Source organism: Candidatus Vicinibacter proximus, from assembly GCA_016713905.1.
Classification (GTDB): domain Bacteria; phylum Bacteroidota; class Bacteroidia; order Chitinophagales; family Saprospiraceae; genus Vicinibacter; species Vicinibacter proximus.
Genome location: JADJOE010000003.1, coordinates 173,015 through 230,685 on the forward strand (window position 1 = coordinate 173,015; position 57,671 = coordinate 230,685).

General features: G+C 38.5%; 42 protein-coding genes (2 of these 42 running past the window's edge). 10 read left to right on the forward strand and 32 right to left on the reverse strand.

What is annotated here, in order from left to right; translation table 11 throughout:
* From IPJ83_09340 to IPJ83_09365, 6 genes are all read right to left on the reverse strand, one after another.
* Positions 1-87, reverse strand: partial view of an acyl-CoA carboxylase subunit beta gene (locus IPJ83_09340; protein ID MBK7880739.1) — the start only. The gene continues 1,539 nt to the left of window position 1, outside the view; the window shows 87 of its 1,626 coding nt (coding positions 1-87); its start codon is at positions 85-87; its stop codon lies beyond the left edge, outside the window.
* Positions 88-357: 270 nt separating this feature from the next.
* Entirely contained in the window at positions 358-1,017 is a 660-nt protein-coding gene (locus tag IPJ83_09345) for a hypothetical protein (protein ID MBK7880740.1), read from the reverse strand.
* Between the two features lie 232 nt (positions 1,018-1,249).
* Positions 1,250-2,692 (reverse strand): trypsin-like peptidase domain-containing protein, encoded by a 1,443-nt coding sequence (locus IPJ83_09350; GenBank protein MBK7880741.1) that lies wholly within the window; start codon positions 2,690-2,692, stop codon positions 1,250-1,252.
* Positions 2,693-2,801: 109 nt separating this feature from the next.
* Positions 2,802-6,914, reverse strand: coding sequence for a gliding motility-associated C-terminal domain-containing protein (locus tag IPJ83_09355; protein MBK7880742.1), 4,113 nt, complete (start codon positions 6,912-6,914; stop codon positions 2,802-2,804).
* A 205-nt stretch (positions 6,915-7,119) separates the two neighbouring features.
* A complete protein-coding gene (locus tag IPJ83_09360; protein MBK7880743.1) occupies positions 7,120-8,385 on the reverse strand; it encodes an alpha-hydroxy-acid oxidizing protein in 1,266 nt (421 codons plus the stop codon).
* A gap of 1 nt (position 8,386) precedes the next feature.
* Positions 8,387-9,673 (reverse strand): tyrosine--tRNA ligase, encoded by a 1,287-nt coding sequence (locus IPJ83_09365; protein ID MBK7880744.1) that lies wholly within the window; start codon positions 9,671-9,673, stop codon positions 8,387-8,389.
* 118 nt (positions 9,674-9,791) lie between these two features.
* Here IPJ83_09365 and IPJ83_09370 point away from each other — a divergent pair, with 118 nt between their 5' ends.
* Positions 9,792-11,042 carry an ABC transporter permease gene (locus IPJ83_09370; protein ID MBK7880745.1) on the forward strand — a complete coding sequence of 417 codons (1,251 nt, stop codon included), beginning with the start codon at positions 9,792-9,794 and terminating at the stop codon, positions 11,040-11,042.
* An 842-nt stretch (positions 11,043-11,884) separates the two neighbouring features.
* Here IPJ83_09370 and IPJ83_09375 read toward each other — a convergent pair.
* From IPJ83_09375 to IPJ83_09405, 7 genes are all read right to left on the reverse strand, one after another.
* Positions 11,885-12,364 (reverse strand): hypothetical protein, encoded by a 480-nt coding sequence (locus tag IPJ83_09375; GenBank protein MBK7880746.1) that lies wholly within the window; start codon positions 12,362-12,364, stop codon positions 11,885-11,887.
* A gap of 286 nt (positions 12,365-12,650) precedes the next feature.
* Positions 12,651-14,975 carry a beta-glucosidase BglX gene (bglX, locus tag IPJ83_09380; GenBank protein MBK7880747.1) on the reverse strand — a complete coding sequence of 775 codons (2,325 nt, stop codon included), beginning with the start codon at positions 14,973-14,975 and terminating at the stop codon, positions 12,651-12,653.
* A gap of 111 nt (positions 14,976-15,086) precedes the next feature.
* Complete coding sequence (locus IPJ83_09385) at positions 15,087-16,826, reverse strand: family 43 glycosylhydrolase (GenBank protein ID MBK7880748.1); 1,740 nt, start codon at positions 16,824-16,826, stop codon at positions 15,087-15,089.
* A gap of 12 nt (positions 16,827-16,838) precedes the next feature.
* Complete coding sequence (locus IPJ83_09390; GenBank protein MBK7880749.1) at positions 16,839-18,491, reverse strand: Ig-like domain-containing protein; 1,653 nt, start codon at positions 18,489-18,491, stop codon at positions 16,839-16,841.
* A 180-nt stretch (positions 18,492-18,671) separates the two neighbouring features.
* Positions 18,672-19,544, reverse strand: a complete 873-nt coding sequence (locus IPJ83_09395; protein MBK7880750.1) for a LamG domain-containing protein — start codon at positions 19,542-19,544, stop codon at positions 18,672-18,674.
* Between the two features lie 80 nt (positions 19,545-19,624).
* Positions 19,625-21,094, reverse strand: a complete 1,470-nt coding sequence (locus IPJ83_09400) for a RagB/SusD family nutrient uptake outer membrane protein (GenBank protein ID MBK7880751.1) — start codon at positions 21,092-21,094, stop codon at positions 19,625-19,627.
* A 3-nt stretch (positions 21,095-21,097) separates the two neighbouring features.
* A complete protein-coding gene (locus IPJ83_09405; protein ID MBK7880752.1) occupies positions 21,098-24,097 on the reverse strand; it encodes a TonB-dependent receptor in 3,000 nt (999 codons plus the stop codon).
* A gap of 369 nt (positions 24,098-24,466) precedes the next feature.
* Here IPJ83_09405 and IPJ83_09410 point away from each other — a divergent pair, with 369 nt between their 5' ends.
* Positions 24,467-24,619: a lmo0937 family membrane protein gene (locus IPJ83_09410; protein MBK7880753.1), complete on the forward strand. Its 153-nt coding sequence runs from the start codon at positions 24,467-24,469 to the stop codon at positions 24,617-24,619.
* 113 nt (positions 24,620-24,732) lie between these two features.
* Here the strand turns inward: IPJ83_09410 and IPJ83_09415 are convergent, their stop codons facing one another.
* Complete coding sequence (locus IPJ83_09415; GenBank protein ID MBK7880754.1) at positions 24,733-27,234, reverse strand: cation-translocating P-type ATPase; 2,502 nt, start codon at positions 27,232-27,234, stop codon at positions 24,733-24,735.
* Positions 27,235-27,623: 389 nt separating this feature from the next.
* Between IPJ83_09415 and IPJ83_09420 the strand changes: the two genes are divergently transcribed.
* Positions 27,624-28,616: a hypothetical protein gene (locus IPJ83_09420; protein MBK7880755.1), complete on the forward strand. Its 993-nt coding sequence runs from the start codon at positions 27,624-27,626 to the stop codon at positions 28,614-28,616.
* Between the two features lie 82 nt (positions 28,617-28,698).
* On the opposite strand, the gene IPJ83_09425 is transcribed toward IPJ83_09420, so the two are convergent.
* Together IPJ83_09425 and IPJ83_09430 are read right to left on the reverse strand one after the other, a co-directional pair.
* On the reverse strand, positions 28,699-29,034 hold the full coding sequence (locus tag IPJ83_09425; protein MBK7880756.1) for a DUF3276 family protein: 336 nt from the start codon (positions 29,032-29,034) through the stop codon (positions 28,699-28,701).
* Positions 29,035-29,215: 181 nt separating this feature from the next.
* Positions 29,216-31,009, reverse strand: coding sequence for an ABC transporter ATP-binding protein (locus IPJ83_09430; protein MBK7880757.1), 1,794 nt, complete (start codon positions 31,007-31,009; stop codon positions 29,216-29,218).
* A gap of 332 nt (positions 31,010-31,341) precedes the next feature.
* Between IPJ83_09430 and fbp the strand changes: the two genes are divergently transcribed.
* Complete coding sequence (gene fbp / locus IPJ83_09435; protein MBK7880758.1) at positions 31,342-32,322, forward strand: class 1 fructose-bisphosphatase; 981 nt, start codon at positions 31,342-31,344, stop codon at positions 32,320-32,322.
* Positions 32,323-32,370: 48 nt separating this feature from the next.
* On the opposite strand, the gene IPJ83_09440 is transcribed toward fbp, so the two are convergent.
* From IPJ83_09440 to IPJ83_09455, 4 genes are all read right to left on the reverse strand, one after another.
* Positions 32,371-33,297, reverse strand: coding sequence for a helix-hairpin-helix domain-containing protein (locus IPJ83_09440; protein MBK7880759.1), 927 nt, complete (start codon positions 33,295-33,297; stop codon positions 32,371-32,373).
* A gap of 2 nt (positions 33,298-33,299) precedes the next feature.
* Positions 33,300-35,306 carry a ComEC/Rec2 family competence protein gene (locus IPJ83_09445; GenBank protein MBK7880760.1) on the reverse strand — a complete coding sequence of 669 codons (2,007 nt, stop codon included), beginning with the start codon at positions 35,304-35,306 and terminating at the stop codon, positions 33,300-33,302.
* A 128-nt stretch (positions 35,307-35,434) separates the two neighbouring features.
* Entirely contained in the window at positions 35,435-36,001 is a 567-nt protein-coding gene (locus tag IPJ83_09450; protein ID MBK7880761.1) for an RsmD family RNA methyltransferase, read from the reverse strand.
* Positions 36,002-36,007: 6 nt separating this feature from the next.
* Positions 36,008-36,634, reverse strand: a complete 627-nt coding sequence (locus tag IPJ83_09455; GenBank protein ID MBK7880762.1) for a DUF3822 family protein — start codon at positions 36,632-36,634, stop codon at positions 36,008-36,010.
* A gap of 123 nt (positions 36,635-36,757) precedes the next feature.
* Here IPJ83_09455 and tsaD point away from each other — a divergent pair, with 123 nt between their 5' ends.
* The 3 genes from tsaD to IPJ83_09470 all read left to right on the forward strand — a co-directional run bounded on the left by tsaD (position 36,758) and on the right by IPJ83_09470 (position 39,276).
* Positions 36,758-37,717 (forward strand): tRNA (adenosine(37)-N6)-threonylcarbamoyltransferase complex transferase subunit TsaD, encoded by a 960-nt coding sequence (gene tsaD / locus IPJ83_09460; protein ID MBK7880763.1) that lies wholly within the window; start codon positions 36,758-36,760, stop codon positions 37,715-37,717.
* Positions 37,718-37,814: 97 nt separating this feature from the next.
* Positions 37,815-39,062: a U32 family peptidase gene (locus IPJ83_09465; protein ID MBK7880764.1), complete on the forward strand. Its 1,248-nt coding sequence runs from the start codon at positions 37,815-37,817 to the stop codon at positions 39,060-39,062.
* Positions 39,055-39,276: a ferredoxin gene (locus IPJ83_09470; GenBank protein ID MBK7880765.1), complete on the forward strand. Its 222-nt coding sequence runs from the start codon at positions 39,055-39,057 to the stop codon at positions 39,274-39,276. Before IPJ83_09465 ends, IPJ83_09470 begins: the two co-directional genes overlap by 8 nt.
* Before the next feature lie 49 nt (positions 39,277-39,325).
* Here IPJ83_09470 and IPJ83_09475 read toward each other — a convergent pair whose 3' ends face one another.
* The gene (locus tag IPJ83_09475; GenBank protein MBK7880766.1) at positions 39,326-40,597 is read right to left on the reverse strand and encodes a divalent metal cation transporter; all 1,272 of its coding nucleotides are present in this window, start codon (positions 40,595-40,597) and stop codon (positions 39,326-39,328) included.
* Between the two features lie 678 nt (positions 40,598-41,275).
* On the opposite strand from IPJ83_09475, the gene IPJ83_09480 reads away from it, so the two are divergent.
* On the forward strand, positions 41,276-41,857 hold the full coding sequence (locus tag IPJ83_09480) for a PorT family protein (protein MBK7880767.1): 582 nt from the start codon (positions 41,276-41,278) through the stop codon (positions 41,855-41,857).
* A 174-nt stretch (positions 41,858-42,031) separates the two neighbouring features.
* Here IPJ83_09480 and IPJ83_09485 read toward each other — a convergent pair whose 3' ends face one another.
* The 4 genes from IPJ83_09485 to IPJ83_09500 all read right to left on the reverse strand — a co-directional run bounded on the left by IPJ83_09485 (position 42,032) and on the right by IPJ83_09500 (position 50,449).
* Positions 42,032-44,452, reverse strand: coding sequence for a Smr/MutS family protein (locus IPJ83_09485; protein ID MBK7880768.1), 2,421 nt, complete (start codon positions 44,450-44,452; stop codon positions 42,032-42,034).
* The gene (locus IPJ83_09490) at positions 44,421-49,238 is read right to left on the reverse strand and encodes a translocation/assembly module TamB domain-containing protein (protein MBK7880769.1); all 4,818 of its coding nucleotides are present in this window, start codon (positions 49,236-49,238) and stop codon (positions 44,421-44,423) included. The genes IPJ83_09485 and IPJ83_09490 overlap by 32 nt, the downstream gene beginning before the upstream one ends.
* A 61-nt stretch (positions 49,239-49,299) precedes the next feature.
* Positions 49,300-50,088 (reverse strand): dihydropteroate synthase, encoded by a 789-nt coding sequence (gene folP, locus IPJ83_09495; protein ID MBK7880770.1) that lies wholly within the window; start codon positions 50,086-50,088, stop codon positions 49,300-49,302.
* A gap of 136 nt (positions 50,089-50,224) precedes the next feature.
* Positions 50,225-50,449: a hypothetical protein gene (locus tag IPJ83_09500; GenBank protein ID MBK7880771.1), complete on the reverse strand. Its 225-nt coding sequence runs from the start codon at positions 50,447-50,449 to the stop codon at positions 50,225-50,227.
* Positions 50,450-50,587: 138 nt separating this feature from the next.
* On the opposite strand from IPJ83_09500, the gene IPJ83_09505 reads away from it, so the two are divergent.
* Positions 50,588-51,892, forward strand: a complete 1,305-nt coding sequence (locus IPJ83_09505; GenBank protein MBK7880772.1) for a peptidoglycan DD-metalloendopeptidase family protein — start codon at positions 50,588-50,590, stop codon at positions 51,890-51,892.
* 105 nt (positions 51,893-51,997) lie between these two features.
* Here IPJ83_09505 and IPJ83_09510 read toward each other — a convergent pair whose 3' ends face one another.
* From IPJ83_09510 to IPJ83_09540, 7 genes are all read right to left on the reverse strand, one after another.
* On the reverse strand, positions 51,998-52,348 hold the full coding sequence (locus IPJ83_09510; GenBank protein MBK7880773.1) for a hypothetical protein: 351 nt from the start codon (positions 52,346-52,348) through the stop codon (positions 51,998-52,000).
* The gene (locus IPJ83_09515; protein ID MBK7880774.1) at positions 52,326-53,375 is read right to left on the reverse strand and encodes a hypothetical protein; all 1,050 of its coding nucleotides are present in this window, start codon (positions 53,373-53,375) and stop codon (positions 52,326-52,328) included. Before IPJ83_09515 ends, IPJ83_09510 begins: the two co-directional genes overlap by 23 nt.
* Before the next feature lies 1 nt (position 53,376).
* A complete protein-coding gene (locus IPJ83_09520; GenBank protein MBK7880775.1) occupies positions 53,377-54,201 on the reverse strand; it encodes a hypothetical protein in 825 nt (274 codons plus the stop codon).
* A 362-nt stretch (positions 54,202-54,563) separates the two neighbouring features.
* Positions 54,564-55,532 carry a sensor histidine kinase gene (locus IPJ83_09525; GenBank protein MBK7880776.1) on the reverse strand — a complete coding sequence of 323 codons (969 nt, stop codon included), beginning with the start codon at positions 55,530-55,532 and terminating at the stop codon, positions 54,564-54,566.
* Between the two features lie 85 nt (positions 55,533-55,617).
* Positions 55,618-56,301, reverse strand: a complete 684-nt coding sequence (locus tag IPJ83_09530) for a response regulator transcription factor (protein ID MBK7880777.1) — start codon at positions 56,299-56,301, stop codon at positions 55,618-55,620.
* A 60-nt stretch (positions 56,302-56,361) separates the two neighbouring features.
* Positions 56,362-56,703 (reverse strand): DUF4296 domain-containing protein, encoded by a 342-nt coding sequence (locus tag IPJ83_09535; protein MBK7880778.1) that lies wholly within the window; start codon positions 56,701-56,703, stop codon positions 56,362-56,364.
* 1 nt (position 56,704) lies between these two features.
* Positions 56,705-57,193: a histidine phosphatase family protein gene (locus IPJ83_09540; protein MBK7880779.1), complete on the reverse strand. Its 489-nt coding sequence runs from the start codon at positions 57,191-57,193 to the stop codon at positions 56,705-56,707.
* A gap of 68 nt (positions 57,194-57,261) precedes the next feature.
* Here IPJ83_09540 and IPJ83_09545 point away from each other — a divergent pair, with 68 nt between their 5' ends.
* On the forward strand, positions 57,262-57,671 hold the start of the coding sequence (locus tag IPJ83_09545; GenBank protein MBK7880780.1) for a tetratricopeptide repeat protein. It continues 1,276 nt past the right edge of the window; only the first 410 of its 1,686 coding nucleotides appear in the window; its start codon is at positions 57,262-57,264; its stop codon lies beyond the right edge, outside the window.

Below are 57,671 nucleotides of genomic sequence, written 5' to 3' on the forward strand. Positions count from 1 at the left end.
GCCGAGGTATATTTTCTCCAGATCTTTGTTCATCCTGGAGATGCTCATCTTCATTTCGTCTTCGTTGATATAGAAATTTGGATCCATGTTTTTTGATATTTAAAGCAAATGCCCGTAGGATTTCTTTCAGGGACAAAGGTATTAAATAAGGGTGTATATTTTTTGAGATCAAATTCTTCATTTAGTAAGATAAACCATTGCGCAATTTTTTAAAAACAACGCAGCTTTTCTATTTAGTATATGCGCAGCAAGAGAGTGGCTTGATCAATTTTTATATTTTATAAATTGAAAAAGCAATAGCATGCATTTCTAAGAAAAATAGAAATTCGTTTGCAAGATTATCAAAGAAATGTTGGATTAATTTTTTTTATCAAACAGCATAAAACGACCGCCGAATCCGATTTGAAGGAGGTCGATCCAGGTGGACGCAGAGCGATTACCAAGACTGTAGTAGCCAATATCTAAACCAAATTTATTCCGTTTGCCTACCAAAAAACCGGTATTGAATCCAAGATAATTAATACCATACCCCGAGCCTACATAGGAACTGAATTGGTAAATGTATCTTGGGCTCAAATACAAGGCAATTTTTTCTGATGGGTGATAGGAAAAATATGCAGGTAACTGAAGATTCCACAACGCAAGAAATCCTATGGAACCTACTTCTCCACCTAATGAAAAAGCAATCGGCGAATCTTTGCCTCCATACAATTGATATTTTACACCGGCACTAATATTGGCAGAAGTATTAAACCTAAAATTAATGTCAAGATCCTCCAAAACACCATATCTCCCGCCTACTTCAACGTTAGGCCAAAAAATATTTTCAAGATCATCCCAATCCCCATCGTCTGTGTTTGCAAGTTTTGGACTTCTGGAAAAATTGAGCGAACTGCTGAGCTCTATCTTTTCTTTTCCAAGGGTTCTTCCATCCTGAAAACCAGTTACAGAGGCACAACTAGTCCACAGAATCAGGATACTGATGAATCCAAGCAGGTGTAATTGAATTTTTGTCATGTCTTAAAGTATTGTGTTATCGAATTTATTGATCTTAGAGGATAAAGTTTGGCTTAGGTTAAAAGTGTCTCCCATGTTTTAAATAATTTATAACACATTCAGGAGATGGACAAAAGTATAAACTTTTAAAAAATAACGACCGTGAGCTAGTCTATTTGGTAGTGACTTTTCACTTAAATTCATTCAGACTTTTTTCGAAACGGAGGAGAAGTAAATTTTGTTTTGATGGTGTTTATTCTTTATAAAAACTATACGGATAGCGACCTTTATAATTTTGATAAAAACCATCGAAACTTACTTTAGAAGAAGAACCGTTGATCAAATCTACAAGATCATCTACAGATTGAATTTTCTTTCCATTCACCGAAGTGATGATATAACTTGGAGCCATGTTGGTTCCATAAATAATGCCATCTCTGTAAATGTTGAGCACCTTGACGCCATCTGTTTTAAGTTCGGTGATTTCTGCCTCACTCAGATCGCGTACTTCAAAACCCAGTTTTACCAATACAGGATCTCTACGGGTGGCTATGAGTTCTGTGGAATTGATTTGATTTTTAAGGATGGCTTTGGCCGTAAACATTGATTTATTTCGCCAGAAGGATAGAGATACTTCTGTACCCGGTCTGAATCTTCCTATGATTTCCTGGAGTTCGGAGACCGTGGCTACTTTATAACCATTGACTTCCAAAATGATGTCCTCCGCTCTGAGTCCGGCCTCTTCTGCCGCACCTGATTTAGTAGTATTGGAGATAAAAATACCTGCCACGCGGTCCAATCCATATTGTTTGGCTTTTGCATTATCCACATTCTCAATGGTCACACCAAGGAGTCCTCTTTGCACCACACCAAATTCCTGAAGATCTCCGATGACTTTTCTGACGAGATTGGATGGAATCGAAAATGAATAACCCTCATATCTTCCTGTATAGGTCATGATGGCTGTGTTGATGCCGATGAGTTCACCGGCAGTATTGACTAGAGCACCGCCCGAATTACCAGGATTTACGGCAGCATCAGTCTGAATAAACGACTCAATACGATATTGCTGATTGTTGAGGATGTTGATATTTCTGGCTTTAGCCGAAACAATACCGGCGGTAACGGTAGATTGCAATTTAAACGGATTTCCCACTGCCAAAACCCATTCGCCTATTGCTGTGGAATCTGAGTTGCCAAACAAGAGGTAGGGCAAACCTGCATCTTCAATCTTTATCAGGGCAATGTCAGTGGTAGGATCTGTTCCGATTACTGTAGCTTCATATTCTCGGTTGTCGTTCAGCAATACCTGAATTTTTTCAGCATGTTCGACCACGTGATTATTAGTTACGATGTAACCATCCGGAGAAATGATCACACCCGAACCGGTAGCAAGTCCTTTGTTGGTAATGCTCATGCGATCCCCATCTTCCTGAATGCTTTCGATAAAAACAACAGCAGGAGTACTGACTTTAGCCGCAGTAATGAAATCTGTCGGAACACTGGACAACAGATTGGTATGCAGTCTATCCGACTTGATCAGTTTTTCCAATTGACTTTGGTTAACCTTTTGAGATTTCCATTCCTTGAGCAGGGCATCATCTTGTCTGTGGTACATCAAGTGATGAACACCTAAAGTAAGGAAGGCAGTAACTGCCGCAGTACAAAGAATGAGAATTATTACTTGTCTGATCATAAATATGTTACATATATTATAAAATCAAGATATGATAAAGCAATAATCATGCCCGATTCACTTAACATACCTGGTTTTAAGACATATAACGCAAAAAATATAAATTTGGTTACCGGATAAGATTTAAGGTTGACTTAAGACTTACCTCCCTCATGGATCCGCAAAGGTCTAACCTTCCGGAAAAAACCACGATATAGGTCTCCACAGGAGCCTGATCCCCTTTGTAGGTACCGTCCCAGCTTTCCTTTGGGTCAGCAGATTCAAAAATGATATGCCCCCAACGGTTAAATATTTTCAAGGAATATCCATCCATTTCAAACTCCGTCTTTGGATCAAAAACAGGGCGGTAAGTATCATTTTCATTATCGCCATTTGGGGTAAATACGTTGGGAAGTTGAACCTTCTTTTCTGCCAGACTTTCATCCTGTTTTACATCGTAACGGATTAAAATGGAATCACAACCATTTTTATTGACGATCAGGACAGAATAAATGTCTGGAGCATCAATGGTAATTGTTGGGAGATCATTTATTTTAACATTTCCTCGCCGCCACTGATAGGATGCCTGATCCGGTGGAAATTTATTGGCAATCAAAGTATCCCTGATGTCTATCGTCGTGTCTTTGCAGATTAAAAATTCCTCCATTCCATTATTCAGAAAAGTTGGTAATCCTTGAAGTTCGGGAACACCTACCACAGTGTCGAGGAAGCAATTGTACCGGTCATAAATTCTTATCATATAAGGTGCCGGTGGAAGCGGACTGAAAAAGGATGTGGTATCCCTTGCACTGCCTTCTATACTGAAGGTAACCGGTTTATCCCCTTGTTTAATAAAAACCCTTATACTGCCTGTAGGGTCTGAAGGACAGGAAGCTTTAACTTCGATTTTATCTACGACAATGGTGGTGTAGGGTTTTACGATAACCTTGCCACTGGTAAAGCAACCATTCTTTTGATAAGTCAGATAGCGGTACTCTCCTTCAAAAAGAAAACTCACTGAACGTCCAAGATCCGATGAAGGAACCCTTCTGTTAAATACATCCGCCCAAACGATAGAATCAAATGGACTAAAGTCAGTCACTGAAAAATTGAATACCCTGTTGTTGCAACTGAAGTATGCTGTGTCCGGTGCATTTATGTTATAGCGCATGGTATCGATAGTAACCACCATGGTGTCTGCAGTATTGCATTCCGGATTAGGCGTTGTAATAAATCCATTGTATACACCCGGAGTTCTGATGATCTGTCTTACATTACGTTCATTGCTTGCATTGATGTTTGGACCTGTCCAAACAAAAGAATAGGCGGTCTTCATGTTAAGCAGTTGTGCAGTGATGTCCAAAGTATCTTTTCTGCAATTCAATATTCTGTCCGGGCCAAGAATCGGGACAGGTTTTACAAACAATTTATTTACCAAAACAGAATCTTCTGCAACACAACCTGTACGCAGATCTTTTACTTTAAGGATATAAACGCCATCGATGGATACCGTCGGTTTTTTATTATTTTCATTCGATGCATTGATACCCGGACCACGCCAGGTGAAACTGGAAACAGAGTCCGCCAATGCATAGCTTCCGTCCAGCGTAACGGTTGTAAAATCACAAGTGATGTTTTTGTTTAAGCCTGCATTTACCAAAGGTCTGCCGCCATTGTTGAATACTTCAATCGAGTCAAAAGCTTCACAATTGTACACCGTATCCCGGATCAAAACATAATACTTTCCTTCCAGATCCGTCGTGATGGATTTTTTATTTCTATTGTCATTATTAACACCAGGACCAGACCAGAAATATTTTAGGTTTTTCCCCGTGGATTTACCGGCATCAATGAGGACCGTATCGTGGTCACAATCTAAATCCGACGATTTGATTAAACTCAATTTTGGCAAACTGTCCGGAAGGCTAATGATGACTTCATCGGTATCCTGACAATGTGAAACATTATTGGTGACAATGATTTGATATTTACCTGGCAACTTGACAAAAGGAGATCTTGAATTCTTATTCAGAGAATCGATTCCGGGTCCAGTCCAAACCAAATCAATTACGGTACCGACTGAGGTTGTTCTTCCACCTAAAGTGAGACCTAAAGAATCACAGGGAATCACTCTGTCAAGCCCGGCATCTGCTACCGGATATAAGATATTTTGAGTAACCACAACAGTGTCCAGGGAGAAGCAATCGTTGAGAATGTTTGTTATTTTTATTACATAGCTACCCGGTAAATCCACCACCGGATTGATCTGAAATTTTTTTAACGGTGTGATGCTTGGTCCGGACCATTCAAAATTAAATCCTACCCCGGTCTGAGAGGAATCGCCATTCAATTGGACAGAGGTATTGAGGCAATCCAGAATTTTATCATTTCCTGCCTTTGCAATTGGCGCCATCCGATCATCCAATACTTCCATGGTATCTCTTCCAAGACAACCACTCAGTGAATCAAAAACAGTAAAAACATAGGTGCCCGGAAAAGAAATTACCGGATTTAAAATGGTTTTGTTCAGAAAAGTAATACCTGGACCTTCCCAATAAAAACTGCGCTTGTCCGCGGTGTCTGGTCGGGCGGGATCCAATGTGATGCTGTTCATACTGCAGGTCAACTTTTGGTCTAATCCCAATCTGGGGTCAGGAGCATTGAAGACTTGAATGGTTATAGATGTATCGGTTCTACAGCCCTCTGGTGATATGATGGTTGCGGAATATTTTTTGGTTACATTGGGACAAACAACCAGATCTCTTGTGGTGTCTTGCTGATTCCATACCACTACATAAACAGAATCAACGGTCAGACTCAACTCAGTACATTCTCCTCTGCAAAGAATATTTCTTGCAGCCGTGATGTTGAGGACAGGTGCCGGAATTTCTCTTAGGTTCAGAGTGTCTGAAGCAAAACAATTAAAAGAATCACTTACGGTTAAGATAGCCTGTCCTGCACGTTGATAACTGGTCGCATGATCCGTAATACCGTTGTTCCACTGGTAGGTTTTAAATCCCAGACCGCCGTCCAAATCTGTAATGTCGCCCTGACAGAAATAGTCTTTTCCCTGAATTTTAACTTTAACAGGTGGCGCAAATACCATTTTAATTTCAGGACAGGTATAAGTTGGGGCAAGTGGCAGGATGATGTCCCCCGAATAAGTTGTGGTGCCATTGCAGGAACAATTGTCTTCACTGATTTCCCGATAAACATAAACATCTATGGTGTCATAAGTCCATTCCTCCCTCCATTGGAAGTTTATTCTTTCACGGGTCTGCAAATCAATCGGATCGCCATTGCCATTCACACTCAATAACTCAAATGAAATTTTTTCAGTGCCATAATATTTTGAGTCCGGAGTGATGTTCAGATAAAATTCTTTTTGATTTAAGGTGATCAAATTTGAATTCCCTAATCGGATAAACGTATTGCCATTTTTGTAATACCAGTTTCCACCGGTGTGCACCGGAATTAAAGTTCTTACCGTATCTATGGTGAAAGTGTCTTTACAGAAACTATTGTCTACAAAACATTTTTCCAGTTTGCATTTTTGATTCATGTCGTCCACAAGAGCTTGGGTAATCAAACTTAGAAAAGCATTAAATCTGTTGCTGGTCACCTTGCCATTGGCATCCAGTGTTAGAAATGCTTGTTGGTTGGTAGACCAGTTTAGTTTGGAAGTGTCCCTGGTTATTTTGACATCCTGATTTATATTTTGTACAGTACAATTACTTGAGTCCACTCCGCTCAGAGTTTGTCTGACTTCAAATAATTCACATCTGCCGGTCATGTTGATTTTCCAGATTGGCGATGGTGCAATTAACCCATTTAATATACGAATGTTACCACATGAATCATCCGGACTGGGGTGGCAGGCCATGTTTGGATATTGAAGACTAATGTTGTATTCTACTTCCTGTAATTTGAAAGATCGGTTTTCAAACTTCAGGTCTACAGTATCCGTGGATATACACGGGGGAAAATCTACATGATACACGAATTGATATGCTCCGCAACCGGTTACTGTTACCCTGGAAGTGCCTGGAAAAATGCTGTCCATTTTGACAAGCTGACCAGCTTGATTACATAATGCAGTCCAATAACCTCCGGCTGGCGCCCCAAAAAGGTCATAGGTATATCCACAAACAACACTATCCCTGCCTGCGTCGGCACAAATCTGGGCCTGTGCAGAAAATTGGAGCAAACCAAGTAGAAGAAAAATGGAAATTACTGACTTCATAAGAGTTTTAAGACTTTGAGATGCAAATTGTACCATGAATATTATGCCAAATCGTTTCTGGATTCTGAACTTTAACAATTGAATTTTGCTGACCCTCTCAATATCAATATATTATAAAAAATGTTTATGCTAATCAACAAAGACCAAATATAGTAAAATCGTGAATATGAATTACAGATTTCGAAATAACATGGAAGGACTTTAACTAATTGTCTCTTAAAAAATCAATATTTATTTCTTTGAGACTTTTGCTGCCGACCAGACTCATCGTGATTTCAAATTCTGCCAGAATGTTCTGACAATATTCCAGGACACCTGCTTTCCCATGTAGTGCCAGTGCATACACATAAGGCCGGCCTAGAAGAACGGCTTTTGCGCCCAGTGCCATAGCTATAAAAATATCTGTTCCGGTACGAATCCCACTGTCCAGTAATAAAGGATATTCCATTGGGACAGTTTTCTTAATTTCTTTCAATGCGTCCAATGAAGAAATAACCTGATCTATTTGTCTGCCGCCATGGTTGGAAATAATCAGGCCATCTATTCCTGAGTCTATTGCCATTCTTGCGTCTTCCGGATGAAGAATACCTTTGAGTAGGATGGGTAATTTAGTAATAGAGCGCAACCAACGGATGTCCTCCCAATTGAGATTGGGTCTGGAGTAAATATCGATAAAAGTTCTTACCGCTTTTATGGGGTCTTTGGTTTTCCAATTTCTAAAATAGGGTTCCGGATAATGGGTCATCAGCCGGTGGGCCAGAATTATTTTGGTCAGATTAAAGGGCGTCCCTGTATTTGCGGTTACATCTGCCTTCTGCATGAGTTTTTTAAACACCGGATCTGAGGTGTATTGCGCAATGCCCAATCCACGAATGAATGGAAGATAGGCTTGATTCAAGTCCCTTTGTCGCCATCCTAAAGTGGTGGTATCTAAAGTCAATACAAGTGCTTTACATCCGCAATTCTCTGCGCGGGATACGAAGCTTTCTACCAGTTCATTGGATTTGCTGAAATAAAGCTGGAACCAATAATTATTGCCTGCGAGTAGGGAAGCACAGGATTCCATAGAATAAGATGCCTGGTTAGAAAAAATCATTGGAATTCCACTGGCTGAAGCTGCGGCGGCCAATTCAAGATCTCCCTTTGGATGAGCCAAGCCCAACACACCAATTGGCGCAAAAAGTAAAGGAGATTCAAGCTTTCTTCCAAATAGTTCGGAGCTCAGATCAGGCAGGATTCCACCATGCGCCATTCGGGGAATGATGGTGTATTTTGAAAAAGCCTCTGCATTATTTTTTATCCCTTTTTCCGATCCTGCTCCTGTTGCGATGTAACCAAAAGCTTTTGGGTTTAGTTTTTTTTCAGCAAGTTGTTCCAGGGTTCTGAAGTCCACAGGAATTAAAGGTTTTATACCTTCAGTACCTTTAACATAAATGTCTTTTTGTCTCGATGCACCGGATAAGAAATTCATTCTAGATGCAGTCAATGATGAATTTATTTTTTTTACCGTTTTCGATCATCAGGAATTTATCCTTCAGCAATTGATGTTTCTGGACCATCGTTTCCGGATCTGTAATTTTTTCTTTATTTAAATTCAAAGCATTGTTTTGGATAGCTCTTCTTGCTTCACTCTTAGAGGAGAAAACGGGGCATGATTCAGTAAGCAGATTAACAATGTTTATGCCTCCATTCAAAGATTCCCGATTCAATTCAAATTTTGGAATTTCCCGACTTACATCATTCAATTCTTCTGTCGTCATGGATTGTAAAAATTCAGCATTACTTTCTCTTCCAAACAATAATTCGGATACACGGAGTACACGTTGAAAACTGTCATTTCCATGGATTCGGATGGTGATTTCTTCCGCAAGACTTTGTTTTAATATTCTCGGATCCTGGCTATTCTTGGATTCAAGATTTTCGATTTCTTCTTTGGTTTTAAAACTAAAATACCTAAGTAGTTTTGAAATGTCCGCATCATCAGAATTAAGCCAGAATTGATAAAACTTATAAGGGCTGGTCATGTTGGCATCGAGCCAAATATTGCCTTCTTCCGATTTGCCAAATTTTTTACCATCGGATTTGGTCAGTAAAGGAGTGGTTACCGCATAAGCCTTAGCGTCTTTGATGGTTTTGTGTATGTAATCTGTTCCAGCGGTGATGTTACCCCATTGATCGGAGCCACCCATTTGGAGCCGGCAATTATAGTCTTTATACAAGCAATGGTAGTCATACGCCTGGAGCAACTGGTAGGTAAATTCAGTATAGGAAATACCGGTTTCCAGGCGTCGTTTTACGGATTCCTTTGCGAGCATATAGTTTATGGTGGAATTCTTGCCTACTTTTCTCAGAAATTCCAAAACATTCATGTTTTTATAAAAATCATAATTGTTGACCATAATGGCTTTGTTTGGACCATCAGTAAAATTCAACATTTTCATAAACTGCTCTTTCTGAGTGGCAATGTTGCGATCCAGCTCATCCTCTGTCTTGAGTTCACGTTCTTTATCTTTGCCCGATGGGTCACCAATCCGGCCAGTGGCGCCACCCATGACAACAATAGGTTGATGCCCAGCTTGTTGGAAAAGACTTAACAACATAATCTGGACATAATTCCCAAGTCCGAGAGACGCAGCTGTTGGATCAAACCCAATATAAGCCGTAGCCATTCCTGAAGAGAGGTATTCTTCCAATCCCGGCGTGTGGTCCTGCAACATATTTCTCCATCGTAATTCCTCTAAAAAATCTTTCCTTTGCATATAATCTCTGCTAAACTTGTGTTAAGCAGCAAAGATACAACCTTGTTTTGATCGAAATCAGACTTATAGCCGACCGCCACATTCTGGCAATTGATGTAACTTTAATCCGGTTGCCTAGATGAATCTGAGCAGATTTTTAGCCACCAGGACCTACTCAGCTTTCAATCAATCTCTGATTCGAAACATCATCCGAATTGCCATGATCTCTACAGCATTAAGTCTGTCGGTGGTCATTGTATCATCATCTGTTTTTGAAGGTTTTCAAAAATTAATTGCACAAAAGGTATTTGGGTTCTGGGGGCACATCCACATCACGGATATGCAGGTTAACCGCAGCATTGAGCCGTATGCAATTAAACACAGCGACAGCATTAAGGCGCTTATAAAAAATGCTGATTTTAGTTCAGCTGATCTTTCTTCTGATGTCATCAGAAAACTTGAATCTTTTGTGGTACTGCCTGCTATAGTAGGTATAGATGCACAATATGACGGGTTATTTTTAAAGGGGATAGAAGCGGATTTTGATTGGGCATTTTTAGGTCAGTTTCTTAAATCCGGCAGGCTACCTGAATTATCAGATAGTTTGTTTTCCAGAGATATTCTGATATCTGAGCAAACAGCGCTCAAGTTGTCCCTAAAACCGGATCAAAGCATCCTCGCAAATTTTGTCATAGACGGAAAGCAAATCAAAAGAAAGCTGAAAGTCTGTGGAACCTATCGCACCGGATTAGAGGAATATGATCGAAAATTTGCATTGGTAGACATTCGGATGCTGCAACAGGTATTGCAATGGTCACCGGATGAAGTTACTGCCATTGAGGTTTTTGCGCAAGACATTCAAGAAGTTTCAGCATTGAATATGTTTCTTTATGAAGAAATTTTACCTTCAAATCTGTATTCAGAAACTATTCGGGAAAAATTTCCAAATATTTTTGAGTGGCTTTCTTTGCAAGATATCAACAAGCGTTTCATCATTGGCCTGATTTTACTGGTCTGCATCATCAACATGTCCACTACTTTATTGATTTTAATTTTGGAGCGAACCCACATGATTGGATTGCTAAGTGCATTAGGGATGAGAAGCTGGGACCAACGCAAAGTTTTTGTGCGTTATGGCATTAAGATTCTCACGAAGGGAATGCTTTTTGGTAATATTATAGGTATTGGACTTTGTCTGATCCAATGGAAATGGAAGTTGATCAAGCTCAGTGAAGCAGATTACTATCTCGATCATGCTCCGGTTAGCCTGAATCCATGGACTTGGCTGGTTGTAAATCTAATATTCTTTGTAGTCATTAGTGCAAGCTTACTGATTCCATCGTATTTGGTAGCCAAAATAAAACCTGTCAATGCACTAAAATTCAGGTAAAAGAGAAATGTATTTTTTTTACTATTTCTGAGCAAAATTAAAGCTCAAGGATCTCAAAATGTAGAAATAGAAACTATCTAGATTTGGGTTTATAAGTGCAACCTGATTCAAAAAATTTCTAAGTTGTAAAAATTCATTTTGGAATATAAATGAATATGACATTATTGGTTATGGAATTTATCTAATGAGCTGTGTTAATATTAAATGGGTCAAGTAAAAAGTTTGGGGAGAAACCAGTTTTGCGGAACCGTTATTCACTAAAGTTGTCTTAAATTCCATCCTATTATCATTGTTCTTTATTGTCTTGAAAAACCCATTCTATGCATTAGAATTTCTATTCCAAGTCAAAGAATTTCAGTTTCCGTGGTTTCGTTAAATACAAGTATTTCCTCATGCCGCTTTCGCGGTTCCTTCCCTTGAAGCACTGTCGTGCTTCATTCCGCACTGTGGAAATCGGTCAGTCACCTTAAGCAGAAATAATAGCGCTAGGCCTTACTGTCACAAATATATTAGCTGAACTTCAAGCGAGCTCAAACAGTATTTTGTGCTTAACGCTTTTTAAATCAGTTTTAGCTAAAATGAAAAAGGCCGATCTGAATTTCTCAATCGATAAATATAGGATGAGGTACCGGAATCTATTTAATCCAACTTTTAAGATGCTTAATTTCTACTTAATCCCAACTCTTATAATTTACCTAACACTATTAATTTAAGTGCGTAGAGGGGAGAGCGATAAATAAATGCTTTTACAATTATGAGAAGTATTATTTAAATTGAAGATAAGCACCTGCAATTTAAAATCCATGACGGAAAATAATATGCAGATGCTTGGAATATTTATTCTATTTTTTTCTTAAGCTGGTAATCATTCTTACTGCTTCATTTTCGGCAACTTCATCATTGTCCGCAAAAGTGATAACAGCAAAAAAGTTTGTTGCAGATTCCGGATCAATAAAACCCAGAGTAACTATTCTTTGTCCATCTTTATAACCCTCAACATAGGATCCCTTAAGTCCATTCATTTCAATGACATCCACATCGTCCAATTGCTCCATATTCAAAGATTTTGCAATGGCAAGGGTATAAGAAATCATATCCGTTTGTTCTACTGAATTATCGTTAAATGGAAAAATGCCAAAATCCATTCCATCTCCCTTGGCGGTAAATTCATCTGCTGTGTTGGTTACCACTTTGAAATCTTCTGCAAGGGTGAAAATAATATTATGATGTGTCCACTCAAAATCCCAATCCTGCTGGGCATTCAAGGAAGAGAGGGTCAGACTACTGACCAATACAAGGATTAAATTCAAGATTTTTTTCATTTTAATAAGTTGATAAGTTGACTAAAATTAAATTTATTTACAATGCTTTAAAAAGCTAATTCAGTCCGAAGGTAATACTATTTTTACATAAATTTGGGACCATAAGTCGGGAATTCTAATTTGGCATTTCAAAATTGTAAAGCCTCCATTTTTACGCTAAAACATTGAATTAAAGACCTTAAGATCCATTAAGTACAAAGTACAAATTTTGTGATAGTCCATTCACATGGATACCGTAACGTTTTAATTCGGTTGAGTAAAATTCAACAGGTGATTTGTGATAAATTTAATCATTTCTAAAGCTAAAATTTGCTTCACGACATAAATCAGAATTTGTACCAATGAATACTTTAAAATCACCTGGTTCGGCAACATATTCAAGCTTGGCATTAAAAAACTTCAGGTCTTGTTCTGTTAAAGTAAAACTTACTTCCTTGGATTCTCCTTTCTTAAGCAATATTTTTTCAAAACCCTTTAGTTCCTTAATAGGTCTGGTCACTGAGGCTTCAAGATCTCTCAGGTAGAGCTGAACTATTTCTTCGCCATCGAAATCTCCGGAATTGGTAATTTTGCAGGATACTATTAAGCTATTTGATTTGGTCATAATTTTTTGATTTAAAATAAGTTCACCATATTCGAACTTTGTATAACTGAGACCAAACCCAAAAGGAAAAAGTGGAAAATTGGATGCATCCAAATAGTGCGATCTAAATTTTTCAAATTCGATTTTAGTCGCTGGTCTGCCCGTATTTTTGTGATTGTAATAAACGGGAATCTGCCCAACACTGCGGGGAAAGCTCACGGTTAATTTTCCAGAAGGATTATACGCACCAAACAAAACATCCGAAATGGCATTTCCAGCCTCAGTTCCTGGGTGCCAACTCAATAGGATTGCATCTGCTAAATCATGCTCTTCATTCAGTATCAGAGGTCGGCCACTCATCAGAACAAGAATTAAAGGTTTTCCGGTTTTTTTTAATGCACGAATCAATTTTTTTTGACTTTCCGGGAGCTCGAGATTTGTTCTGCTCGAAGATTCCCCACTCATTTCCGATGCTTCACCAATTATGGCCACAATCTTTTCAGAGAAAGCAGCAACTTTAAGTGCTTCTTCAATCATTTGATCAGAACTTTTCTGATCTATATCTATGCGGGTTCCAAAAACGTTTACATTTTTTGCCAATATGGTATCATCCGATATATTAGCCCCTTTGGCATAAACAATATTATCTGCAGAGCTTGCATTTTGTTTCATTCCTTCATAAACTGTTATGGATTGTTGAGGATCTCCTGAGACAGCCCATGTTCCTAACATATTATTCTTATTGTCGGCTAATGGTCCAATCAACGCAATTTTATCTTTTTTATCCAAGGGCAATAAATGGTTTAGATTCTTCAAAAGCACACAGGATCTTGCAGCGAGGTCTCTTGCAAATTTTCGGTTTTCGACAGTCATAATTTCCATAGCGGCACGATGTTCATCAATGTAACGAAATGGATCATCAAAGAGTCCTAAAGCATATTTTGCTTCTAAAATTCTTTTGCATGCCAGATCAATTTGCTGTTTGCTTATTTTTTTTTCATGGAGTAAACTTTTGAGATGCTTCAAAAATCCTTCTCCAACCATATCCATATCCAGTCCTGCGTTGATGGCTTGTTCCGTTACTTTTTTTAAGTCTCCCAAACCATGATCCGACATTTCATTAAGGGCAGTATAGTCACTTACAACAAAACCATCAAACTTCCATTGATTGCGCAAAAGTTCAGTGAGTAACCATTTATTTCCTGTGGCCGGAATACCATCCACATCATTAAATGAGGTCATCACACTGGATGCGCCTGCATCAATCGCAGCTTTGTATGGTGGGAGATAATCAGAGTACATTCTGATTTTACTCATGTCTGTAGTATTGTAATCTCTGCCGGCCTCAGATGCACCGTACAATGCAAAATGTTTGACACAAGAAAGTATGGTGTTGTTTTTAGCGAGGTCATTACCCTGATAGCCTTTCACCATAGCCTTGGCTACCTGACTGCCATAAAAGGCATCTTCGCCTGCACCCTCTGCAATTCTTCCCCATCTTGGGTCCCTGCAAATGTCCACCATGGGTGAAAAAGTCCAATTGATTCCATTTGCGGAGGCCTCTTGTGCGGCAATTCTTGCACTTTTCTCAATCCATTTCATATCCCAGCAAGAGGCAATGCCAAGAGGAATAGGAAAGGTGGTCTGGTATCCATGTATCACATCTGATCCAAAAATTAATGGAATCCCCAATCTGGATTTTTTTACTGCAAGGTCCTGAGCCTTGCGAATTTTATCTGGACCGTGTATGCCAAAAAGAGCGCCAACGTTACCTTGAATAATTTTTTGTTCGACGTCTTTACTCACCACCGAACCGGTAGGAATTCCTGAGCCAGCTGTTAGTAGATTCAATTGTCCAATCTTTTCATCCAGTGTCATTTTTTTCATTAAGTTACTAATGAACTTTTCCTTTTTATGGGCATTTGATTGCGCATTTATGGTTAAAAGACCAATTAAGAAAAAGCAGATTAGGATTGGACGCTTTTCCAAATTAATCCATTTAAAAAGGGATAATAATTGTTGGAACATAAATTTGAATTGAAAGTATAATTACACAGTTTTATTTTGTCAGAAACTTAAATCAATGTAAAGTTCGTATGTGGAAAGATGTTGTGACCATTATTCAAAAGATTCCATGATTTATTCAGATTTAACCACTTCATGTTGCGGAGAAACACCAGCTTCATTTAACGCTTCAATACTGAAATAATATGTTTTTAGTGCATCGAGTGTTTTTAGCCAATATTCATTTTGGTCATGGACGAGGATGGAAGTATATTTTTTGTCCGGAGCAGTACCATAATGGATTTGATACGCATAAGAATTGTCTACCGGATTCCATTTAAGCCATGCTGAACGTTTATCCTTTTCTGTTCTCAAGACCATAAAATTTTTTACAGGTTCAGGTTTAGCAATTGCGGCATGTCCAAAAATTCGAAATCCGCTAAGGGCAAATTTGCCTGTAGGCATCTTTCGGTTTTCGAGTTTTACATAACGGTATTTTTTTGGATTGGATAATTGCAAGTAATCATGTGGTGTGTCTTTGCGATGATTTCTTTTATCCACCATGATCTCCCATTTATTCCCATCTACAGAACCGTAAAGGATGTATTGATGAAAAACACCGGATGATTTACCAAGAAAATCTACATCCTGATCGGCATAATTAATCTGTAAAGCAAATATCTCTGAAACAGATCCTAGGTCTGAAATGATCCATTCTCCGGGTTGATCGGTCATTGCACTCCAGTATGTTTTGATGTTTTCATCTACTGCGAAGTTAGGGTAGTGAGCCCCATAGGTACTAGATACCCGCACTGGTTTGTTGTAGTTGAGCAACATCCAGCCTGTGAATAAATCTGCTTGATTTTTATTTTCTTTTGTCGGTATATAATGCGGATAGTCACCGAATGCGGTATTGCAAAACATCACATCATCTTTGTCAAATCCTGCAGGCCACAATCCAATGCGTCGTTCAAAATTATTTTTGACAGAAATGGCTATGGTGGATGTATGCCAGTAATTGTCAAAGTTATCCTTAAATGTAGCGCCATGACCAGCACCGCGTGCAAAACCACCGGACTTCATACTCAATGGATCGGATTGGTTGCCGAACCAGCCTAATGGTTCATTTCCTACTGCCACGCCATCTGAGTAGCCGCTAAATTCAGTACCAGGAGCACCATATTGCAGATAATATTTTCCATGGTGTTTGGTCATGAAAGCACCTTCAATAAATGGGTCCAGAAAAGTATTGTCCTGATGCTCTCCAAATCTTTGCCAGCCATATCTCCACGACTCCAGGAAGTATAATTCTTTTCTTGTGCCAATGGGTTTAAAGGTTTTGCGATCCAGTTCGATGCCATACAATGGCCAACGATTGCTGCTACCATTGTACATATAGAATTTGCCGTCGTCATCTGTAAAAAATGCAGGATCCCATCCGCCAATTTCAAAACTGTCTACCAGAGGTTTCCATTCATTTTTTTTTGGATCAGTACTCATCCAAAGGGTAAAATTACTGGTATATGTTGATCCAAAAACAATCATTGTGTCCCCAATGATGCCCACACCTGGTGCACATAATTCATCGTAGGATGTATTCCATGGACGAAGAAATTTTCGGGCTATAAAATTCCATTCCGTCAGGTCATCGCTCCACCAATATCCCCATTGATTTGTGCTGAATAAAAAATAGCTGCCCTGATAATTTAATATCACAGGATCTGCAGTTGCGCGATGTTTTCCCCAATTGGTAAAATTTGGAATTGGCGTATACCCATAATCCAGATTTATTGGATTACAGTATGTTTTAACTTGAGCGTGATGATAGCTTACAAAAAAGAAGTAACACACTAGGAAAAAAATATATTTGATCATGCCAGGTGTTGATTATAGATAAGGGGCTTTAAATCCAAGTTTTTTCATTCCGGATTTTACCTCAGGACAAGAGGTAAATAAATTCCACAAAAGACCGGATCGGTAATTTTCTATCATGACAATAATAGGACCCTGATCAATGGCCAGAAAGGAATTTGCAAACCAGTATTCATCCAGGCTGAAAGCATCAATGAATCCATATTCTTTCCAGGTTTTATTGCCTATCTGATGATAAAAAAACCTCATGGCCTTTAAGCTTTCATCCGGAGTAAATGGCAATGAGGATATTGCTGCAGTAGGACTTATGACCCCTCTGTCGTTATTGGGTTCATGGGCGGTATAACCACCATAAGTATCGCTGGCGGTCAATCCCCAACAGTCTGCAGAATAACCAAAATATTTCTTTGGATTTGCAACACAGTAGGCATAATTAATAAGACTGTGGTTCTTTGTTTGAATTTCATAATCTGCGAATTCATCCTTCAAACCATTAGGATTCATGCCCAGAAAAGAATAATGTTCAAAAAACAATGGACCTCCCAACGTTGGCCCTAGTGGTAGAGTGTAACCATAATAGGAATTTCCGTTTTTTATGCCTCCGTTTTTTGCCCATCCGTTGACATAGGTACTTCTTGGTATGGCATGCAATTCAGAGGAAGCGGCAAGGACATAAGTAATCAGGGCTTCATTCCATCCTTGAATTTTAAAATTCATTTTCCAACCATATTTTTCACTCCAGTGCCAATATAAAACCTCTTCATTTTTTTGAAAATAACTCCATTCTACCCGATTAAATAAAAAATCAATTTTGTCGCGCAAAGATTTTTCCAAGATATCATCCTCCTTAAAAAATTGTCTTGCGCACAATAATCCCATCATAAGATAGGAAGTTTCCACAAGATCTGCACCATCGTCGAATGGACTGAATGGAACAGTTGCGCCTGTGGAACCATTGAACCAATGAGGGAATGCACCATGATAAGTGGTGGTTTTGTCAGACAAAAAATTTGTCATCAAAATTAATCTGTTCAAACCATCTTCGCGGCTGATAAATTTTCTGTGCATGCCAACAAGAATACTCATGATTCCAAAACCTGATCCACCGGAAGTGCAGATGTCGCCGGAGGTATTTCGTTCTCGGGAAAGACCGCTTACGGGATGCCCAAAATCCCAGAAATATTTAAAAGTTTTTTGTTGAACTTCGGTCAGCAAGGAATCATCACTCATTATTATAGGTTTTGGATTTGGGTTCAATGAGGTTATTAATTTTATGTTTACCGAACTTTCAAGTGATTTACCAGAGATTGATTTCAGACTTGAAGTAATGTAAAGATCATACGAAGTAAAATATGCCAAACTGTCTAGAGGGCTGACCCATAAAGTGCTGTCGCCGTCAGCAGTGGTTAAATTTAATTGCAGGTCCAATCCGGATTCTCCACGAATAAAAATACTCTTGCGCGCAGAACCAGTATCTATTGGTTCGGAAAAATTGAATTTAATTTTGGGTAGGGGACCAACATTGGTAAATTTTTTATCACTGCTTTGCCCATCCAATGTAATTTCCAGGTATTTAAATACAGCATCGTCAGCATTTAATTCTTTTTTAGTGCAGCAGAAGCTGAATAAAATGATCAATGGAAAAAAAGAAAAGGATTTAATGAACATTAAAAGTCTGATTAAGATGAATGCAAATTTGCTTTACGGACATTCATCGTGGCTAAATTTTTTAACTGGATTAATGATTTCAAAAGTAATGCATTTGATGAAATTGATTGATCCATTTGGATAAAAAAAAAGAGGGGTTGTAAAGTACAACTCCCTCTTTTATACTTTTTAGCTTAAAGATTATCTTCCAGCTTTTTCAAGTTGGTATAAAGCATCAATTTCCTGAGCAGATAAAGCTTTCTTCCAAATTCTTACTTCATCCAGTTTTCCGGTCATTGGGACTTGCCAAGGTTCGGTGGTTCCGTTTCCTGGGACATTAGTTCCAAAAGCACCGAGCACGACGCGGCTAACTCCGGAATTGAAAACCAAATCACCTACAGGGCTTCCTGCATGTAATCTGTTCTCCCATTCAGGATTTGAAACTTTCTTTCCATTTCCGAATACTAAGAAATTGGAAGTAGCGGCATCCCAGGTGATCACGAGGTGAGACCATGTGTTTGCACCTTTGAATGCCTGATCTCCGCCTTTAGCCGGATCGCAACGACTATCTTGCCATGAATCGGTAGCCGGATTTCCTTCTCTGGAAATTAACAGACCTTTGGCAACTAAAGTATCCACTGTGGATTTAAACCATCCGGTTTCAGCCATCAGGTTGAAGTTACCTGCCCACTCTGTAGGTCTGGTTAAAGTAACAAAACAAGTTGCACTGCTACCATTATTGGCAACATTAACCCAAGCACTGATAGAATAACTAGCGGTATTGGCAGTAAGCGCAGCAATTGGATTGTATGCAAGATATCCAGCATTCAATTGAGCACATTGGCCTTTAGCGCCTGCTGTAAAAGTAGTTCCTACAGTAGAAGCCGGAGCAGCTCCGGAGATTCTCTCGTTGCCATTACCATCTAACGGGAAGTGCGCTAAGAGGTCAGCTTTTCCAACTTCATTAGCATTGTTAAATCCACCGATCGGCGGAAGTGCCACATCATCCTCCTTACAGGAATTGATTAAAACAATGGAAAATCCTAAGAGAAATAACAGTTTTAATTTTTTCATAATTTACTTTTTTGTTAATAATAATTATTCTTTTTTGTTTTGATTGGTATCCTAAAATTACAAAATACATTCCAAATTTATCAATACATAGGATTTTGAACAATCTTTCCGCCACTTAGATCAATTTGTCTTTGTGGAATAGGAAATAGGTCATGTTTACCATCTATGTAAGCCTTACCCTGCGCTCTTAAAACTGCCCCCGCTCTGCCAGTTCGCCTCAAATCAAAAATGCGATCGTGCTCAAAGGCCATCTCTACAAGTCTTTCGTGATAAATCTTTTCTGTAAGCTCATTTTGAGAACCTGCAAAAACCGGAGACAAGCCTGCTCTAGCCCGCAACTCATTTAACGCACTTAATGCAGTTGTGGTATCCGACATAAGATTATATACTTCAGCCTTCATGAGTAATATTTCTCCATATCTGAATATCCTGAGATTTTTATTGGAATTGATACGTTCAAAATAGGTTTCATGCGTCTTGCTTACATAAGCTTTATAATTGTAATAGGGATTAGGCAGACTTGAGCTGGATGGATATCCATCCCATAAAGTAGTACCGGAAACGAGTATGGTGCCATCCTTTCTTTTATCTCCAGGTTCATAAGCATCAATCAAACTTTGAGATGGGACATTAAATCCCCATCCAAAATCTCCATCTCCGGAGCCTCTCATGCCCTGAACTTCCGTGTAGCCGGTGATGCCTTTGGGTGGGTTGGTCGCGATACAATTTATTTCCCAAATGGATTCCTTGGAGAATTCGCCTTCTTCACGCCAGATTTTTGAATAATCAGGAAGCAATTCATAAAGTCCTGAATTAACTACCTGATCAATCATGGTTTTGGAAAGGGCATATTTATTTTGATACAAATAGACTTTAGCCAGGAAAGTCATAGCAGAATATTTCGTAGGTCTCCCTTGTTCTGATTTTGAAATTTGACCCGGCAGGGAATTTAATGCTTGTTGAAGGTCATCTTCCATAAGCATGTAAATTTCTTCCGCACTGACTCTTTTACTGGCTTCTTCAATATCTGATTGGCTGGCAAGAATTTTGTTGATCTTTGGAACACCGCCAAAACATCTCACTAAATTCCAGTAAAAATATGCTCTTAAAAAATGGGCTTCTCCGATATATCTTCTTTTTTCACTTTCATCCAGTTGCATTTGAGAAATAAATTCAATGGCATAACATGCCCTTCCGATGCCTTCAAAATTACCTTCCCAAATTTCATTGAAGGATAGATTTGTAGGTGAGAGTAGCCAATTGTCCATTTCAATTTTATCTGCGCCACCATCTCCTGGGGTGCTACCCTTATCGGCTTCATCAGAAGTAATGCTTGAAACACCTATCCATGAAAATGAATGAATGTTCCAATCATAAAACTTATTGTACACCGCACCGAGAATCCTTTGTGCGCCATTTGCAGGATTATTGATTAAATCATTTATGGTTACCGTGCGGGAAGGTTCATCCAGAAAGCTTTTACTGCAAGAAACAAAAATAAGAATTGCAGTAGCTAAGAGAATTATAAATGTGCAGAATGAATTTTTCATGATCTATTTGAATGTAACGTTTAAGCCAAATAAGAATACAGCTGAAACAGGGTATATGTTTAATTCAATGCCTGCCTCATTTTGGTTTCCCGGAAGTTCTGGCGTGAAACCTGTGTATTTAGTCAGTAACAATGGGTTTTGTGCGCCGATAAAAAATCTCAGGGTTTCAATGGATCTCCAGAATTTGTTTGCATCCAGTTTATAGCCAATGGTCACATTATTGATTCTGAAAAAAGAACCTGATTCAACAAAGTAGTCAGAAGGAAAAGGTGTAGTGTTGCTTGCTCTTGGATTCTTATTTTCATTGGATCCGGGTACCCAACGATTTTTGGCGACATCCAGTTCGACATTGTAATTACTGCCGAAGCGAATTCCTTTTTTGGCATTATACACTTTATTGCCAAGCAGGCTGAACAAATCTATGGAGGCATCCCAATTTTTCCAGGTGACTGCGTAGTTCATTCCGATCATAAATTTTGGTTGATATGAACCTATATGTTCTCTGTCGAGGTTGTCGATAATACCATCGTTGTTTAGATCCTTTAATCTGAGATCACCGGGTTTGGTGTTGATGATGTGTGGGTAAGCTTTTATTTCTTCTTCATTCTGAAATATACCATCCGTGCGGTAGACCCAAAAGGATCCTATTTCGTAACCTTCCAGGGTTTGTGTTGCGGTTGATCCATTCCCGAGACTACCAAAATTCAAAGCCCTGCCAAGACCAACATTGTCCACGACATTTTTATTGTAGGTAAAAGTGGAAGAGACTACTTGTGTAAATTCATTCTTTGCCGGTAGTCTGTATTTTATTCCTAATTCAACACCGTAATTCAATACATCCGCAGCATTGGTCAATAGAGAATTGCCAAATCCCAAGGAAGCATAAGGTATGGTATATAAAGCATCCTGGGCTTTCTTGTGGTAAAAATCTAGTTCACCTACAAACCTTTGTTTGAGTAAAGAAAATTCAATACCAAAATCATATTCTGTAACTACTTCCCACTTCAGATTGGGGTCTACGATACCTGTAACAGTCGCACCATCTATTCTGTCCGTTCCGAAATAAGTGAACAGTCTTTCTGTGGGGCGAAGATCAAATTGTCCGGGACGAATTACATCATTTCCGACCAAGCCAAAACTTACTCTGATTTTAAGTTCATCCACAATGTTTACGGACTGCATAAAATTTTCCTGACTCAATATCCAGCCAAGACCGATGCTGGGAAAACTTGCCCATCTGTTGTTTGCCGGAAAATTACTGTTGGCATCTCGCCGGATGGTAGCATTAAGCAAATATCTTTCGAGCAGTTTGTAATTTAATCGGGCAAAATAAGACTCCCTTCTAAAGTAATTTTCGATTGGGTCACGTAAATTCTGCTGTCCTCTGCTGGTATCTGTAAAATTTAATTTCCAGTAAGATTCATCATTGGGAATATCGTAATTGGTTATGGTTGCTTTGCTCATCCAGCCGTCCCTGCGTTCTGCTGTATGACCCAACATAAATTTAAATTCATGTTCAGATCCAAAAGTTTTGGTAAAGCTCAGAGTGTTGTCCCAAACCCATTGATAAATGGTATCTCTGTTAAATCTGAGATCAGCTTTTTCATTTTGCTGACCACCTTGTATGCCATTTGCCTGATAGGTATAATATTGCTCCAGATATTCCCAGCCATTGTTATTTTCTATATCTAATCCAACCTGTGATTTAAAGTCAAGGTGTTTTAGAAAATGATAGGTGCCAAACAAAGTCCCCTGATAACGGTTGCCATAACTTCTGTCATTAACTGTTTTTATGGTTGCATAAGGATTGCCTACATTGTTGATCACGTTAGAAGTATTGCCAAAAGTTCCATCCGGATTAACAGCATTAAAAATTGGTGCTGCAATGTATGCCTGAGTAAAAACAGAATAGGGTTTATTGTTTGCAATAAATCGCGAATAAGACAAGGTATTTCCCAGTTTGATATTTTTATTCAATTTATATTCATGGTTATAGCGCAAAGTGTAGCGATTGTAATTGTTGTCCAGAAGAATTCCATTAACCTGCAAAAGTCCACTGGAAAAATAGTAGGTGTAATTATTTATTTTGCCGGACATGGATAGATTATGATTGTGGAAGAATGCCGGTCTGGTAATTTGATCATACCAATCTGTAGTTCCTGTTACATCACCTTGCGTTATTGCAGGAAATTCTGCGGCATCATTGGCATATTGTGCATAATATCCCGGTGGGGACATTTTTACACTATTGATGAGTAAACGCATACCCAACTGATTGTCATAATTTACCTTGAATTTTTTCTTGCTGTCGGAAGCTGTGGTGATCAGGATTACCCCATTGGCAGCTCTTGCGCCATAAATGGCCGTAGAGGATGCATCTTTGAGTACATCAATCGTCACGATATCATTTGAGTTGAGATTTCGAATGTCTGTGGTAATAACACCATCCACAACATATAATGGATCTGCACCACCCAAAATGGATCCAACACCCCGAATACGGACTTTTGGACTGGTGCCTGGTGCACCTGAATTGATGATGCTTACCCCGGCTACTTTTCCCTGAATGGCCTCGGTAACTGTCAAGCTGGGGATGTTTCGAATGTCGCTCGCTTTGATGGTCGAGGAAGAACCGGTCAGGTCAGATTTTTTTGTTGTGCCATAACCAATGACTACTACCTGATCCAGTAACTTAGAGTCTTCAGCCAAATTGAAATCATAGTTCCCTGCTACCCGAATTTCTTTCTCCTGTGTAATGTAGCCGGTCATACTAATTTTCAGGATACAGGGAATGGGAATTTCCAAGATATAATTTCCTGACTCATCTGTCAAGGTTCCCTGTGTTGTCCCTTTAACCGCAATGGTTGCGAAGGCTAATTTCTCATTTGAAGCACCTGTGACAGACCCTTTTAGAATAACATTTGTGGATTGAGAAAAAGCCTGCATGGTAAGCACCAAACTCAAAATGAACAGGCCTGGGAATTGAATTTTTTTTGTTCGCATTCAAGTTAATTTAACTTTTAAGAATGGCTAAGTTAATGCAATTAGTGCAAATAAAATTAATCCAGTTATGTTGGCCTGGATTTAGCTACCAATTGTAAGCTCACAAAAATAACAAACTTTGCTTTTGTTCGTATGCCATGAAAGCAACTGTTTAAATTTGAATTTATGCTCTCTTACCAATTTGACAACTTCGTACGCATTCTGGAATTTTGTTTTGAATGGATACTTACCACAGAATATGCCGAATTGTTACATTGTATCTTACGGTAGTTACATTATTTTTGGTTATTGCGAATGAAATTTGATTTTATCCTTAAAATTGCTTATATTCACATCGATACTTTATTTATTCATGCAAAAAAAGAAAAGATGAGCAATTTACTTTATTTAGTGGCCGTGATTCTTGTGATTGGCTGGGCCTTGGGATTTTTTGTTTTTCATACCGGAGGAATCATTCACGTTTTATTGATTATTGCACTGATTGCAATAATTCTCCGATTGATAAGAGGCGGGAGTCTATAGTCTATAAGAGCATATTTTGGTTTCAAGGGCATGACACCTGTTCTGGTGTATGTGCTCTTTTTTATTTAAAATATACCGTTGTGGCTTCGAAACTAAATTTTCTTCACCTGAGTTTAGGCTATTTTATTTCTGGAAAATATTCTGAGATATTTAATCACTTCCAAAATTCCAAGCATGATCAGTGCAGCAATTAAGGAAGTTTTAAAATGTGCGTAACCCGGATGTTCAAAACCAAAAAGTTCCCTAAAGGAAGGAACAGTTATGGTGAGCATCAACAAGGAAATTGCAAGAAAAAGAATAAAGAGTGCAGCTTTGTTGGTATAGATAAAAACAGAAAGGAAGCTTCTGGTTTTTGACAGATTGTTCAGAATGAGAAAAATATTACCAATTATCAGAGCAGAGAAGGTAATTGCCCTCACTTCACCCTGGGAATGTCCCTCTGCTATGGAAATAAAATAAATGGTGAGTACCATCGACAGTAAAATCAGTCCCTGCAGGATGCTAAACATCATTTTTCTGGTTCCAAAGAAATTTTTATTGGTTTCTCTGGGTGGTCTTCTCATGATGTTTTTTTCTTCTGTTTCGGATTCAAATGCAACGGAACAAACCGGATCAATAATCAATTCCATAAATACAATATGTAAAGGCATCAGAATGGTAGGAATGGAGGGAATGAATGCAGGTATAAGACTTAAACCTATGATGGGAATGTGTATGGCAATGATATAAGACATTGCTTTTTGTAAATTGTCAAATATTCTTCTGCCGGAACGAATGGCAGCGACAATTGATGCAAAGTTGTCATCCAGCAATACAAGAGAGGAGGCTTCCCTGGCTACATCCGTACCCTTGTTACCCATTGCGATACCAATATTCGCAGCTTTCAAAGCGGGCGCATCATTCACGCCATCCCCGGTCATGGCGACAATTTCATTGTTTTGCTGAAGTGCTCTAACGATGCGCAATTTTTGTTCCGGTATCACTCTTGCAAATATGCTCACCCCTTCAATTTTTTCTTTTAACTCTGCATCAGATAATTTTGCAAGTTCTTCCCCGGTCATTATTTTACCATCTTTTGGTAAGCCAATTTGTTTGCCAATGCTTTTTGCAGTAACCGAATAGTCGCCTGTGATCATGATCACCCTTACACCTGCATTGAGACTTTCTTTAATTGCATGGCGAACCTCCGGTCTTACCGGATCTTCCAAACCAAGAAATCCAAGAAACTGATAATGAAATCCAAACTGCGTCTCCGGTAAATCATTGGGGACATTTATTGCATGCGCCACAGCAAGAACGCGATAACCTTGTTCGGCAAGCTGGTGTAAGGCGTTTAAATGTTTTCTTTTCTCCTGACCGGATAGTTTGCATAAGTCAAGAACGGTCTCTGGCGCCCCCTTTAAAGAAATGCTGATCTTATCTGCAACATCCTTCAGCACCCTGGTTGTTGCCATTAGGTTTTTACTAAAGGCATACTCCCTGATTAATTGGAGTTCGTGTGTATGATCCCGAATGACTTCTTTATAAATCTTGATGATCGCAGATTCAGTGGGGTCAATGGAATCAGGAACAGAGGCTTTATACCCTGAATAAAGTAATTCTCTTAATTGAAGATGATTGTCGTGAAAAATATTTTTATGCAGGATCCTGTTGCCATCATAAATGGCAGTCACCTCCATTTTATTCTGTGTGATTGTCCCGGTTTTATCGCTACATAACACTGTTGCGGAACCCAGAGACTCAATGGCGGATGCATTTCTGGTCAATACTTTTTTTTGAGAGAGTCTCCAGGCACCCAGAGCTAAAAATATAGTCAGCACTACCGGGAATTCTTCGGGTAGTATAGCCATGGCAGAAGCAAGTCCCGTAAGCAATGCATAGATTAAATCTCCTTTGGTAAAATAATATGCCGTGACTACGGCTATACTTAAGATTCCCCCAATGATAAACAGATTGCGAATCAGAATTTTCATTTCTTTCTGAAGCCGTGTCTGTTCCTGGGTGATATCGGAAAGAGCAGTGCCGATTTTACCAAATGCAGTTTGAGGTCCGGTGGTTAAAACTTCTGCAACTGCAGAGCCTCGCACTACTAAACTGCCACTAAATACTTGCCCCTCGCTCTTTTGTTTTTCTACCTGTACAGATTTACGAACAGGTACAGATTCACCAGTAAGAAGAGATTCATCTGCATGAAGATTGTTTTCTTCCAAAAGCTGTGCATCCGCAGAGATCCTGTCCCCTTCATTCAGTATTAAAATGTCCCCCGGGACGACCTCTCTTCCCGGGATCCGGATTCTTTGACCGTCTCGAATGACAATTGCCCGCGGAGATGCTAAGCTTTTTAATGCATCCAAAGCCTTCTCTGTCTTTTGGTATTGGTAGAAGGTTATAAATATGATGATCAAAATGGAGGAAAGCAGTACGATCCCTTCTCGGTAATCACCCAAAAGCATGTACAATACACCACAACCGATTAATAAAGCAAACATCGGCTCCTTCATCACCTCAAGCGCTATATGCCACAAACTCTTTGGCTTTGCAGAAGGCAATTCATTAAATCCGAATTGTGTAAGATTTGCTTTGGCGGTAGATGTACTTAACCCTTGATGATTCATTCTTTTACTAAATCCCCAAGTTACGTCTTTTAATTCCTAATCCATTGATCTTAATCACCAAAATGTTTGATTTTGGTTTTATTACTGCTATGTACAACAATACATCGACACGTTGAATTCAAAGTATTCAAATCTAAATCTGAATTTTTATTTTTTTTTACGTTATTCAAGGAGGATCTGTAATTTGTGTAATGTGGATTCATGGAGGAAATCTTTTGTTAACCAAAATATTAATTTATCCATAGAGTGCATTTATTATTAAATTTTTAATGGGATAATTCATTGGAAAATAGTGTAGGCGTGATCTGAAAAAAGTATATCTCCAACATTATAATCAAATCATTATTTTGTGCCGACTAATGGTTCAACCACTGCTTAGGTCAAGGTATATGATGGTAATAAAAAAAGTACAATCGTTTTTTAATCCGGAGCGATTTCAGGGTTGGGGAAAGGATAAAAAGTATTTTGAAGGTTGGTATTTTAAAGTGGTAGATGCTTCGGAAAAATTTGCTTTTGCCATCATTCCAGGTATTGCCATAGATGAGAATGGGCAGCGTCAGGCATTCATCCAGATACTGGATGGTAAAAATCATAAATCTGATTATCACCGTTTTGATTTTGGCGAGTTTGTACCTTCCTCCAAAAAATTTATGGTTTCCATAGGTGATAATAATTTTTCTGATCACACACTCATTTTGAAACTACCTCAGGTAAATGGAGAATTGCGGTTCCGAAACACAGTATCCTGGCCTAAACCCATTTATTCTCCCGGAATCATGGGACCGTATGCATTCGTTCCGTTTATGGAATGTTATCATGGGATTGTCAGTATGGATCACTCTATCGAAGGCTTTCTAAATGTAAATGGAGAACACATTGATTTTTCTGGTGGCAGAGGCTATATTGAAAAGGATTGGGGCAGGTCCTTTCCAAGAGCCTATGTTTGGATGCAATCCAATCATTTTACTGCATCCGGAATTTCTGTAAAAGCCTCCGTAGCAAAGATTCCGTGGATTCGGAATTCGTTTGTAGGATTTATTGCCGGTGTTTGGCTTGAGAACAGGCTTATCCGATTTACTACCTATAACGGATCCAAATTAGTTAAACTGGCCATTGAAGAAAAAAAACTGGACCTGGTCCTAGAGAGCAGAAAATATCAATTTGAATTGGAGGCAACAAGAGGGGAGTCCACCATACTCGCTTCCCCGATTCAGGGAATGATGGATGGAAGAATCGAAGAAAGCATGACCTCCACCATGGAAGTAAAAATTACCGAGAAGAAAAGTAATTCTATCTTGCTGCAGGATTCTGGCAGAAATGCAGGACTTGAAGTCGCCGGAGATATCCGTCAAATTATAACAGGAAAATCATTAAATAATTAATTATTGGAATTGCTTCGTAAAGCTTAAACGAAGAGGAGATTTATTGGAATGGTACAAAGATTCTTACGAATCAAAATAGAGATTACCAAGTCATATCATCTTCTTTCTTCTCCGTGTTTCCTTCGTTGTACTCCTCATCTCTTTTGGCAAAGGAATCATAATCAAAATCAGGAAGGTACTTGGTTTTAATTTCGTTTACAGTGTCCTGCAGGGATTGGACAAATCTGTTAAAATCTTCCTTGTAAATAAATATTTTATGACGCTCAAATCCATCTCCATTAAACTTTTTGGTGCTTTCGGTGATGGATACGTAAAAGTCTTCTCCTTTTGTTTTGCGGATGTCAAAAAAATAAGTCCTCCTCTTTCCAGCACGCATTTTGTTTGAGTAGACAATGTCTTGTTGTCGATCTTTTTCCACAGTTCTTTATTTAATTGGTCATAAATTTAAACACAAAATCCTAAAATCCTAATCTGTTTTTTGTCAGGACTTCAATTAACTACCAAATTGGTTATGGACAACAATTACCGTTCTTTTAATATTATTAATATATTTAATGTATATATTGCTTTAATGCAATGGATTAAAATAAGTAATCTGCCTATCTGACCGCAATCAGGTAATCTTCATTCCTACCTGCAATTTCTGTCTGATACATTTTCCAAAACAAGCCTTTCGCTTCAATCAGCTCCTCAAAATTACCCCGCTCCACAATTCTGTGGTGATCTATAACTAGAATTTCGTCCATTTCTTTGGTTTGGCTTAAACGATGGGAGATGAGGATCAAACTTTTATTCTGAAGTTCCTGATTCAGTTCTCGGAGAATATGCTCCTCCGTATTTGCATCCACAGCAGACAAACAATCATCCAGAATAAAAATGGAAGCAGGTTTCATCAGCGCCCTGGCTAAGCTAATTCTTTGTTTTTGACCACCGGAAAGCGTTACTCCTCTTTCCCCCATGATGGTTTGGTATTGGTTAGAGAAAGATTCAATTTCTTTGTCGATGGCAGCAGCTTCACTGGCTCGCTGGATTTTTTCCATGGTGTTCACCACATGATTGTCTTCACCAAAAAGGATGTTCGCTGCAATGGTGTCAGAGAACAGGAAGACATCCTGTGGTACATAGGAAATTGCTTTTCTTAATTGGATCAGGTCAAGATTTCTAATGTCATTACCTCCAATGCTTATCGCACCGGAATTCGGATCATACATCCTGACCAATAATTCTGCGATGGTGGATTTTCCTGATGCGGTCTTGCCTACGATGGCAATGTGTTTTCCATGAGGTAAAGAGAAGGATATTTCTTTCAATGCTTCAATTTCATTCTCAGGATAATGAAAGGAAACATGGTCAAAGTTTATGTCTAATGGTTCAGGGAATTTATCCGCTTGAATTTTTGTTTTGACCTGTGGGGATAAATTCAGAAATTCATTAATCCTTTTCTGGGAAGCTTCTGCCTGCTGGATAATAGAGGCACACCAACCAATGGCTGAAACAGGCCAGGTAAGCATGTTGATGTAAATTACAAATTCTGCAATGTTTCCGGGGGTTACGGTTCCTTTGAACACATCAAGACCACCCACATAAATGGTAATTAATGTACTTAGTCCAATGAGAAGAAACATAGATGGAAAAAACAGGGCTTCCACGCGGTTCAATTCCAAAGAAAGATCTTTATAACGGTTGCTTTCGAGATCAAATTTTTGTTTCCAGTTTTCTTCCCGGTTGAAGGACTTGATAATTCTGATCCCGCTAAAAGCTTCCTGAGCCATACTGGTGAGCCTGGCCAATTGTCGCTGAATTTTTTCCGATCTTTTATTGATCAGATTACTCACTTTATAAATGATAAAGCTCAGAAGGGGCAATGGCAGTAAGGTGTACACAGAAAGCCAGAAGTTGACTTTGAACATGGTTACAATGACAATGATAAAGAGTGTGATCAGATTAAATCCATAGAGAAAAGCTGGTCCCAGATACATCCTTACCTTGTTTACATCTTCACTGATTCTGGACATCACATCACCTATCTTGAACTTTTTGTAGAAGCCGGCATCCAGAGAAAGATAATGATCAAAAATTTCTTTTCGCTGGTCGTATTCTATGAGTCGGGACATGACAATAATGGTCTGTCGCATGAAATACATAAAGATGCCCATCATAAGCGCACATCCCAGCACAATTAAACCAAAATACATGAGGTTGCTGATCAACTCTTCTCCATTCCTTTGTTCAGGATTCAGTTTTACAAAGGCAACTATTTCATCCAGGGCTTCCCTAATGGCCTGGGGTTGAAAAATTCTAAAAATATTGGAAAGTGAAATGAACAAGATACCAGCAATCAACTTGCTTTTGTATTTGAGAATAAGCGGGTTGAGCGTAAAGAGATGTTTCAATACTGAGTAGATTGTGGCGTAAAGGTAAGGAAGTCCAGGGTGTGTGCAGGAAAAATAAGAAGACAATAATGGAAGAGTTTAATTTCTGTATGCATAGCGAACCTGCTTCATTAATCCTCTCAAATCAAATTTAACCGTTACCATTTATCACCTTTAGATAAAATTTTGTTTTTCATCGATCACGATTATTTCCATAACGGTATAACCCATTTGCCTTTTTGCAGGTTTCTTGACGAATTTCCTCCGGGTCTTGGTAAAAAAAATGGGCAGCAGGACTTGGAGGCTTCTGTTATCTTTGCATCAAATTTGGAATCAAGGTGAAAAACATCAACATGTTCAGAAGGAATACATTGGATGAATTTATCGTTCAGAGTCAACAAAATTTTTCTGATTCAAGCGGAGAGTTTTCCGGATTGTTGCGTCACCTTGGCATTGCCGCCAAAATTGTAAACAGGGTGGTCAATAAAGCCGGTTTGATGGATATTCTGGGCGTGGAAGGAAACATCAACACATCAGGAGATGCGGTGCAAAAATTGGACATCTTTGCCAATGACCTGATGATTGAATATCTTCGCAATTCCGGTATTTGTGCCGGTGTGGCCTCAGAGGAACTGGAAGATTTTATTTCTTTTAACAATGCCAGACCGGGCTCTTCAAATTATGTAGTCGTTATTGATCCTTTAGATGGTTCTTCCAATATTGATGTAAATATTTCAGTAGGAACGATCTTTGGTATTTACCGTAGGGTTACTAATGAACGAGGGCCATTGATTTTGGGTGATTTTTGCCAAAAAGGCACTGAACTGGTAGCATCAGGTTATGTTCTGTATGGCACTTCTACAATGATGGTGTACACTTATGGGGATGGTGTAAATGGGTTTACCTATGATCGGGGTGTTGGTGAATTTTGTCTTAGCCATCCCCAAATGAAAATTCCGGAATACGGAACTCAATATTCCATTAACCAGGGATACTATAAGCAGTTTAGTCCGGGAATCAAGGCTTATCTTGATGAGTGTGCGGAAAAAAATTATATGTTGCGTTACATAGGATCCATGGTAGCAGATGTACATCGCACCATTTGTCTTGGTGGCGTGTTTCTGTATCCGCTAACCAAGAAAAATCCTCAAGGCAAACTAAGAATCTTATATGAATGCAATCCTTTGAGTTATGTCATAGAACAGGCAGGAGGTATAAGTGTAAATGAAGAAAAGCAAAGAATTATGGAAATTCCGGTGCATGAATTGCACCAACGCAGTTCTATCATCATCGGATCTAAGAAAAATGTCGAAGAAGTTTTAGAGAAATTGTAATTCGTTGAAATACTATATGCCTAATTCTTCATGAATTACATTTCCTGACTAATCAAATGCCAAATAGGGTTCAATTTTAGCAAGTTCTTCCTTTTTGAAGAAGCCTGTCGATTTCAATTCATCCAAATTTTTTATTGTCCGATGTTGTCTTCGATAGTTTATGATAAATTCCGATTGTTTGCGATTTAAATATGGATGCATTTCAAGTTCGTCCATGTCCGCGGAATTCACTTTTATTTTGCTGAGCTGCGGTGTACACTGGAGGTAATTGGAAATGACCAGGCATAGGCTGTCACTGATACCATAGACTTCACAAACCTGACTTTTATCCAGAAACCCACCCAGAGCAGTTTTATATTTAATTATTCGGGCAGATAATTTTTCCCCGATACCGGGAAGAGATTTCCATTCTTCTTCGGTGGCACTGTTAATTTCAAAAGGTTCAATTATTTTTGCGGGAGCACTAAGACTTGTGTCAGAGAGTTCTTTAAGTTCTGTAAGTTTAGTTTCTTCTGAAGACTTGACATAAGGTCTTAATTTATTCAATAGTTCGGCATCAATTCCATAAATCTTTTGAAGATCCTCTGCTTTTTTTATCTTTCCTCCGGCCTTCAGATATTTTTGTAAATTCGAATAAGCTCGTGGTGGAATGCCCAACTGGATGGACTCTTTTGTATTCAAATGATTTGGATCAAAGTAAAATAGCTGGAACATTTGTGTGGTGATTTTATTTTTTGTTTTTGGATCAGGGAAAATTTGTTTCTCTGTAGAAGATTCTTTTAATTTTTTTTCGATGCTTTGTGGATGGCTTTTTACATCAGTCTCCTTAGGCAAATCACTCAACGATATTGGCGTCAGTTTAGATCGCCACAGATAGGGCACCAAAATAAAAATGAAAAGTGTGAGGATCAGTAGTCCAAGACCCAATCTTTCTTTTTGAGATAGATATAAATTTTCGGTTTGTAAATTTCCCATGTTTAATATTTTATCATTTGAGTGCCTGTGCGTAGGTCTACATAAGTCAGTTTTGCTGCATGAAGAAACTCGGTCATTTGCCTTATTAAGTAAGGTGGATTTTGTCGGCACAGTACAACAAGGTCCGGTCTGTAATCCAGCAGCATACAAGTGTCTATATTTTTTGCGTTTCTGATCAGCAATACATTTTTACCATCTACGGGTTGATCATTTTTCATTTTGTTCCAATTTATATTCCAGGATAAGGAATCTGAATCGAGGCTAAATTTGTAAGCAAAATTTTGATCCAGTCTGATGATTTCTCTTTCTTTAATCTGATGATACAAATGATAATAATTTAATCCAGGCACTTGCTGATTTTTTTCGATAAAGGAGAATACCTTTAATCCTGTTCTGATGTCTAAAATACTTTCTTTGTTTTTCGAATGGAATACCCACTCAGTTTCCTTACAGAATTTAAGGATTCTTATTGGATAGCTTGCGGTAAGGCTAATGAGAAATAGCACTGCAGCAAAAAGCATTGCCTTAAAATGAAATTTCATCCAGAAAAACAGAGATAAGAAGGATAAATATATAAGCAGTAGTTGCTCAGGATAAATAATGAGTCGATCCAGTTTGTACAGCGGCCATTTTTCTACAAGATCAAAAAAGAATAATCCGGCCTGAATGCTCCATGCGCAACAACTTCCGGTTACCATACCGATGGGTAAATAAACAGTACTCAGAAGGAGAATGATTATTCCCAAAATCATTAAGATAAAGGAAAGTGGCACCCAAACAATATTGGTCAATAAAAAGTAAGTAGGAAAACTCCCGAAGTAAAAACTGCTGATCGGTGTAATGAGAAATTGCACCGCAAGACTCACTCCTGCTATCTCCGCTATATAATTCCAGATTTTATTGCTGCTTCTCAACAGTTTCATAATGGGTGCCTGAAACATCAATATGCTGAGCACTGCCATAAATGACAGTTGGAATCCAATGTCTTTCAGTATGCATGGATTGTGATACATCATCAGGAATACTGAGCCAAACAATATATTTATTCCATGGGTTTTGCGTCTAAGGAACACCCCTACTTCAAGAAGGCTGAACATCACTGCAGCTCTTAAAATCGCAGGGCTAAGTCCTGTTATAAAAGCAAAAAACCAAATGAGGATGAGTATGATGGAAGTTTGTGATTTCTTTACTGCAGGAAAGTTTTTCGAAAAGCTATTCATCAAAAAAGTTAGCATGGCATAAAGCATTCCCAGATGCATGCCGGATACAGCAAGAATATGAGCAGTTCCGGTAGCAATAAATTGATTTTTAATCCGCTCACTTACCAATCCTTTATCCCCAACCAGTATGGCAACCAACAAACCACCATATTCCTTATTCTGGATACTTTCCAATAATATATGGCAGATATAAATTTTTGCCTGATAGGCTAGTTTCCTGATGTTTAAAGGAGAGGGGTTGTGCGGATGATAAATTCTGATTTCATCCCGGTTGATGTACTGAATGTGTTTGTATTCTAAATATTCAGCATAGTCAAAAGGATCGAATTGGAAAGAAGGTGCAGGTCGTATCAGTTTTCCGGTGATCATAATATGATCTCCCGGAAAAAAGGAAGCAGAATCTTTTTGTTGGGCAACTTTGATTCTGGCAGAATAACTTTTCTCAGGCAGATCGATGTTAACAGTCAATTGGATGAGTGAGTCAACAGATTCGATTTCTTTAATCGAAACCATTTGACGGTCCATGTTAAGCATTTTTGGTACATCTTCCGGGTGATTCTCTTGTTGGTGTGCATACCATCTGAATGCAAAGAGCTGACTGAACAGAACAAGATACAATAGTCCATTAAATTCAGATTTGTATTTTACTTTAAAGTAAAAGTATATCGAAGGAAAGATCAATAATACCGATGCAAGAAATATGTAGACATACTCTTTTGGAATCTGCAGACAAATGGCAAACCATACTGTCACATACAGGAAGGGCTGTGCTAACAGGGCTCTGATCATAGTGTAATCAGATTATTCTCTTAATGTTAGGACAAAAATAATTTAAGTTCGGATATCAAGTATAGTTATGGAATAAAAACTCGTTTATTTTTTTTTAAAGAAATTTGTACCCAAATATTCCCTTTAGTTTATTCTTCCTCTTCTGTACTTTTTTGATCGTACCTGAAGAAGCTGAAAATGGTCTGGCCATAATTTCTTTGTTGCCAAAAATTTGGATGTTTGGTGAAATCATGTTCCGGGTTGTGTTCTAAAACGAAAAGGCCATCCGCCTTAAGAATGTTCGCCTGGAATATTTGATCAGGAATTTGGTTTAATTTTTCAAGGCCATACGGAGGACCGGCAAAAATATAATCGTACTGAAGTTTGCAGGTTTTGATGTATAATAAATAATCGCTGTGAACGATTTTGATCAGGCCATCAATTTTAAACTCATTAATTTTCTGTTGGACAAATTTTGTAGCAGGAATAAACTTATCTACGTAAGTGACCTCCGTGCATCCACGCGATACCATTTCATAGGAATGGGCACCTGTTCCTCCAAAGAGGTCCAGCATATGGACTTCTTCAAAGTCCAATAAATTATTCAGTATGTTAAATAAGGCAGTTCTAGAAATGTCTGTGGTAGGTCTGGTAGGCCAGTTGTTGGCCGGTGGATAAAAGGTTCTACCTCTTAAGCTGCCTCCGGAAATTCTCATTCTGGATTAATTGGTAGAAAACCGTGCAAAGAAATTGGATTCATCCACACTTAGATTTCTAAAATAAATTTTGAATTGGTTGTAAAGTTGTGAACCTTCCCGGATCTCACCCATCAGCACAATTCGGGCATCTTCTCTGTCGAGATCCAGATTTTCAAAAACCATGGTGATGTAATACAACAATTCTAAAGAGTCATCAAAATCATAGATATTGAAAAACAAAAAGTCTTCCAGACGTTTGACAATGACCACCGCAGTGTTTGCCAGAATAGCAATAAATGTGCAGGTCCTTTCGGTACATTGAACATCCGTTGAAAACTCCTTCAAATAAGCTGAAATGTGACGGATATCCAGGAATGCCGGCTTTACTTTGTTCTGGATAACGAAATCTGTTACATAAGGTAAGGGTTTGTCTTCCTGGGTCGCTAATTGTTCAGAAGGATAGACAGGAAACGGGAGAGAAACTGATACTTCGGTTAAACCTGCAGGTCTGAGCATAAATTTTCGGCTGATGGAAATGGCAGATACCCATTTTTGAGATTCTATGAGTTCTTCTCTTTCAACGGGTTTTAGTTGGATGGACCCAAGTTTAGAAACTAAATATATATTATCCTGATTGACAAGTCCTAACATGCGATAACGATATGCTCTATAAATGCTGTGTCTTATTGACTAATTTTGCGCAAGTTAGATCAAATTTTGGAAAAGAAAGCGGTCATTTTACTAGGGATCGAGAGTTCCTGTGACGATACTTCCATGGCAGTATTAGTGGACGGAAAGGTGGCATCCAATGTTACTTACAACCAAGCTATTCATGCAAAATACGGAGGCGTAATTCCTGAATGGGCCTCCAGAAAGCATATGGAAGCAATAGTCCCCGTGATGGAAGAAGCCTTGTTGAATGCTCATTGTAGCCTTCAGGATTTAGATGGAATTGCGGTAACCCGAGGTCCGGGTTTAATGGGGTCTTTGGTAGTAGGTCTGTGTTTTGCCAAGGGATTGTCTTACAGCCTGGATATTCCCATGATGGTCGTCAATCATTTGGAAGCTCATGTGCTATCACTCCTGATAGAGGAACCCAAACCTGAATTTCCTTTTTTATGTTTGACGGTATCCGGTGGACATACACAGTTGGTGATCGTACGTGATTACGACCAATTGGAAGTAATTGGCCATACCCTGGACGATGCAGCGGGGGAGGCTTTTGACAAGACTGGTAAGTTGTTGGGTTTAACTTATCCTGCTGGTCCGGAGATGGATAAGTTGGCAGATTTAGGCCGGCCGATATTTAAATTTCCAATTTCCAAAATGAAAGAACTAGATTACAGTTTTTCAGGACTAAAAACTTCTGTACTTTACTTTTTACAGGATAGATTAAAAGAAGATCCATCATTTATTCATAATCATTTGAACGATCTGTGCGCTTCCATTCAGCACACCATTGTGGAAATTCTTTGTCATCAGTTGGTAAAGGCATCCGAACAAAATGGTCTAAAAAGAATCGGAATCGCAGGAGGAGTTTCTGCCAACAGTGGTCTGCGTGAAAAGCTTCATGCACTTGCTCAAAAACACAGTTGGGAGGTGTTTATGCCAAAGTTGGAATATTGTACCGACAATGCCGCCATGATTGCCATGGGTGGATTTCAAAAGTGGAAGAAAGGTATATTTGCGGAGGACGATATTGAACCGCTGGCAAGGATGCCGATAGGAACTTGATGGAAATCATTTTATAGAAAAATATATAAACAACTTTTGTAAAAAGTGCTTATAATTTAGGACTAATTTTGCAGTTCGATTTTACAAAAACTGATTCATGACAAACCCCAAAAAACCGGAGTTGCTTTCACCTGCAGGGTCTTTTGAGTCTTTGCATGCCGCTATCCGGGGAGGAGCAGATGCAATTTATTTTGGTGTAGAACAACTCAACATGCGCACCAAATCTATACCTCCTTTTACCATTGCCGATATCAAAGAGGTAGCCGCTGTTTGCAAAGCTGGTCATGTCAAGGCCAATCTTACTTTAAATACAGTGATCTATGATTATGACATGCAATTGGCCAGAAAGATTGTAAAAACTTGCGTTCAGGAAGGGATCGATGCGGTCATTGCTTCAGATTTTGCAGTGTTCGAAATTTGCAGGGAAGAGGGAATGCCACTTCACATCAGTACCCAGGCAAATGTCAGCAACATTGATTCTGTGGCTTTTTTTTCACAAATGGCGGATGTAATAGTTTTGGCAAGAGAATTGACCCTGAAGCAAATTGAAGGCATCACAAAAGAAATTAAACGGAGAGGAATTAGAGGGAAATCCGGAGAATTGATGAAAATAGAAACGTTCATTCATGGTGCGCTGTGCATGGCAGTTTCAGGTAAATGTTATTTAAGCCTGCACGAAATGAATGCCTCGGCAAACAGAGGAGCTTGCGTACAGAATTGCAGACGACCCTATTTAGTTACAGATCTGGAGACCGGTAATGAATTGTTGATAGACAACGAATACATAATGTCTCCAAAGGATTTGTGCACCATTGATTTTATGGACGAACTCATTGGTGCAGGAATTGATGTATTTAAAATCGAGGGTAGAACAAAATCTGCAGATTATGTATACACCACTACAAAATGTTACCGGGAAGCGATTGATTCGGTTTTGCAAGGAACATACAATGAGGAGCGCATAGAATGTTGGCGAAAGGAATTAGACAAAGTGTACAATCGGGGATTTTGGGAAGGGTACTATCTGGGAAGAAAACTTGGAGCCTGGACTAGGAATCCCGGATCTTCTGCCACTGAAAAAAAAGTTTATGTTGCCAAAGCCACCAGGTACTATCCAAAAATCCATGTTGCCGAATTTTTACTGGAATCAGGAAGTATTGAAGAGGGAGAAACAGTAATGATCATTGGCCGGGATACTGGTGCAGATAAGGTGGTCTTAGACCCATTGATGGTAAATGGAGTGCGCAACAATAAGGCAAATCGGGGCGATAAGATTACCTTCCATTTTGAAAGAAAAATCAGGGCAAAAGACAAATTATATAAAGTGGTAACAGAAAATGCCTAAGATTATTCATTACAGAGACAAATGTATAGGCTGCAATATTTGCTTTGAAATGCAACCCGAATATTGGCGACTTTCCAGAAAAGATGGAAAAGCAACTTTGGTAAACGGCATATTAAAGAATCAAACCCATGTTTTGGAAATAACGGAATCAGAAGTTGTTTTGTGTGAAGAAACGGCCAGTCATTGTCCGGTAAAAGTGATTAAGGTATTGTAGGGTTGATCCTACCTGGCTTAATGAATTTTTTGGAGCTAATGTATTCAATTTAAATTCCGCCCAGTTGCAGATAAATCAAGGTTCCTGCTGCGAGGGTCATAATGAATAGCGCTGTAAATCCCAGAATGTTTGTAGTGCGTCCGTTTACATAAATGCCCATGATCTTTTTATTGTTGGAAATGTGTAGGATGATGGCAATTAAAACCGGGGCAGTAAGGCCATACAAAATTGCAGTATAGATGAGTGCTTTTATGGGTGAGATGCCAATGTAATTAAGAGAGAGTCCCAAAATTAGGGATATGGCGATGATCAGATAAAATGCTTTAGCTTCATGAAATTTTTTATCCAATCCTTGTTCCCAACCAAAAGTCTCGGCAAAAATGTAGGAAAGCGAACCGCTTAACACAGGAATTGCAATCAGTCCTGTACCTATAACACCAATGGCAAAAAGCAAATAGGCCATATTGCCTGCGAGTGGCTTAAGTGCCATGGCTGCTTGTTCGACGGTGTCGATTTGATGTATGCCACCCTGAAACAAAACAGTGCCCGTGGTCAAAATGATGAAGTACATTACCAGACCGGAAAATGTCATCCCAAAATCAACATCTTGTGTCATGTCATGAATAATTTTCTTATTCACCACCAGATGTTTCTTTTTGGTTTTCATTTCCTCCACTTCCACGGAGGCCTGCCAAAAAAAGAGGTAAGGCGAAATGGTGGTTCCCAAAATTCCTACAAGTATGGCAATAAACTCTTTATCGAATTTTATGGTTGGGATGAAGGTGGATTTAAATATGTGAACGATATCCTGTTTATATAAAAAGGGAACGATAAAATACACCAGCATGGCAATGCATAAATATTTAAGTGTGGCTGCTATTTTTCCATAAGGTAGATAAATAATCAAACCAAGCAGGAGGAGCGTAAAGACCACACTGAAGTAGGTCTCATTTATTTGAGGGAACAACATATTGCCTACAGCGCCCATTCCCGCTATGTCAGCTCCGATATTCATCACGATAGCCGGAAAACTAAACAAAACCATAAGGTACAATATTGGTTTCGGGTAATGTTTTTTTAAGGTGCCGGTCAATCCCTGACTTGTGACCAGCCCTATGCGTGCGCACATTTGTTGGATGGCAGCCATCAAAGGAAATGCCAGAATGGAAGTCCATAAGGTCGAAAGCCCATAAGCAGCTCCTGCCTGAGAATAGGTGGCTATGCCTGAAGGGTCATCATCGCTTGCTCCGGTGACAAGTCCCGGGCCAAGTAATTTCCAAAATTTCAACAATCTTGGGGATTTATTTCTTGGGGTGTTCATACCTTGGATATTGGTCTATTTGAATATTCAGTTTATGTTGGGATGTATTCAGAAAATATAAAAAAAATCAAGACAAAAAAGTTTCGGAAAGTTAGACATAAATTGTCTATGTTAGATCAACTAAAAAAAGAATCTCTGAAACTAAATCATTTTAGTGCTTTTTTTACTCGAGATCAATCAACTATTTCTTTTTAAAATTATTATTTAAATAAAAAGGCCAAGCGATTGTATTTTGTATAAACTACTTTTTCTGCAATTTATTTTTTTCATTTTTTTTCGTTTGAGATAACTTATAGATACGGCTCTGCCTCATTCTATAGTTTTAACCAATGCGTCAGATATCCATTCTTTTTATATTTTGCCAAGAAATGAGCTTTTTTTTAATCGATAAATTCAATAATATTTTAAATTCCTGGGTTGAAATTTGGTTCTGAAACCATTTTACATTTCTAAAAAAAAATTATACTTTGAAAAGTTTCATTTTATTTTAAAATAAAAATTTGCAAACAAAAGAATGAAAGTTACACATTTTACATATTCTTATCTAATTAGGATGTATTTCGTATGCAAATACAATAAGCTATTATATTTCAATGAACTTACGTTACTCTCCATGTGTTAGCAAACTATATCGAACAGAAAAATGAAGTCATGTGATTTCAGGTTAAAACTAAAATTATGAAAAATTATTTAATGCTTACAGTGATCTCCATTTTTATGATTGGAACTTTGGGCGCACAACATGTAAATTTTGGATTTAAAGTCGGCTTAAATCTTGCAGATATTGTCAGTGATGACAATTCAGAAACTTCCTTGAAGCCCGGACTTAATGTTGGAGCGATTGCACATATTCATCTTAAAAATAATTTTGCTTTGCAACCGGAAATTACCTATTCAGATCAAGGTGCGAAATTTAAATCTGCCGGCATCGAAAGCAAATTGAATTTGGGGTATATCAATATTCCTGTTTTGTTTCAGTATATGTTTGACAATGGATTCAGAATTCAGGCAGGCCCTCAATTAGGGATTCTCATAAATGCAAAAGCAAAAAGCAATGATGTAAGTGTGGACGTTAAAGATGATCTGAACGTAATAGACTTTGCCATCAGTGCGGGTATAAGTTATGTGCATCCACCTTCAGGATTTGGTGTGGACGCAAGGTATAATCTTGGTTTGGTGAATTTAAATAAAGAAGGATCTGTTACTTCTACCAATAGTGTTGCTCAGATTGGAGTATTTTACCTCTTGGCGCACAAATAAAAAAATATTTTTTAAGAAGAAAGGTTCGGTCAACAGCCGGATCTTTTTTTTTATGCCAAAAATATTTTCGATTAGTTTTAAGTGCTAGATTTTGAAAATTAAAATAAGAGCGTTTTTAACACTTGCATGATAAAGTATGCATCACGTAAATGTCCATGTTTGTTTGGTAAAAATTTATTTAAACTCCACCACAGTAATGGAATCGCCTCCTGATTCTTCTGCAGGGTGTCCAATGGATTTGACATAACGTTGTCCCCGAAGAGATTTACTCACGGTCTGCCGCAGAATGCCACTGCCTTTTCCATGTACGATATGTACCTGGTTTACATTTGCAAGTAATGCTTTGTCGATATAGACTTCCAGCATGGACTGAGCTTCCTGAAGATGCATTCCGCGCAGGTCTAGAACCGGATTAAAAGCTGCCGAACTGCGTTCCAAATCTGACTTAACCGATTTGTTTAATTTGACATCTATATTGGATTTAAGTTTGATCAATTCTTTTCTTTTTAATTTAAAGGTCATGTGTTCTGTAACCACGGTAATCAGGTCTTTTTCAATTTTCTCTACTTGTCCTATCATTCCGTTGATGACTAGTTTTACAGCATCACCAGTTTTCAATGGCGCATTAACATCATGGCCGGAAAGTTTTTGGTATTCGGTATTGATGTTCAGTAATTCTTCGTGTTCCTTTTGCAATCTGATTTTTTCTTGATCGGCTTTTGTTTTGGCCAACTCCAGATCTTTTTCTTTTCTTAATTCTTTGACATAGTTTTCGAGTTCTCTGTGCTTGGAACTTTTGGATTGAATTTCTGTCTGTTTTTGCTCCAGTTTTAATTTGAGTTTTTTATACTCAAATTGCTTTTGTAAATCCTGGTAATTGCGGATGAGTTTGTCCAGTTCGGATTTTTTCTTTTTGTATTCTTCTATCTCCCTAAGCAATTTACTGTTTTCTTTATCCAGGTTTGCCAAGAGGCTTTCAAAGCTTACCGTTTGTTTACCTACTTTTTTCTTTGCATAATCGATAAGATGAAGCGGGAGCTGTATTTTTTCTGCAATTTCCAGCGCATAGGAAGAACCGGGTCTGCCCGTTTGTAATTGGTAAGTCGGAGTTAGATTTTTTTCATCAAAGAGCATGGCGCCGTTGATCAGACCTTCGTTTTGATGAGCATAGGCTTTCAGATTTGCGTAATGGGTGTTGAATATTCCATAAACTTTTCTTCTGTTTAAAGCTTGTAAAAGTGCTTCAGCAATAGCACCGCCTATTTGTGGTTCTGTACCACTACCAAATTCATCAAGTAATATAAGAGTGTCACCATCAGCGGCCTCTTCAAAATCCCGCATATAGGACAACCTTGCGGAATATGTACTCAATGCATCGTCCAGACTCTGATGATCTCCAATGTCCGCAAATATTTTTTTAAATATTTTGAATTCGGAATGTTTGTCTACAGGCACTAGAAATCCTGCTTGTAACATGCATTGCAGCAATCCAACTGTTTTGAGGATAATGGATTTGCCACCCGCGTTGGGTCCTGAAATCAACAATATTCGATTTTTTTCATTCAGACTTAGACTGGCCGGAACCAATTTTTTATTTGCTTCTTTAAGTTTTAAAAACAGGAGTGGGTGTCTTGCATTTTTCAGATTCATTTGATCGGAGTTGGACAGTACCGGCTGTACTGCCTCCAGAGAAATGGCCAGTCGGGTTTTTGCCAAAAGAATATCCCAGTTTACCAACAACAAATAACTTTGTTCGATATCCTCCACATAAGGTCTCATGAGGTTACATAAATCTGCAAGAATGCGGAAAATCTCTTTCCTTTCTTCAGACTCCAATTCGAAAATATCATTATTCAATTCTACGAGTTCCTGTGGCTCGAGGAATACGGTTTTACCGGAATCGGATTCGTCGTGAATGATTCCTTTTATTTTGCGTCGGTGTTCGACCAGAACTCTGAGTACCAACCTTCCGTTGCGGATACTTTCTTCTCCTTCTGCAAGAAAGCCAGAGCTGCGATATTGAGTTACCTGTTTTTTGAAAGTGCGGTAGATTTCATTTTGCTTGTTGCGCAACTGATCGCGGATAATTTTAAGGGCAGGGGAGGCATCATCCTTCACTTTGCCATCTCCTGCAAAAATTTTATCAATGCGGTCTGTAATAAATTTTAAATCGGGAATTTTACTCAGGTCTTTAAGGAGCATTTCCAGATGTTGCCAGGCCAAATGTCCCAGCGCCTGGCTGATCAGTCTAAGATTTTGCAGGATGACTTTGATCTTTACGATGTCCTCTATGCCAAGCGTATAGTTCTGGATTCTAAGGCTTTTTAATTCCTTTAAAATATTGTGGTACTCGATGAGATTAAGGGGCTCACGGACACAAAATTCTTTCATTTCATGGACGCGCTGCAAAGATTCCTGAATGAAATTTCTGTGGGTATAAATTTTACTTTCAAGGATGGATCTCCTTGCATCTTCAGACAATGCATGCTCAGCGCATCTGCGTAAGATTTTATCAAAATCCAGGTCTTTCAGGATGGCACCGGGCTTTAGCAGTGCCTTATTGTCAATTGATGCTTTTATCGTCTTTTGGTCCACCTTTTTTCTGTTCTTTTATCCCTTTCTTAAATTCAAACAAAGTGTCAAATTCCTTTCTGAACGTCACCCCTGCTCCGACACGATGTCTTACGCCTTCTATGGAATCTACTCCTTTGTAGTAAATTCTCATTTTGAGTCCAGGCACGGGTGTATTCCATTCAATGACACTCTCCGGATTAAAATAAGTATTTCCGTAAATTGTTGAGTTGGATACATAATTTCCTCCAAGGGTCACCGCCCACTGGTCGTTCCACAGCCTGTGTTTCAGACTGAATACCACCGCGCCTTCGTTAAGCCTGGTCTGCCCCAATTGGTTTTTATCCACATCGTAATTGATGTTAAAGTCCACACCTGAAATAAAATCCACATCTTCAAATGCTTCGGACAGAAGGTTGGTTACAAAAATAGAAAGCTGGCTGGAAAGGAATTCACTCATGGTATTGATGGTAGTGTTCCCAATACCGGATACCAGACCAAGGTTTGAATTGGTTCCTATGAAAGTTCGGAAAGCAATCAATGCAGCCACTTGCTGGTTTAACTGATCCGGATTTTGTTCGAGAAATCTGATTTTATTGTCGCTGATGGTTTTCAGAGAGCCGGTGAGTTCAGGAAAGGATAAAGTGAAATTGATGTCCGGCTTGAGAAGTGAGCCAGTCAAAATCATCGTGAGATCGACCGGAGTACGTGCCTTTGCGGCTTGCTTGAGATCTTCGTTGTTGACGATAAATTCTTGTAGCAAATTGCTGGGACTTGCCGTAAGCCCCTCATAGGAAGCTTCTATTTTAATAGTAGCGCCAAACGGATCTCCTGTCCATACAATGGTCCCTCCTTTTTTTATTTTGAAGGGTTTGTTTACAAAATTAAAGAGTGTGAAAAGATACTCTCCGCGGTCCACTTCATAGCTGCCTTTAATGCTGAAAGAATTGTCTCTGAGAGAGGCTATTTGTAAATTACCTCTTCCTGTGCCCGTAAGGATGTCACCGGTCTGTTCATCAAAAATTATGGATACTTCGGCTTCTTCATTGATCTCCAGATTCATCCGGACATTCATACCTTTTATGGTAGTCTGGGCTGGTTTAATGAGGATTGCTGTCGTGTCCTTTGTTTTGAAACGAACGAACTTGGTATCTGTTGCCTCCTGATCTGATCGGACGGGAATAACCAGTTTTGTGCCCTTTACAGACTTTCCTGAAATATCCATATCCATACTGGAAGTAGGACCTTTGAAAGTGGCCAGGAAATCGAAAAGACCATACCCATAGTAATACAAATTATTGCCTTTCTTGGTGTCGAGTACCAATGCTTTGTCGGAATTCACGGTGATGTCCATAAAATAACGTGCAAAATTCTCGTGCCGAATGTTGCCATTTACATTAAGAGGATTTCCCAACTCATCTCTGATGATGACTTCATCAAAGAGGATTTTGTTTTTATCAAAAACAACTTTTTGTTGGTCAAAAAAGTATCTGGTGTTGAGATACTTGACCAGGGTCGTTCCATTCAGAGCCAGCAAACTTCCTGAGCCATAGATTACCTTATTCAACATTTCCAAAGTAAACTTTCCATCCAATGTGCCCTTTGTATCGCCAATGCTGGTCATGAAATTTTCGAGAAATGAAACAGGAAATGCTGTTGCATCGAAATCCAGATGAAAATCATATTTCGGTAGACTGTAGCCTGATTTCAACGGCAGGTTAAAAGTGCCTTTTCCATCTATACTGGTTTCCTTGTATTGGTTTGAAACCACAACATTCATTGGTTTGTATGGATCGGGAAGATTAAAATCCACCACGAGTCTTCCATAGGAGTTGTTGTTCATTCTAAAATTCCCAACAGATATTTTTCCATTCAGGTCATTGAGATTATTGATATCGTCTATCGTGGCAAAAGCATCAAAAAATCCGCTTATGTTTACAGATTTGTTGATCAAAAAATCATTGATAAAGGATATGTTGAATCCCTGTATCATTACTTTAAGTCCTTTATTGTTGATGTCTTCAAAACTCATTCTTCGACTTGAGTCAGAGAAAATCATATGGCTGAGCAGGATATTTTTTTTGTTCAAAACCAATTCTGCTTCCGAATGGATTTGCCATTTTTGTCCTCTGAACAACAATTGCGCTTGCTCGAAGCTAAATTTTTTCTGTCCAACACTACTGCTTAGATTTATTCCAATGTCATAATAAGGAATGGTCCCTGAACTGTCTTTTCCGCTGAAGAAAAATTTAAGTTTGTTGTCTTTAAAATACGTATTGAATTTAACTTCTTTGATGTCGAATCTTTTCCGCCAGGAGATGTCAGGAAAGTGAATATCAGATTCAAATTGATTTTTGGTACACTTAAGGAAGCCGGCAGAGGAGTTCATCGTAAAATCGCCTGAAACAATAGATTGTATGGCATAATCAAAGTTCAGAAGTTGGAGTGAAGAATTGTACTGAATGTCTCCTTTGAATTCTTCTATCCGGGTATTGATGTCGAAGAAATTAAAAATTCTATTCAAAGATTTGGCCTCTAATTTTGCTTCAAAAAATGAAACAGATTCATCCTTCTGGTGTTTAATTTCAATTTCATTAAAAAGATCCGGGTACTGCTTATAGAAATAAGTAATCAATTGATCGTAGATGCTGTTCAGTCTGTAGTCGCCCACCATCCCGGCATTCAGAAAGTCAGATTGAAGCGTAGTATTCAAAAGTCCTGCTGTTCGTTTTTGTGTAAAATAAATTTCACCTAATCCAAGGACTCTGTTTTTTTCATAATTATAGAGAAAAGTTTTTTCCACACGTACATCACCATCCAGTTTTTGAAGGTCGGTGTTTCTGAAATTAGAAATGAGGTCTGCCGATATAATTAAGCTGCTTTTGGATAAATTAAGTTCTTTGAGATCCGCTTTTGCGATGGTAGCTTTAAAAACAAAATTTGGATTCGTATTGATGTCTGAAATACGTCCTTCAAAATTTAAGTCCAGATTTTTGTCTTTGATTTTTACAGACCCATCTAAATAATCTTTACTCAGCTTTCCATTGAACCCTATGTTGGAGTAATTATAATTTTTAAAACTCAGAGAGGATACGTTGGCTTCAAGATCGGCATTAATTTTATTTGCACTTAATCCTTCGCCATTGCGGATGTAAGCTTTGAGATTTGTTTTGCCTAGATCTTTTACTTTAAGGAGTTCGCCTATTTCGAAATCTATGAGATCTATACTTCCGGCAAATGTGGCCAGGTCCTTTCCTGGTCGAAGGTTCAGCCTCACGTCACTTCTTACCTGCCCTAAACCGGTATTGAGTTTACCTGCAGCAACAAAGTCTTCAAAGTATCCGTCAAATCCGCCAACAAATGAAAACTCCCCAAGTTTATCATACACTGCGCTTGGTTTGATTTGTGGAAGGATGCTTCTCAGGAAGGCCATGGAGGTGGTTAACTTTTTGGATTTAATATTTAAAAGTTCACTTCCTTTTTTAGTAAGATTTCTGGTGCTGATGTCCCCTTCGAATATAAAGTCTTGATGGATGTTTGCCTTGAAATTAAACAACTTTAAGCTGTTGACCTTACCTGCAATGTCTCCGGAGAATCCAAGGTTAAGTTCTTTATTGCGCACGAAGAATGCATTCGTGGCCATAGTCGGACTGAAATATTTAATTTCATCCAGATTAATGGAATTGGATTTGGAGGCAAGTTGAATAAAGACTTTATTGTTGAAATTTTTAAAATCTCTATAACTGCCATAACTTAAGTAAAGACTATCACCAAGGTAGGATCGGTCTGTCTCCAGGGAGAAATTCTCCAGACTCGTCTTGTTGTTTTTTACATCAATTTTATCTGCTTTGAAAGATTGAATTCTTAATTTTTTGTTCAGCCTTGCTTTGAGTTCATGCAAGACTCCATTTGATTCATAGTCGCTGTAGAAAAAATCACTTAACCCGCCTTCGATTTCATCCACACTGAAATGTTTGAAATCCACATGATCTTTATTCTGTTCTTCAAAAACATCATTGCCGGTACGGTCAAATGCAAAAGAACCTTGATTAAGGTCTGCTTTTTTGATGTAAATAATAAAGGGATTGTTACAGCTGTAAACCGAATCCGGATTCAATTCGGTTTCAGGAGGTATTACATTGGGATCATGTGAGATAAAAACAGATGGTCCGGTCAGTTTAACGGTATTCAACAGAATGTAATTTGCCGGAAAATTCATTTGTTCCACTTTGACGATTCCTTCATGTACAGAATAATATTCTCTGACTCCGGTCTCCCGGCGATCCCGGAAGTGTCTGAAGTTTTTCAGTTTAATATCCGATAATTCAAGTTTGAATTTCTTTTTCGTCGAACTCTTAGATTTTGAAAATTGACGGATAAAATGTGTGAAGCTATTGTCCTCTTCTCCGGCATAACCTATAATTTTTAAAAGTCCGTCATCCAATTCAATTTCCTTTAAGGAGATTTCATTTTTCAACAGAGATCCTAAACTTCTGCTCAATTGAAAATTGATCAGCTTGCTGTAGATCAAAGTATCTCCGTGGTGATCGTAAACCAAAAGATCAGTGATTTTTCCTCCTTTGAAAACATTCAGTTCAAAGGACCCGTATTCTATTCGGTTTTCAACTTTATTCTTTAAAAAACCAATGATGCTGTTTTTAGACCAATCTGTAAATGCCGAACTGGCCAACAACACAAACCCTATAAAGAAAAGCAGCAAAAACAATCCTGCCGTACTCAACAATACCAGGAGAAACTTCCAGAATCTCCTGAAAGCCTTTCTTGCCCAATGTTGTTTTTTTTTCTGCATCTGTAGGATAACTGATTATTGCTGGTTTGGATTTTGAGGCATGGTAGGAATTAACATTAATTTATTGAGTAAGATTTTTATAGGCTTTAAAAATGGCAACAGTCTCTTTGGCTTCTGCCACATCGTGTACACGAAGTATGTCTGCGCCATTCATCAATGCAATCGTATGCGCAGCAATGGAGCCATTCAAGGCCTTACCTGGTTCTGTTTGTAGCGTTTTAAAAATCATGGATTTTCTAGAAAGCCCGACGAGTATGGGCGCATCAAGGATTCTAAACAATTCTAATTGTCTGAGCAATTCAAAATTGAGCTGGACATTTTTACTGAACCCAAATCCAGGGTCAATGATCAGTTGATGTATGCCTTCCTGGTTGAGGAAATGGATACGCTCCGCAAAAAATCTAATGAGATCCGCTGCAAGGTCATTGTATACCAGATTTTGTGTGCTGTTCATGTCTTCGGGTGTTCCTCTCATGTGCATGATGATGTACGGTACCCCGGAACTTTTTACCAATGGAACCATGGCATCATCCAGTCGGCCCGCAGAAATATCATTGATCATGGAAGCGCCCAGTTCCAATCCTTTGGCTGCTACAGAAGCCCTGTAGGTATCTACAGAAATCAGCACCTCCGGAGAGATTTGGCGGGCGATTTTTACAGCTTTGGCAATACGCTCGGTTTCTATTTCGACCGGTATAGGTTTGCTGCCCGGTTTGGAAGAGGCAGCACCAATATCCAGAATGTCCGCACCCTCATCCAGCATCTTGCGTATGCGTTGTTCTAAAAGCGATTCCTCGGTAATGACAGAAGTGCTGTAAAAGGAATCAGGACTTAGGTTTAGGATGCCCATTACTGCTGGATATTGCAGTTTTACCAATTGTCCGGATAGGTTAAAAATAGAATGTGAAGTCAATGGATTATCCTTTATGCCACAAAATGCAACCTCCTCATGGGCGGTGTGATTGCTTCTCTTAAACCGTGCAAAGTTACTCAAAATCAGCCATTTTAAGCCACATAATGGGTTTCGGGCAGGCCTTTATTACAGGAGCAAGAGAACAGGATGTTTTGGCTTTTTTTGGATACCGAAACCATGGATTTAACCCGGAAAAGGTAGTTTGAGGAGATCCCTTTCCCCTTGGATGGCCTTCCCCTACAGGCCAAAGACTTGACCAGAATAGGATTTGATTAGTGACTAAATATATGATATACATAATTATATAGTTGCAATAATTTTATAATATGAAAAATATAATTTGTAAAAATTAGTTAACAGCCATCTATTGTTTGAGCTTTTAGATAATTTACTTTAGTTTTGCAAACTTTTCAACTATTAAACCAAGCATATCGGAATGAATTTACAAAAATCCATCCAGAGACTATTGCAGATCACCAGCTTCTTAGGTTTATTAATCATCAATGCTTTTGTACTTCATTTTATGTTGGATTTTGAGTTGTTCAAAACTCATAATGGATGCGATGTACAGTCCAAAGAATGTTTAGCCAGCGACCAGGAATATTTTGGATTTTCCCTTGACCACTTTCAGGTTACCCGTGCAAAAGTGAAATCCGGACAGTTGTTACCTAAAATTTTCTCCGACTTTGGTTTAAGCCAGACTAAAATAAGCAGCTTGATAGGGTCAATGGATGGGGTCCTTAACCTTCGTAACATTAGACAAGGCAATTCTTATGCCATGATTTGCAGCAATGAGTGCCAAGCTCCCGATTATTTTGTTTACGAGATTGACGCGATGAAATATCTTGTCTGTGACCTATCCGGTCAATCGTGTCCTAGAATTGAATTCAAGAATAATGAACTTAAAAGAGAGGAAGTAGGAGGTTACATCAAAAATTCTCTTTGGAATGCATTGCAAGAGCAGGGTGTTTCCATTAACATCATCGATCAAATGGAAGATGCACTGGCCACATCTGTGGATTTTCACCATCTTCAGGAGGGCAATTCCTTTAAATTGGTTTTTGATCGGCATTGGATAGAGGGCCAACCAAGTAATATGGGAGACCTTGTGGCTGCCTACTTCAATACCAACGATAAAGAGCACTATGCTTTTAAATTCGAAGTCAATAATAGATCCGGATATTACGACTACAACGGCAGGCCGCTGAGAGCTGCATTTTTGAAAGCACCGGTAAGATTCTCCAGGATCACTTCCGGTTTTACCATGAGACGTTTTCATCCGGTTCTGAAATATGCCAGACCGCACTTTGGGACCGATTATGCTGCACCTACCGGAACGCCGATTATGGCCGTTGGGAATGGCGTAGTTTCTGCAGCAGCTTATTCCGGTGGTAACGGAAAATATGTAAAAATCAAACACGACAAGACTTATGAGTCACAATATCTGCACATGTCCAGATTTGCTGCGGGTATCCGTGCAGGATCTCATGTAAGTCAGGGTCAGATAATTGGATATGTCGGTTCAACAGGTTTGGCCACAGGGCCTCACGTATGCTTCAGATTTTGGCGAAATGGAACACAGGTGGATCACCGCAAGTTAAACTTTCCTTCCGGAGAGCCAATGCCTTCTAATCTCCTTCCTGATTTTGGTGCCCAGCGTGATGAACTCATGAAAAGGTTCAATCAGATCAAAGTTACCACTGCATACAACAGGGACGATAGCAGGGTTAGAAAATCTTAAAGCGCTCTCAGCTGGTTTTCTTTATATATTGTTTGCACATTTGGTAAGTTGGCTGGATTTTCCATGCAAATTCACGGTGCTGGTTTTTAGAAATTTTGATGAAACTTATTTTATTAGATAGTCAGTAAGGCGTTCATTCGTTTTCAAAATTTTCAAATCCTCATTGGATAAGCTGATCCCAATATTGACAAAATCTCCAAATTTCCTGTGGAGCTCCTCATCATCAAGTTGTACGAATTGAATCTTTTGCAATAAATCTCTTGAATCTATACAATTGGAATCAGTATAAATTTTGAATTTTTTATCAAGTTCATTTTCCTCAATGTCAAGCAAGGCATTTTGAACGCATCCTTTGCAATGTTGACAAAATATTACGATGTGAGGTTCTGCTTCTTTACAACCGCTTGATAAAAGGTAGTAAAGGAGAATAATTTTAGTCTTCAAATAAATATTCATACGCCAGATTATTTGGAGGGTCAAGAAAAGTAAGGTTATTATGGAGACTGTAAATTAATCTGCTGTTTACAGGATGGTTGATCCTCGTATTGGATAAAAGTTTTAAATCATTGTTAAAAATCAATAAACGATATTCCGAATTATTTTTGTGTGGAAGTAGTCTTAATAATACAAGATATTTCTCCAGCTTAATTAATCGAATGTTAAACGGTACCTGTTCGGAATAATTTTTTAAATACATCATGTCTGTTAGCCTGGATGTGTCATAATCTACTATGTCTTTTCCAAAAATTTCACTTATGCCAATTGGCTCATTGGAACAATGATTTAATTTATATATTTTATTATCAAGAACATTCAGGTAATAAAGGAATGAATCTTCCACAGTTCTTATGAAGCTTAAGTAATGAACATACTTTTTTGAAAAATAATCCGGATATTTAACTATTTTATTAAATTTTCCAGCATCTTCATATTTTAAAAAAATGAAGGAATCGATGTAATTGAAATTGTTTGAATTTCCAACCTGGTAGATGAATGAATGATCAAAAGTGGCTGATATGGATCTGTCATGCATACAAGGAATGAAGTAGCAGTTTTCAAATGGACAAGAGTTTATTTTTTTACTCATTTGAGTTTTAAGGTCCAAAATATGCATTAGTGTGCCACATCGTAAATATACAATTTGATCTATTACCGTAATGGTCATGTCTTCTTCCATACAGTCAACTTTTAAAGGTACAGTATCTATTCGATTTTCAGTCAAGCTGTATTTTATAAGCTTTTTATTTTTATCTGTGAAATAGACAAATACGCTGTCATGAATTGACAGTACGGAAATATCTTTAGAGTAATCAATGGACTTGGTTAAATTTTTTAATTGTGAAAAATTTTCAGTCCTGGTTTTTAATCTAAAATAAGATTTAGATTTTTTTAAACAACCCAAAGTTGCAAATAGTACTGTAAGTGTAGATAACAACAGGGCAATTTGATAAATTGCCCTGTTGTTAAAAAATAATTTTCTCATATTATAATTGTGAGCTTAAGTAGAGTTGGGAGCTAACAACATGGTCGCTGTTAAATATCCTTAATTCAAAGTCCAGACCATTTTTACAGATTGCGTACCTATTATCACGAACAGCGTTTTGAATGTCAATATTTGGAAAGCTTTGAATAAAAGTCTCCAAAACTTCATTTTCAAAATTTGAAGTTGATTCAGATCTAATAACACAATTTGAACCTGGTTGTGTACAAGTGAATTTTCCGGTGGCGGGATCCACCATTGCTTTTCTTGTTTCACTTATTGTTGTCGGTACATTCGTTTCGCCATTGATTTTATAATTAAACAATGGAATGTTTGTTGCGGACTGAATAAGTGTTAAATCTGAACCATTGAATTCTATTTTTAATAGATCATCCAGTAAATCATTTTTTACTTGAGCAGAATAGAGTAACGGAAACTCAGTTTCCATTTCACAATTTGCATAAAGGAATTGTTCAATTGCATCAGATTCATACCATGAATTTCTTGGAACTAAGAGCAGTTTTCCCTTGTCTTCCTCTTTTTTCTGGCCAACATCACATGATTGCCCCGGTTGTAAACAACTGTAGCTAATTGTTTTATTCCCTGTCTCCAAGTCCAGAATTTCATATTTGACCACCCTCCTTGTATAGTCTCTTTTTTGAAGATGGTTCATTTTTTTTAGATAATAATCCAGCAACGGAATTTCATCCATTGATTTTGATTTATTAGTATTTGAATCCAAATCCTGTTCAATTAATTGGTCAAATTTGTCGGTTGTGCAACTTTTAAATAAGAAAATAGCGACGATGGAGAAAATAATCATTTTCATAAAGAATGTTTTAAGTGTAAGAAATACCACCTACTTTGTGAATAAGGATGTCTTCGATGGATTTGTTAATTCACCCACTGCGTTGTATAAGGCCTGATAGTGTAAACAGTAAGCGAATCTAAAAACAATCCAATAGGTGAAAAATAATTTGCATTATATTAACAGATTGTTAACAAAATGTTTATGCAGTTATTATTAGCAAGCATTCATTAAATACCCAGTATAAATATCATCATTGTGTCGTATTTCCAATGGCTATTGTAAGTTTAATTCGATAATTAATTTTATTTTTAGGCTTTATATTAAAAATGTTTTGGTAGTCGGTCACCCTCTTACCAAAATCAAAACTAAGAGCCGATAAACTAATTCACCTTATTTAAAGTAAAACTAAAAGTGCTGCCTTTTCCGGGCGTGCTGCGCACATTGATGGTTTGTCCGTGGTATTCCAGGATGTGTTTGACTATGGAGAGTCCAAGGCCACTTCCGCCCATTTCTCTGGATCTGCTTTTGTCAACCCTGTAAAACCGGTCAAATATAAATTTATGGTGGTCTTCCGGTATTCCAATTCCATCATCGGAAACTTCGATCAAGATCTTGGTGTCCATATCGTAGAAACTGACTTTGGTCTTGCCGTTGGTGTCACCGTATTTTATTGAATTTTGAATCAGATTGTTTAAGACCAGACGGATCTGTTCCCTTTCTCCTTGTACCTGATATTTTTGATCCGCACCAGACTTAAAAGACATGCTGATATTCTTTTGCTTGGCGGTCTCTTCAAGATCTCCAAAAACCTCTTCTACCAATTCCTGAATATCGAATGATTGAAGATCCCATACACTTTGATTGGATTCAAGTCTGGAGATGGCTTCCAGGTCTTCGACAATGGTTTGCAATCTTTCTGCATTGGAAAGTGCTTTTTCCAGAAATTTGGAATTCACTTCCGGGTCATTGATGGCGCCGTTGATCAAAGTTTGGATATAGCCCTGAATATTGAAAATGGGGGTTTTTAATTCATGGGAAACATTACCGATGTATTCCCTTCTATAATCCTCCAGCTTCGATAATGCAATCATGTCATTATTCTTCTTGTCAAGCCAGGCATTGACATCTGCCTCCACCATGTCGAAGAGATTATTGGCAGTAATCAGACTGGTTAACTTTTGGGTGTCTTCTTTTTTTTGATCGTTGATGAGGCGGTAAATTACCTTTAATCTGCGGTAGACAGATGCATGCAGAAGGATATTGAAAGTGATGACCGAGACTACAAAGCAAGCTAAGGAGATAAAAAAAATTGGGCTAAGAGTCATTTTGAAAAGACCAATCCCAACCATAATGGTCGTAACGCAAAATATGGTAACGCCCAAAATAGCTGCTGCAATCAGGCTTACCTTATTGAGATTTAGATTTTTGAAAACTTTAGAATTCCAGTTTATAGCCAATGCCTTTGATCGTTTTTATGTACCGTCCATCCAGTCTTTCTCTGATTTTTCTGATGTGGACATCGATGGTTCTTTCGCCGACAAGTACATCATTTCCCCACACTTTATGCAGGATTTCATCGCGTTTGAAAACTTTGCCCGGCTTTTCCGCCAACAAATATAGCAATTGGAATTCTTTTCTGGGAAAATCAAGGGGTGTGTCACCCACAATAACTCTATAGGACTCCGGATCTATAGTGAGGTCTCCGAATTTGAGTATAGCCTCTGTTGCAAATTTATTTTTCTGATTGCGCCGTAGGATGGCTTTTATCCTGCTCGAAAGAACATTGGGTTTGATCGGCTTGGTAATAAAATCATCCGCACCGGAATCCAGAACATTCATTTGTGTTTGGTCATCGGTCTTTGCGGTAAGGAAGGCAATCTTGTATTCATTGTTGGGATACTTAGACTTTAAATGTCTTAGGAAACTAAGCCCATCCATTTCCGGCATCATATAATCTACAAGGATCAGCTCCGGTTCAAAGGATTGTAAAATTTCCAGTGCAAGTTTACCATTTAAAGCCACTTTCACTTCATATCCTAAGGAGCTTAGATGGTAGTTGATGAACTCCAGCGTATCAGCTTCATCATCAACAATCAGGATTTTGGTCGAATTCTTCATCGATGCTGCAAAGATAGGTAGCTGAAGAGTTTCGGTGCCATAGGTCAGATTATCAAATCATTAATTCTTTATTAGAGAAGAATCCGGTTTGGATTGGGATTCAATTTTGTCAATGACCATTTTTTCAATTTTTTCAAGCATCTCGGGGCGGAGGTTGTAATAATCTCCGGCGAGAACGAACAACGAATCATTGGTTTGATGTTTAGTCAGAATTTCTTGTTTTAGGGCTTGTGTAAGACTATCCTTGACATACCCGGAAAGGGATTCAAAATTTGCCTCCATATAATACAGGTCGGTAAGTATGGCAGCCATTTCTTCCGGAGATATGGGCGCTTTTGCAACTTTGTCCGAATTACAGGATATAAATAAACACAACATCAATGGTATTAGAAATTTAGACATGTCAGACTTCCTTTGGAAAATAATGGTTCAAATATAGAATATTGTTCCATTTGACCTCTTGCCATTTGGAAACACTGGATTGAAATTGAAGAATGGCACAGGTTGGGACCGCTCCTGACCAGGAATTGGTAATTTGGGTGCAAAAGTTTTCTATGATGGGGTTGTGGCCAAACAGTGCAACACTTTTGTGTCTTTCATCCTGCTCTTGGAGGCATGCCAGATAGTCGTTTTCATCACCATAATAAAGAGAGGATTCCAATTCAAGGGGTGTCTCAGGTCCCAACTGCTCCCTGAACATGGAAGCCGTGGAAAAAGCACGCACTGCTGGACTGGATATTAAAATAATCGGACTTTCTACCAGTCCTGTAAAAATCCTGCCCATTGCCGGAGCATCCTTTATACCTCGGGCATTCAGCGGTCTTTGGAGGTCTGAAAGTCCCGGATGATCCCAGGAAGATTTGGCGTGACGTACGAGAAAAATGTGTTTCATCGGCTTTAGATCGAAAAATGTTCCTAAATTTAGGGTTTTATTCCAAATAAACCAGCTTTTAAGCAAAAATGAAAATTGTACTCGACAGTATAGACTTTATCCTGCCAGAGGACAAAATGGATTTGGTGAGGAAGGCCCTATTTTCCGGTCAGATTAAGAAAGCTAATCAAATCAGTAAGGATACCTGGCATTATTTGCTGCGGGCAGACGATGCCCTACTCGAATGTCAGATCAGATACGGCCAAAATCAGGTAAGTGCAATACAATGTGCCTGCGGAAAATCCACCGCCAAAAATCCTTGTATGCATGCTTGGATCTTGGCATATTGGCATCATCAGCAGATTGTGCGTCAGAAAAAAGAGGAGACAAAAAAAAATGCACCACGAAAGAAATTCGAGTTTCAGGATGGAATTTACCAGGAAAAAGAGTTGACAGATTTTATACAGTTGAGTCTGAGATTAAATCCTGGTCTGAATGC

What these genes read in the sequence shown, in the direction of transcription:
- IPJ83_09345 (MBK7880740.1), bottom strand. Translation starts at nt 1,017, where the DNA reads ATGACAAAAATTCAATTACACCTGCTTGGATTCATCAGTATCCTGATT.
- IPJ83_09350 (MBK7880741.1), bottom strand. Translation starts at nt 2,692, where the DNA reads ATGATCAGACAAGTAATAATTCTCATTCTTTGTACTGCGGCAGTTACT.
- IPJ83_09355 (MBK7880742.1), bottom strand. Translation starts at nt 6,914, where the DNA reads ATGAAGTCAGTAATTTCCATTTTTCTTCTACTTGGTTTGCTCCAATTT.
- IPJ83_09360 (MBK7880743.1), bottom strand. Translation starts at nt 8,385, where the DNA reads ATGAATTTCTTATCCGGTGCATCGAGACAAAAAGACATTTATGTTAAA.
- IPJ83_09365 (MBK7880744.1), bottom strand. Translation starts at nt 9,673, where the DNA reads ATGCAAAGGAAAGATTTTTTAGAGGAATTACGATGGAGAAATATGTTG.
- IPJ83_09370 (MBK7880745.1), top strand. Translation starts at nt 9,792, where the DNA reads ATGAATCTGAGCAGATTTTTAGCCACCAGGACCTACTCAGCTTTCAAT.
- IPJ83_09375 (MBK7880746.1), bottom strand. Translation starts at nt 12,364, where the DNA reads ATGAAAAAAATCTTGAATTTAATCCTTGTATTGGTCAGTAGTCTGACC.
- bglX (MBK7880747.1), bottom strand. Translation starts at nt 14,975, where the DNA reads ATGTTCCAACAATTATTATCCCTTTTTAAATGGATTAATTTGGAAAAG.
- IPJ83_09385 (MBK7880748.1), bottom strand. Translation starts at nt 16,826, where the DNA reads ATGATCAAATATATTTTTTTCCTAGTGTGTTACTTCTTTTTTGTAAGC.
- IPJ83_09390 (MBK7880749.1), bottom strand. Translation starts at nt 18,491, where the DNA reads ATGTTCATTAAATCCTTTTCTTTTTTTCCATTGATCATTTTATTCAGC.
- IPJ83_09395 (MBK7880750.1), bottom strand. Translation starts at nt 19,544, where the DNA reads ATGAAAAAATTAAAACTGTTATTTCTCTTAGGATTTTCCATTGTTTTA.
- IPJ83_09400 (MBK7880751.1), bottom strand. Translation starts at nt 21,094, where the DNA reads ATGAAAAATTCATTCTGCACATTTATAATTCTCTTAGCTACTGCAATT.
- IPJ83_09405 (MBK7880752.1), bottom strand. Translation starts at nt 24,097, where the DNA reads ATGCGAACAAAAAAAATTCAATTCCCAGGCCTGTTCATTTTGAGTTTG.
- IPJ83_09410 (MBK7880753.1), top strand. Translation starts at nt 24,467, where the DNA reads ATGAGCAATTTACTTTATTTAGTGGCCGTGATTCTTGTGATTGGCTGG.
- IPJ83_09415 (MBK7880754.1), bottom strand. Translation starts at nt 27,234, where the DNA reads ATGAATCATCAAGGGTTAAGTACATCTACCGCCAAAGCAAATCTTACA.
- IPJ83_09420 (MBK7880755.1), top strand. Translation starts at nt 27,624, where the DNA reads ATGATGGTAATAAAAAAAGTACAATCGTTTTTTAATCCGGAGCGATTT.
- fbp (MBK7880758.1), top strand. Translation starts at nt 31,342, where the DNA reads ATGTTCAGAAGGAATACATTGGATGAATTTATCGTTCAGAGTCAACAA.
- IPJ83_09440 (MBK7880759.1), bottom strand. Translation starts at nt 33,297, where the DNA reads ATGGGAAATTTACAAACCGAAAATTTATATCTATCTCAAAAAGAAAGA.
- IPJ83_09445 (MBK7880760.1), bottom strand. Translation starts at nt 35,306, where the DNA reads ATGATCAGAGCCCTGTTAGCACAGCCCTTCCTGTATGTGACAGTATGG.
- IPJ83_09450 (MBK7880761.1), bottom strand. Translation starts at nt 36,001, where the DNA reads ATGAGAATTTCCGGAGGCAGCTTAAGAGGTAGAACCTTTTATCCACCG.
- IPJ83_09455 (MBK7880762.1), bottom strand. Translation starts at nt 36,634, where the DNA reads ATGTTAGGACTTGTCAATCAGGATAATATATATTTAGTTTCTAAACTT.
- tsaD (MBK7880763.1), top strand. Translation starts at nt 36,758, where the DNA reads ATGGCAGTATTAGTGGACGGAAAGGTGGCATCCAATGTTACTTACAAC.
- IPJ83_09465 (MBK7880764.1), top strand. Translation starts at nt 37,815, where the DNA reads ATGACAAACCCCAAAAAACCGGAGTTGCTTTCACCTGCAGGGTCTTTT.
- IPJ83_09470 (MBK7880765.1), top strand. Translation starts at nt 39,055, where the DNA reads ATGCCTAAGATTATTCATTACAGAGACAAATGTATAGGCTGCAATATT.
- IPJ83_09475 (MBK7880766.1), bottom strand. Translation starts at nt 40,597, where the DNA reads ATGAACACCCCAAGAAATAAATCCCCAAGATTGTTGAAATTTTGGAAA.
- IPJ83_09480 (MBK7880767.1), top strand. Translation starts at nt 41,276, where the DNA reads ATGAAAAATTATTTAATGCTTACAGTGATCTCCATTTTTATGATTGGA.
- IPJ83_09490 (MBK7880769.1), bottom strand. Translation starts at nt 49,238, where the DNA reads ATGCAGAAAAAAAAACAACATTGGGCAAGAAAGGCTTTCAGGAGATTC.
- folP (MBK7880770.1), bottom strand. Translation starts at nt 50,088, where the DNA reads ATGGGCATCCTAAACCTAAGTCCTGATTCCTTTTACAGCACTTCTGTC.
- IPJ83_09500 (MBK7880771.1), bottom strand. Translation starts at nt 50,449, where the DNA reads ATGTATATCATATATTTAGTCACTAATCAAATCCTATTCTGGTCAAGT.
- IPJ83_09505 (MBK7880772.1), top strand. Translation starts at nt 50,588, where the DNA reads ATGAATTTACAAAAATCCATCCAGAGACTATTGCAGATCACCAGCTTC.
- IPJ83_09510 (MBK7880773.1), bottom strand. Translation starts at nt 52,348, where the DNA reads ATGAATATTTATTTGAAGACTAAAATTATTCTCCTTTACTACCTTTTA.
- IPJ83_09515 (MBK7880774.1), bottom strand. Translation starts at nt 53,375, where the DNA reads ATGAGAAAATTATTTTTTAACAACAGGGCAATTTATCAAATTGCCCTG.
- IPJ83_09520 (MBK7880775.1), bottom strand. Translation starts at nt 54,201, where the DNA reads ATGAAAATGATTATTTTCTCCATCGTCGCTATTTTCTTATTTAAAAGT.
- IPJ83_09525 (MBK7880776.1), bottom strand. Translation starts at nt 55,532, where the DNA reads ATGGTTGGGATTGGTCTTTTCAAAATGACTCTTAGCCCAATTTTTTTT.
- IPJ83_09530 (MBK7880777.1), bottom strand. Translation starts at nt 56,301, where the DNA reads ATGAAGAATTCGACCAAAATCCTGATTGTTGATGATGAAGCTGATACG.
- IPJ83_09535 (MBK7880778.1), bottom strand. Translation starts at nt 56,703, where the DNA reads ATGTCTAAATTTCTAATACCATTGATGTTGTGTTTATTTATATCCTGT.
- IPJ83_09540 (MBK7880779.1), bottom strand. Translation starts at nt 57,193, where the DNA reads ATGAAACACATTTTTCTCGTACGTCACGCCAAATCTTCCTGGGATCAT.